Origin of the sequence: Yokenella regensburgei (assembly GCF_003634235.1) — a bacterium.
Lineage (GTDB): Bacteria > Pseudomonadota > Gammaproteobacteria > Enterobacterales > Enterobacteriaceae > Yokenella > Yokenella regensburgei.
Map to the genome: position 1 here is coordinate 403701 of NZ_RBIZ01000004.1, position 54867 is coordinate 458567.

57 protein-coding genes and 1 tRNA gene (2 of these 58 running past the window's edge) are annotated in these 54867 nt (G+C 55.6%); 32 read left to right on the forward strand and 26 right to left on the reverse strand.

Annotation, left to right across the window (positions count from 1 at the left end; genetic code table 11):
• From speA to C7387_RS22965, 4 genes are all read right to left on the reverse strand, one after another.
• Positions 1–1570, reverse strand: the 5' portion of a protein-coding gene (gene speA / locus C7387_RS13330) for a biosynthetic arginine decarboxylase (protein ID WP_071777508.1). Its footprint begins 407 nt before the window's first position; the window shows 1570 of its 1977 coding nt (coding positions 1–1570); it begins with the start codon at positions 1568–1570; its stop codon lies off the left edge, out of view.
• An 8-nt stretch (positions 1571–1578) separates the two neighbouring features.
• The gene (gene yqgB / locus C7387_RS13335) at positions 1579–1716 is read right to left on the reverse strand and encodes an acid stress response protein YqgB (protein ID WP_134436985.1); all 138 of its coding nucleotides are present in this window, start codon (positions 1714–1716) and stop codon (positions 1579–1581) included.
• A gap of 89 nt (positions 1717–1805) precedes the next feature.
• Entirely contained in the window at positions 1806–1949 is a 144-nt protein-coding gene (locus tag C7387_RS23400) for a hypothetical protein (RefSeq protein ID WP_420378127.1), read from the reverse strand.
• 137 nt (positions 1950–2086) lie between these two features.
• Positions 2087–2245 (reverse strand): hypothetical protein, encoded by a 159-nt coding sequence (locus tag C7387_RS22965; RefSeq protein ID WP_006818349.1) that lies wholly within the window; start codon positions 2243–2245, stop codon positions 2087–2089.
• Between the two features lie 137 nt (positions 2246–2382).
• Here C7387_RS22965 and metK point away from each other — a divergent pair, with 137 nt between their 5' ends.
• Complete coding sequence (gene metK, locus C7387_RS13345) at positions 2383–3537, forward strand: methionine adenosyltransferase (protein ID WP_006818348.1); 1155 nt, start codon at positions 2383–2385, stop codon at positions 3535–3537.
• A 196-nt stretch (positions 3538–3733) separates the two neighbouring features.
• Positions 3734–4330, forward strand: a complete 597-nt coding sequence (locus tag C7387_RS13350; RefSeq protein ID WP_038255565.1) for an NAD(P)H-dependent oxidoreductase — start codon at positions 3734–3736, stop codon at positions 4328–4330.
• Here the strand turns inward: C7387_RS13350 and C7387_RS13355 are convergent.
• Positions 4322–5242 (reverse strand): LysR family transcriptional regulator, encoded by a 921-nt coding sequence (locus C7387_RS13355; RefSeq protein ID WP_167810201.1) that lies wholly within the window; start codon positions 5240–5242, stop codon positions 4322–4324. The genes C7387_RS13350 and C7387_RS13355 overlap by 9 nt on opposite strands.
• A gap of 381 nt (positions 5243–5623) precedes the next feature.
• Between C7387_RS13355 and C7387_RS13360 the strand changes: the two genes are divergently transcribed.
• The 7 genes from C7387_RS13360 (at position 5624) to ruvX (ending at position 11213) form a co-directional block, all read left to right on the forward strand.
• On the forward strand, positions 5624–7015 hold the full coding sequence (locus C7387_RS13360; RefSeq protein WP_006818344.1) for a sugar porter family MFS transporter: 1392 nt from the start codon (positions 5624–5626) through the stop codon (positions 7013–7015).
• An 80-nt stretch (positions 7016–7095) separates the two neighbouring features.
• On the forward strand, positions 7096–7593 hold the full coding sequence (locus C7387_RS13365) for a SprT family zinc-dependent metalloprotease (protein ID WP_120816862.1): 498 nt from the start codon (positions 7096–7098) through the stop codon (positions 7591–7593).
• A gap of 94 nt (positions 7594–7687) precedes the next feature.
• Positions 7688–8395, forward strand: coding sequence for a deoxyribonuclease I (endA, locus tag C7387_RS13370; protein WP_120816863.1), 708 nt, complete (start codon positions 7688–7690; stop codon positions 8393–8395).
• 48 nt (positions 8396–8443) lie between these two features.
• Entirely contained in the window at positions 8444–9175 is a 732-nt protein-coding gene (gene rsmE, locus C7387_RS13375) for a 16S rRNA (uracil(1498)-N(3))-methyltransferase (RefSeq protein ID WP_006818341.1), read from the forward strand.
• 12 nt (positions 9176–9187) lie between these two features.
• Positions 9188–10135, forward strand: coding sequence for a glutathione synthase (gene gshB / locus C7387_RS13380; RefSeq protein ID WP_120816864.1), 948 nt, complete (start codon positions 9188–9190; stop codon positions 10133–10135).
• A gap of 98 nt (positions 10136–10233) precedes the next feature.
• Positions 10234–10797, forward strand: coding sequence for a YqgE/AlgH family protein (locus tag C7387_RS13385; RefSeq protein WP_006818339.1), 564 nt, complete (start codon positions 10234–10236; stop codon positions 10795–10797).
• A complete protein-coding gene (gene ruvX / locus C7387_RS13390) occupies positions 10797–11213 on the forward strand; it encodes a Holliday junction resolvase RuvX (RefSeq protein WP_038255591.1) in 417 nt (138 codons plus the stop codon). Before C7387_RS13385 ends, ruvX begins: the two co-directional genes overlap by 1 nt.
• Positions 11214–11265: 52 nt before the next feature.
• Here the strand turns inward: ruvX and C7387_RS13395 are convergent, their stop codons facing one another.
• Positions 11266–11919: a LuxR C-terminal-related transcriptional regulator gene (locus C7387_RS13395; protein ID WP_006818337.1), complete on the reverse strand. Its 654-nt coding sequence runs from the start codon at positions 11917–11919 to the stop codon at positions 11266–11268.
• A gap of 499 nt (positions 11920–12418) precedes the next feature.
• On the reverse strand, positions 12419–13399 hold the full coding sequence (locus C7387_RS13400; protein ID WP_120816983.1) for a type IV pilus twitching motility protein PilT: 981 nt from the start codon (positions 13397–13399) through the stop codon (positions 12419–12421).
• 16 nt (positions 13400–13415) lie between these two features.
• Here C7387_RS13400 and C7387_RS13405 point away from each other — a divergent pair, with 16 nt between their 5' ends.
• The 6 genes from C7387_RS13405 (at position 13416) to C7387_RS13430 (ending at position 17155) form a co-directional block, all read left to right on the forward strand.
• Entirely contained in the window at positions 13416–14117 is a 702-nt protein-coding gene (locus tag C7387_RS13405; RefSeq protein ID WP_120816865.1) for a YggS family pyridoxal phosphate-dependent enzyme, read from the forward strand.
• 21 nt (positions 14118–14138) lie between these two features.
• Positions 14139–14705: a YggT family protein gene (locus C7387_RS13410; RefSeq protein WP_120816866.1), complete on the forward strand. Its 567-nt coding sequence runs from the start codon at positions 14139–14141 to the stop codon at positions 14703–14705.
• Positions 14702–14992, forward strand: a complete 291-nt coding sequence (yggU, locus tag C7387_RS13415; RefSeq protein ID WP_120816867.1) for a DUF167 family protein YggU — start codon at positions 14702–14704, stop codon at positions 14990–14992. The genes C7387_RS13410 and yggU overlap by 4 nt, the downstream gene beginning before the upstream one ends.
• A gap of 8 nt (positions 14993–15000) precedes the next feature.
• Positions 15001–15594: an XTP/dITP diphosphatase gene (locus C7387_RS13420; protein ID WP_120816868.1), complete on the forward strand. Its 594-nt coding sequence runs from the start codon at positions 15001–15003 to the stop codon at positions 15592–15594.
• Positions 15587–16729, forward strand: coding sequence for a radical SAM family heme chaperone HemW (gene hemW / locus C7387_RS13425; protein WP_038255581.1), 1143 nt, complete (start codon positions 15587–15589; stop codon positions 16727–16729). Before C7387_RS13420 ends, hemW begins: the two co-directional genes overlap by 8 nt.
• Before the next feature lie 63 nt (positions 16730–16792).
• Entirely contained in the window at positions 16793–17155 is a 363-nt protein-coding gene (locus tag C7387_RS13430; protein ID WP_120816869.1) for an endonuclease domain-containing protein, read from the forward strand.
• Positions 17156–17187: 32 nt separating this feature from the next.
• Here C7387_RS13430 and C7387_RS13435 read toward each other — a convergent pair whose 3' ends face one another.
• From C7387_RS13435 to trmB, 3 genes are read right to left on the reverse strand one after another with little or no spacing between them, the layout of a single operon-like run.
• Positions 17188–17907 carry a YggN family protein gene (locus C7387_RS13435; protein ID WP_120816870.1) on the reverse strand — a complete coding sequence of 240 codons (720 nt, stop codon included), beginning with the start codon at positions 17905–17907 and terminating at the stop codon, positions 17188–17190.
• A gap of 51 nt (positions 17908–17958) precedes the next feature.
• Entirely contained in the window at positions 17959–18285 is a 327-nt protein-coding gene (locus tag C7387_RS13440) for a YggL family protein (RefSeq protein ID WP_006818328.1), read from the reverse strand.
• Positions 18285–19004, reverse strand: coding sequence for a tRNA (guanosine(46)-N7)-methyltransferase TrmB (trmB, locus tag C7387_RS13445; protein ID WP_006818327.1), 720 nt, complete (start codon positions 19002–19004; stop codon positions 18285–18287). The genes C7387_RS13440 and trmB overlap by 1 nt, the downstream gene beginning before the upstream one ends.
• A 144-nt stretch (positions 19005–19148) precedes the next feature.
• On the opposite strand from trmB, the gene mutY reads away from it, so the two are divergent.
• From mutY to C7387_RS13465, 4 genes are all read left to right on the forward strand, one after another.
• Positions 19149–20201, forward strand: a complete 1053-nt coding sequence (gene mutY / locus C7387_RS13450) for an A/G-specific adenine glycosylase (RefSeq protein WP_170155405.1) — start codon at positions 19149–19151, stop codon at positions 20199–20201.
• 27 nt (positions 20202–20228) lie between these two features.
• Complete coding sequence (locus tag C7387_RS13455) at positions 20229–20504, forward strand: oxidative damage protection protein (protein ID WP_006818325.1); 276 nt, start codon at positions 20229–20231, stop codon at positions 20502–20504.
• A gap of 43 nt (positions 20505–20547) precedes the next feature.
• Complete coding sequence (gene mltC, locus C7387_RS13460; protein WP_006818324.1) at positions 20548–21633, forward strand: membrane-bound lytic murein transglycosylase MltC; 1086 nt, start codon at positions 20548–20550, stop codon at positions 21631–21633.
• A gap of 218 nt (positions 21634–21851) precedes the next feature.
• Positions 21852–23108 carry a nucleoside permease gene (locus C7387_RS13465; RefSeq protein WP_038255601.1) on the forward strand — a complete coding sequence of 419 codons (1257 nt, stop codon included), beginning with the start codon at positions 21852–21854 and terminating at the stop codon, positions 23106–23108.
• A 35-nt stretch (positions 23109–23143) separates the two neighbouring features.
• On the opposite strand, the gene citG is transcribed toward C7387_RS13465, so the two are convergent.
• Genes citG through C7387_RS13505 form a run of 8 tightly spaced genes read right to left on the reverse strand, consistent with a single transcriptional unit; the run spans position 23144 to position 30454 of the window.
• On the reverse strand, positions 23144–23944 hold the full coding sequence (citG, locus tag C7387_RS13470; RefSeq protein ID WP_038255603.1) for a triphosphoribosyl-dephospho-CoA synthase CitG: 801 nt from the start codon (positions 23942–23944) through the stop codon (positions 23144–23146).
• Complete coding sequence (gene citX, locus C7387_RS13475) at positions 23922–24461, reverse strand: citrate lyase holo-[acyl-carrier protein] synthase (protein WP_006818320.1); 540 nt, start codon at positions 24459–24461, stop codon at positions 23922–23924. The genes citG and citX overlap by 23 nt, the downstream gene beginning before the upstream one ends.
• Positions 24461–25984 carry a citrate lyase subunit alpha gene (gene citF, locus C7387_RS13480; RefSeq protein ID WP_120816872.1) on the reverse strand — a complete coding sequence of 508 codons (1524 nt, stop codon included), beginning with the start codon at positions 25982–25984 and terminating at the stop codon, positions 24461–24463. Before citF ends, citX begins: the two co-directional genes overlap by 1 nt.
• A 10-nt stretch (positions 25985–25994) precedes the next feature.
• Positions 25995–26870, reverse strand: a complete 876-nt coding sequence (citE, locus tag C7387_RS13485) for a citrate (pro-3S)-lyase subunit beta (RefSeq protein ID WP_038255606.1) — start codon at positions 26868–26870, stop codon at positions 25995–25997.
• Positions 26867–27160 carry a citrate lyase acyl carrier protein gene (gene citD, locus C7387_RS13490; protein ID WP_006818317.1) on the reverse strand — a complete coding sequence of 98 codons (294 nt, stop codon included), beginning with the start codon at positions 27158–27160 and terminating at the stop codon, positions 26867–26869. The genes citE and citD overlap by 4 nt, the downstream gene beginning before the upstream one ends.
• A 16-nt stretch (positions 27161–27176) precedes the next feature.
• Entirely contained in the window at positions 27177–28187 is a 1011-nt protein-coding gene (gene citC / locus C7387_RS13495) for a [citrate (pro-3S)-lyase] ligase (RefSeq protein WP_006818316.1), read from the reverse strand.
• Between the two features lie 16 nt (positions 28188–28203).
• The gene (locus C7387_RS13500; protein WP_038255608.1) at positions 28204–29067 is read right to left on the reverse strand and encodes a fumarylacetoacetate hydrolase family protein; all 864 of its coding nucleotides are present in this window, start codon (positions 29065–29067) and stop codon (positions 28204–28206) included.
• A 22-nt stretch (positions 29068–29089) separates the two neighbouring features.
• Positions 29090–30454: a 2-hydroxycarboxylate transporter family protein gene (locus C7387_RS13505; RefSeq protein ID WP_038255610.1), complete on the reverse strand. Its 1365-nt coding sequence runs from the start codon at positions 30452–30454 to the stop codon at positions 29090–29092.
• Between the two features lie 280 nt (positions 30455–30734).
• On the opposite strand from C7387_RS13505, the gene C7387_RS13510 reads away from it, so the two are divergent.
• Entirely contained in the window at positions 30735–32375 is a 1641-nt protein-coding gene (locus C7387_RS13510) for an ATP-binding protein (protein WP_038255626.1), read from the forward strand.
• Positions 32362–33057: a response regulator gene (locus C7387_RS13515; RefSeq protein WP_006818311.1), complete on the forward strand. Its 696-nt coding sequence runs from the start codon at positions 32362–32364 to the stop codon at positions 33055–33057. Before C7387_RS13510 ends, C7387_RS13515 begins: the two co-directional genes overlap by 14 nt.
• Before the next feature lie 19 nt (positions 33058–33076).
• Here C7387_RS13515 and C7387_RS13520 read toward each other — a convergent pair whose 3' ends face one another.
• The gene (locus C7387_RS13520; RefSeq protein ID WP_120816873.1) at positions 33077–35215 is read right to left on the reverse strand and encodes an ornithine decarboxylase; all 2139 of its coding nucleotides are present in this window, start codon (positions 35213–35215) and stop codon (positions 33077–33079) included.
• Between the two features lie 326 nt (positions 35216–35541).
• Here C7387_RS13520 and C7387_RS13525 point away from each other — a divergent pair, with 326 nt between their 5' ends.
• Together C7387_RS13525 and C7387_RS13530 are read left to right on the forward strand one after the other, a co-directional pair.
• Positions 35542–36252, forward strand: coding sequence for a DUF554 domain-containing protein (locus tag C7387_RS13525; protein WP_040903211.1), 711 nt, complete (start codon positions 35542–35544; stop codon positions 36250–36252).
• Positions 36253–36356: 104 nt separating this feature from the next.
• Positions 36357–36432 (forward strand) — tRNA-Phe (locus C7387_RS13530).
• 51 nt (positions 36433–36483) lie between these two features.
• Here the strand turns inward: C7387_RS13530 and aguB are convergent.
• Both aguB and C7387_RS13540 read right to left on the reverse strand, forming a co-directional pair.
• Positions 36484–37386, reverse strand: a complete 903-nt coding sequence (gene aguB, locus C7387_RS13535; RefSeq protein WP_120816874.1) for an N-carbamoylputrescine amidase — start codon at positions 37384–37386, stop codon at positions 36484–36486.
• Entirely contained in the window at positions 37383–38798 is a 1416-nt protein-coding gene (locus C7387_RS13540) for an APC family permease (RefSeq protein WP_120816875.1), read from the reverse strand. Before C7387_RS13540 ends, aguB begins: the two co-directional genes overlap by 4 nt.
• 200 nt (positions 38799–38998) lie before the next feature.
• On the opposite strand from C7387_RS13540, the gene C7387_RS13545 reads away from it, so the two are divergent.
• The 6 genes from C7387_RS13545 (at position 38999) to C7387_RS13570 (ending at position 46311) form a co-directional block, all read left to right on the forward strand.
• Positions 38999–40459, forward strand: a complete 1461-nt coding sequence (locus C7387_RS13545; RefSeq protein WP_120816876.1) for a sigma-54 interaction domain-containing protein — start codon at positions 38999–39001, stop codon at positions 40457–40459.
• A 129-nt stretch (positions 40460–40588) separates the two neighbouring features.
• Positions 40589–41506: a cation diffusion facilitator family transporter gene (locus C7387_RS13550; RefSeq protein WP_120816877.1), complete on the forward strand. Its 918-nt coding sequence runs from the start codon at positions 40589–40591 to the stop codon at positions 41504–41506.
• A 165-nt stretch (positions 41507–41671) separates the two neighbouring features.
• Complete coding sequence (locus C7387_RS13555; RefSeq protein WP_120816878.1) at positions 41672–43012, forward strand: MFS transporter; 1341 nt, start codon at positions 41672–41674, stop codon at positions 43010–43012.
• 250 nt (positions 43013–43262) lie between these two features.
• On the forward strand, positions 43263–44096 hold the full coding sequence (gene xapA / locus C7387_RS13560; RefSeq protein WP_038255772.1) for a xanthosine phosphorylase: 834 nt from the start codon (positions 43263–43265) through the stop codon (positions 44094–44096).
• Positions 44097–44142: 46 nt separating this feature from the next.
• Complete coding sequence (gene tsgA, locus C7387_RS13565) at positions 44143–45348, forward strand: MFS transporter TsgA (protein WP_120816879.1); 1206 nt, start codon at positions 44143–44145, stop codon at positions 45346–45348.
• Positions 45349–45372: 24 nt separating this feature from the next.
• A complete protein-coding gene (locus C7387_RS13570) occupies positions 45373–46311 on the forward strand; it encodes a LysR family transcriptional regulator (RefSeq protein ID WP_050812342.1) in 939 nt (312 codons plus the stop codon).
• Positions 46312–46330: 19 nt separating this feature from the next.
• On the opposite strand, the gene gss is transcribed toward C7387_RS13570, so the two are convergent.
• A complete protein-coding gene (gss, locus tag C7387_RS13575) occupies positions 46331–48202 on the reverse strand; it encodes a bifunctional glutathionylspermidine amidase/synthase (protein WP_120816880.1) in 1872 nt (623 codons plus the stop codon).
• 202 nt (positions 48203–48404) lie between these two features.
• Between gss and C7387_RS13580 the strand changes: the two genes are divergently transcribed.
• Both C7387_RS13580 and yghU read left to right on the forward strand, forming a co-directional pair.
• Positions 48405–49289 carry an endonuclease/exonuclease/phosphatase family protein gene (locus C7387_RS13580; protein WP_244922377.1) on the forward strand — a complete coding sequence of 295 codons (885 nt, stop codon included), beginning with the start codon at positions 48405–48407 and terminating at the stop codon, positions 49287–49289.
• Positions 49290–49407: 118 nt separating this feature from the next.
• Positions 49408–50274: a glutathione-dependent disulfide-bond oxidoreductase gene (gene yghU / locus C7387_RS13585; protein ID WP_006818297.1), complete on the forward strand. Its 867-nt coding sequence runs from the start codon at positions 49408–49410 to the stop codon at positions 50272–50274.
• A 28-nt stretch (positions 50275–50302) separates the two neighbouring features.
• Here yghU and C7387_RS13590 read toward each other — a convergent pair whose 3' ends face one another.
• A complete protein-coding gene (locus tag C7387_RS13590; RefSeq protein ID WP_038255849.1) occupies positions 50303–50590 on the reverse strand; it encodes a DUF2623 family protein in 288 nt (95 codons plus the stop codon).
• 172 nt (positions 50591–50762) lie between these two features.
• Here C7387_RS13590 and C7387_RS13595 point away from each other — a divergent pair, with 172 nt between their 5' ends.
• On the forward strand, positions 50763–51803 hold the full coding sequence (locus C7387_RS13595; protein WP_120816882.1) for an aldo/keto reductase: 1041 nt from the start codon (positions 50763–50765) through the stop codon (positions 51801–51803).
• Between the two features lie 40 nt (positions 51804–51843).
• Here C7387_RS13595 and C7387_RS13600 read toward each other — a convergent pair whose 3' ends face one another.
• The 3 genes from C7387_RS13600 to C7387_RS13610 all read right to left on the reverse strand — a co-directional run.
• Complete coding sequence (locus C7387_RS13600; protein ID WP_120816883.1) at positions 51844–53010, reverse strand: MalY/PatB family protein; 1167 nt, start codon at positions 53008–53010, stop codon at positions 51844–51846.
• Positions 53011–53022: 12 nt separating this feature from the next.
• The gene (gene nhaC, locus C7387_RS13605) at positions 53023–54474 is read right to left on the reverse strand and encodes a Na+/H+ antiporter NhaC (RefSeq protein ID WP_006818293.1); all 1452 of its coding nucleotides are present in this window, start codon (positions 54472–54474) and stop codon (positions 53023–53025) included.
• 116 nt (positions 54475–54590) lie between these two features.
• On the reverse strand, positions 54591–54867 hold the final stretch of the coding sequence (locus C7387_RS13610; RefSeq protein ID WP_120816884.1) for a LacI family DNA-binding transcriptional regulator. 755 nt of this gene lie beyond the right edge of the window; 277 of the gene's 1032 nt are visible here — the last part of the coding sequence; the start codon falls outside the window, past its right edge — the gene reads right to left on this strand; it ends in the stop codon at positions 54591–54593.

Here is a 54867-nt window from a genome sequence, read left to right on the forward strand (position 1 = left end):
GCAGCACGGCGCGGCGCTCAGGTACCTGATTCAGCCCTTCAAGCGGCAGAACCGGGAACAGCTGATCGATACCCCAGGCATCCGGCATCGACTGGAACAGCGAGAAGTTGACGTAAATCTTATCCGCCATACGTTCCTGCAGCTCATCGATAATTGGACGATGCGCGCGGTTGCTCGGATCGAGCTGCTTTTGCACCTCGTGGCACATGCTCAGATACAGCTGCTCTGCCCACGCGCGCTCCTGCAGGTTAAAGGTACCCGCCGAGTAACCGAGGTGGATATCATGCAGATCCATCTGGCTATCGTGCAGCCATTCACGCAGTGAACGGCGCGTGCCCGGCTGGTTCATCTCCTGCCAGGTTTCCCACATGTTCTGCAGCGCACGGGACGCATCTTCCGCCGGCGCCGTCGGCTCGGTGTATTCGTTACGCTCAACGCCGATGATGTTAGAGACCAGCACCGTATGGTGTGCGGTGACGGCGCGCCCGGATTCGGTAATGACCGTCGGGTGCGGCAGGCCGTTCTCTTCACAGGCATCGCCAATCGCCCAGATGATGTTGTTGGCGTATTCGTTGAGACCGTAGTTCACGGAGCAATCGGACTGCGAACGTGTGCCTTCATAGTCTACGCCCAGACCGCCACCAACATCGAAGCACTGGATGTTGACGCCAAGTTTGTGCAGCTCCACGTAGAAGCGCGCGGATTCACGCACGCCGGTCGCGATGTCGCGGATGTTGGCCATCTGCGAACCGAGGTGGAAGTGCAGCAGCTGCAGGCTGTCGAGGTGCCCTGCTTCACGCAGGATCTCCACCAGTTGCAGAACCTGAGTGGCCGCCAGGCCAAACTTGGATTTCTCCCCGCCGGAAGACTGCCATTTGCCAGAACCCTGAGAGGCCAGACGCGCACGCACGCCAAGGCGCGGCACCACGTTCAGTCGCTCAGCTTCTTCCAGCACAATCGCGATTTCAGACATCTTCTCGATGACCAGATAGACCTTGTGGCCCATCTTCTCACCCACCAGCGCCAGACGAATGTATTCACGGTCTTTATAGCCGTTACAGACGATCACGCTGCGGGTCATGCCGGCATGCGCCAGCACCGCCATCAGCTCCGCTTTAGAACCGGCTTCCAGACCCAGCGGCTCGCCGGAGTGGATCAGCGATTCAATCACGCGACGATGCTGGTTAACCTTGATCGGGTAAACCAGGAAGTAGTCGCCGTTGTAACCATAGGATTCACGCGCGCGTTTAAACGCGGCGTTAATTGAGCGCAAACGGTGCTGCAGGATCTGCGGGAAGCAGAACAGTGCAGGCAGGCGTTGCCCCTGCGCTTCACGTGCTTTCACCAGTTCGGCGAGATCGACGCGTGCTTCAGGTACGTCAGGATCCGGACACACGGTGATATGCCCCAGTTCGTTGACGTCGTAGTAGTTATTGCCCCACCAGGCAATATTGTAGGTACGTAGCATCTTGCTGGCTTCCTGGGAGCTCATCGCAATCTCCTGCATAGAACGTAGTACACCCTGTTCGCCTGCTGACGAAGGCGAAACCAAAGAAATGTCGTCAGACATAGCGAACCTCAAATTGTTTTACTTAGTGTATAGCCTAAAGAATTGACTACTATCGCAGCGTAAAGTTGCGATAACAACCCATAAACAGTTCGGTTACCCAGCATAGCGTGCTGAAGAATCGACTGTGCGACCGGTTTCATGTTCATATCATTGTAAAACACAGATCCGAACGAGAGATGACAGTCCGGAGAAACCACGAGAAAACTCTTGCTTAACAAGAGCGCCCTTGTTCAGTTCACAGAGCCAGACCGGCCCTTGAATCCTGAGAAGCGCCGAAATGGGTAGAACATCGGCAGGTTTGCAAAACAGAGATGCAGGTTGCGGGGATTAGACACATGCCAGAACGGCATGACTGATTCAGCGGAAAACGACGGTTCATTCTTTCGTATCACCTCCACGCCAACCCCTCAAGGCCAGCGACAAGACCAGGCTAAAAGTATCATTGCTTAACCCGGCTGGAAGTGACGTCACGATAAGAGTTACCGTGCACTTTTTGTATAAGCCGCGCGCGGCGTTTTATACCGAGAACCGGGGGAAAATGCAAAATAAAAATGCACACTCTGTCGCCAGTGTCAGAACGGTGGCAGGAAAAATTTCCATGCCCTTTTCGTCAATCTGTGCGCCTTCGAAGAAAAAAACTGGCAATCCGATGAAGAAGTGACCTAAAATAGCCATCCAGATGTTAATCCATCTATACTGATTAACACTCAGACTTCTTGTGCCTATTCTTCATCGCATTAGCGGAATACTCCAGAAAAGTTAACAGACACAACAGTTTGAGCTTATCGTTTTCTTATCAGGCGAAATTAAACATGGCAAAACACCTCTTTACGTCCGAGTCCGTATCTGAAGGGCATCCAGACAAAATTGCTGACCAAATCTCTGACGCCGTACTGGACGCGATCCTCGAGCAGGATCCGAAAGCCCGCGTAGCGTGTGAAACCTATGTCAAAACAGGCATGGTGCTGGTAGGCGGTGAAATCACCACCAGCGCATGGGTCGATATCGAAGAGATCACCCGTAACACGGTTCGCGAGATTGGCTATGTGCATTCCGATATGGGCTTTGACGCCAATTCGTGTGCGGTGCTGAGCGCTATCGGTAAGCAGTCTCCGGACATCAACCAGGGCGTTGACCGTGCCGATCCGCTGGAACAAGGCGCTGGCGACCAGGGCCTGATGTTTGGCTACGCGACCAACGAAACCGACGTGCTAATGCCAGCACCGATTACCTATGCTCACCGTCTGGTGCAGCGTCAGGCTGAAGTACGTAAAAACGGCACCCTGCCGTGGCTGCGTCCGGATGCGAAAAGCCAGGTCACCTTCCAGTACGACAACGGTAAAGTTGTTGGTATTGATGCTGTGGTTCTGTCTACCCAGCACGCCGAAAGCATCGATCAGAAATCCCTGCAGGAAGCAGTGATGGAAGAGATTATCAAACCGGTTCTGCCGACCGAGTGGCTGAACGCGTCGACCAAATTCTTCATCAACCCGACCGGTCGTTTTGTTATCGGCGGCCCGATGGGTGACTGCGGTCTGACCGGTCGTAAAATCATCGTTGATACCTACGGCGGCATGGCTCGTCACGGTGGCGGTGCGTTCTCTGGTAAGGATCCTTCTAAAGTTGACCGCTCTGCTGCCTACGCAGCGCGCTACGTAGCGAAAAACATCGTTGCCGCGGGCCTGGCTGACCGTTGTGAAATTCAGGTTTCCTACGCTATCGGCGTGGCAGAACCGACTTCTATCATGGTAGAAACCTTCGGTACTGAGAAAATCGCTTCTGAACAGCTGACCCTGCTGGTTCGCGAGTTCTTCGACCTGCGTCCGTACGGCCTTATCCAGATGCTGGATCTGCTGCACCCGATCTACAAAGAAACCGCGGCATACGGTCACTTTGGTCGTGAACACTTCCCTTGGGAAAAAACCGACAAAGCAGCTCTGCTGCGCGATGCGGCTGGCCTGAAATAATTCAGCCACTACGTCAGCAAAATAAAAGCCAGCCTCGCGCTGGCTTTTTTATTGCCTGCGCCATATTGATTCCAAATAGGAAACAATAAAAAGAAAAAGTGCCAACAATGTTGAATAATCATCGGTGGTAGTCTCTTCGTCATGAACTCCCGGCCTCATCCGACGGGAAAACGTTCACCACGAATCAGGAGATACCATGAGTAAATTACTTATTTTGAAATCCAGCATGATGGGCGCCAGCTCGCAAACCAATTCGCTGATTGATGCTTACGTGGCGGCACGTCGGGCAAAAGGCTTTGCCGATGAAATTGTGGAGCATAATCTGGCGGCTCTGGATTTACCGGTGCTGGATCTTGAGATCTTCAGCGCCCTGCGCGGAGCGGAGAACCCGAGCGACCGCGCGCTTGAGGCTATCGCCCTTTCCGACCGGCTAATTGCAGAGCTTAACGCCAGCGACACGCTTATCATCGGTGCACCAATGTATAACCTCAACGTGCCAACGCCGCTGAAAAACTGGTTCGATCTGGTCGCTCGTGCGGGTAAAACGTTCCGCTATACCGAAAGTTACCCGCTGGGGTTGGTAGAAAACGTCAACGCTATCGTCTTTAGCTCGCGCGGCGGCGTTCACCTCAACCAGCCGACGGATGCGGTAACGCCGTATCTGCGCGCGGTGCTGGGGCTGATTGGCATCAGCGACGTTAGTTTCGTTAATGCGGAAGGGATGGATATGCGCCCGCATGGCCGTGACCAGGGGCTGGCTAACGCCCATGCTGAACTGACGGCGTTACTCTGAACGCCGGGCGGTGGGGGCCTCCACCACCGCCATGATTTCCGGCAGCGCACTCTGCAGTCGCTCAACGGCGACGCGAACGTTTAACGACAGATGCGGCGACTGCGGCCATACCGCATACACCGGCCAGCTGCTGGTATTCACGCCAGGCAACACTTCCTGCAGCATACCCTGCTCCAGCGCTTCCCGCACCAGCCAGTAGGGTAACCAGGCAATACCGCAGCCCGCAATGGCAGCGTCTTTGAGAGCCTGCATATCATCCATCATGATTCGTGCCGTTGGGGTTATCTCTGCTTCACCTGCCTGCCATTTCTGCACGCGCCCGCCCCGGGTATAACCAATAGCATGGTGATGCACGAGGGCATCGGCGGATGCAGGTTCACCGAATGCCTGCAAATAATCAGGGGAGGCACAGAACACCATACCGTGAGAAGCAATCTGCCGTGCCACCAGGCTGCTGCTGTCGGCCAGTTCACCAATACGGATAGCCAGATCGACCCCCTCCTCAACAATATCCACCAGCCGGTCGCTAAACGAGAGAGAAAGCTGGAGCCCTTCATGCTCGCGGGCAAGCGCGGTCAGCAGCGGGGCGATACAGAGACGGCCGAACAACACGGGTAATGAGACGCGAAGGCTACCGTTCACCTGCAGACGATTTTCAGCAAGCGTAGCCTCAGCCTTCTCCATCTCCAGCAGCGCCCGGCGACAGTAGTCATAATAAATCGCCCCCTGTTCGGTAAGACGCAGGCTACGGGTGGTGCGGTGAAACAGCGTCACCCCCAGGCGCGACTCCAGCCTGGCAATCGTTTTGGTGACCGCTGAGCGTGTCAGGAAAAGCTGTTCCGCGGCGCGCGAAAAACTGCCGGCTTCAACGGCGGCAACAAACACCGGAATACTGTTCAGTTCACCCTTCATCTGCATTTTTGTCTGCGCCAGCTATCTGAAATCATGGCATTCATACTACCCTGCGCCACCGGCAAAGTCAGGTATCAGCGAGAATCACTGCTAACGCCAATGAAAGCGATTACACCATATATCATGCCAATAATGTGACATGATAATCAGTCATATGATAATGATTGCTCCTTTGTTACATATCATTTCAGTTAAGAGCAAAGCATGTATTTTAACCGCTATTTAATTACAGTTAATTTATTGTTTAATCATACTTTTATCCAAAAAATACATAAACACTTAGTGTAACCGATTACACTAACGTGATTGGTCTCACATATTTTTGCGTCGAGCTCACCTACCCTTTACATCGATAAAACTGATAATCCAACTGGAGGGCATATGCCTGACAATATAAAACAGGGGCGTTCAAACAGGGCGATGACGTTCTTTGTCTGTTTTCTTGCAGCCCTGGCCGGATTGCTGTTCGGCCTCGACATCGGCGTTATCGCCGGTGCTCTGCCGTTCATTACCACCGAATTCCAGATAAGTGCACACACCCAGGAGTGGGTGGTGAGTTCCATGATGTTTGGTGCCGCCGTCGGTGCCATTGGTAGCGGCTGGCTCTCTTACCGTCTTGGGCGTAAAAAAAGCCTGATGATTGGCGCAATTCTGTTTGTAGCAGGTTCGCTGTGCTCTGCGGCTGCGCCAAACGTAGAAGTGCTGCTTATCTCCCGCGTCCTGCTCGGCCTGGCGGTTGGCGTGGCCTCTTATACCGCACCGCTGTATCTGTCTGAAATCGCACCCGAAAAGATCCGCGGCAGCATGATTTCTATGTACCAGCTGATGATCACCATCGGTATTCTCGGTGCCTATCTGTCCGATACCGCGTTCAGCTATAGCGGCTCCTGGCGCTGGATGTTGGGCGTCATCATCATCCCGGCCCTTCTGCTGCTCGTCGGCGTATTCTTCCTGCCGGACAGCCCGCGCTGGTTTGCGGCCAAGCGCCGCTTCCACGACGCCGAACGTGTACTGCTGCGCCTGCGCGACACCAGCGCAGAAGCCCGCAACGAGCTGGATGAAATTCGTGAAAGTCTGAAGGTGAAACAGTCCGGCTGGGCGCTGTTTAAAGAGAACAGCAACTTCCGCCGCGCGGTGTTCCTTGGCGTGTTGCTGCAGGTGATGCAGCAGTTCACCGGGATGAACGTCATCATGTACTACGCCCCGAAAATTTTTGAACTGGCGGGCTATGCCAACACCACCGAGCAGATGTGGGGAACGGTTATCGTCGGGCTGACCAACGTACTGGCCACCTTTATCGCCATCGGCCTGGTTGACCGCTGGGGCCGTAAACCAACGCTGGTGCTGGGCTTCCTCGTCATGGCGGTCGGCATGGGTATTCTCGGCAGCATGATGCATATGGGTATCCACTCCGCCGCTGCGCAATACTTCGCGGTCGCCATGTTGCTGATGTTTATCGTCGGTTTCGCGATGAGCGCCGGTCCACTGATTTGGGTACTGTGCTCTGAAATCCAGCCGCTGAAAGGGCGTGACTTTGGTATTACCTGTTCCACTGCCACTAACTGGATTGCCAACATGATTGTCGGCGCTACCTTCCTGACCATGCTCAACTCGCTCGGCAACGCCAATACCTTCTGGGTATACGGTGGGCTGAACGTGCTGTTCATCGTGCTGACCCTGTGGCTGGTACCGGAAACCAAACATGTGTCACTCGAACATATTGAACGCAACCTGATGCGCGGCCGCCCGCTTCGTGAGATTGGTGCGCAATAATCGGCCTAAGGCTTCCACTCCTTGCTGGGGTGGAAGCCTTTTCTTGCACTCCGTGGTTCCTCGCTCTATCCTCTGCGCTTATGAAAACCCCTCGTCTCCCCATCGCCATTCAGCAAGCCGTTATGCGCAGCCTGCGGGAAAAACTCGCCCTGGCAAACCTTAAGCTTGAGCGTAACTACCCGGAGCCAAAGCTTGTCTATCAACAGCGCGGCACCGCCGCCGGTACCGCCTGGCTTGAGAGCAACGAAATCCGTCTCAACCCGGTATTGATGATGGAAAATCAGCAGGCGTTTATTGATGAGGTGGTTCCTCACGAGCTGGCGCATATACTGGCGTGGCGGCATTTTGGCCGGGTGGCACCACACGGTAAAGAGTGGAAGTGGATGATGGAAAGCGTTCTTGGCGTTCCCGCCCGCCGCACTCACCAGTTCGAGCTTGAGTCCGTGCGTCGCAACACCTTCCCCTACCGCTGTAAGTGCCAACAGCATCAGTTGACCGTGCGTCGACACAACCGTGTTCTGCGTGGCGAGGCGGTTTATCGCTGCGTGCACTGCGGTGAAGCGCTGATTGCTGAATAACCCGCAGAATTATCAAGAACATTCATGATCTGACTGATTGCATCCAGGAACAACTTTCGCTACGTTGCGGGCTCGTTTTAACACGGAGTGTGTGATGTCCCGTTTGTTGTCCCTTGCTGCTGCATTGGTTGTAGCAGCCAGCCCGGCCCCGTTACTGGCCGAAGGTATTAACAGTTTCTCTCAGGCGAAAGCCGCTGGCGTGAAGGTCAACGCCGACGTTGCCGGGGATTTCTACTGCGGTTGCAAGATAAACTGGCAGGGTAAGAAAGGGGTCGTTGACCTCGAATCCTGCGGTTACAAAGTCAGAAAAAATGAGAACCGTGCCAGCCGTATCGAGTGGGAGCACGTCGTCCCTGCCTGGCAGTTTGGTCATCAGCGCCAGTGCTGGCAGGACGGTGGCCGCAAAAGCTGTGGTAAAGACCCGGTCTATCGCCAGATGGAAAGCGACATGCACAACCTGCAGCCCGCCGTCGGTGAGGTCAATGGCGATCGCGGCAACTTTATGTACAGTCAGTGGAACGGCGGCGAAGGTCAGTACGGCCAGTGCGCCATGAAGGTCGATTTCAAAGGTAAGGTCGCCGAGCCTCCGGCGCGTGCACGTGGCGCCATCGCCCGCACTTACTTCTATATGCGCGACCGCTACCAGCTCTCGCTTTCACGCCAGCAGACACAGCTCTTTAACGCCTGGGACAAGCAGTACCCGGTAAGCGAGTGGGAGTGCGAGCGCGATGAGCGCATCGCGAAATATCAGGGCAACCATAACCCATATGTGCAGCGCGCTTGCCAGGCGCAAAAGAGCTAACCTACACTAGCGACAAATGTAAATAATTTACCCGGATCATCCAGAACTATGCGCATTCCTCGCATTTATCATCCCGAACCACTCGCAGAAGGCAGCCAAGTTGCATTATGCGATGACGCCGCCAACCACGTTGGCCGCGTACTGCGCATGAGCGCAGGCCAGCAGGTACAGCTCTTCGACGGCAGCAACCAGGTGTTTGATGCCGAAATCATTCAGGCCGATAAGAAAAGCGTACGGGTAAGCATCCTGAACGCCACGCTCGACGATCGTGAATCTCCTCTGCACATTCACCTTGGGCAGGTGATGTCGCGTGGCGAAAAAATGGAATTCACTATCCAGAAATCGATTGAGCTTGGTGTAAGCCTCATTACGCCACTTTTATCTGAGCGCTGTGGCGTTAAACTGGATGCTGAGCGCCTGAACAAGAAGCTCCAGCAGTGGCAAAAGATTGCTATCGCCGCCTGCGAGCAGTGTGGTCGGAACCGGGTTCCGGAAATCCGCCCGGTAATGAGTCTTGAAGCGTGGTGCGCCGAGCAGGAAGATGGCCTGAAGCTGAACCTGCACCCGCGCGCCAGCCAGAGTATCAATACCCTGCCGCTGCCGGTTGAACGCATTCGCCTGCTGATTGGCCCGGAAGGTGGGCTGTCGGCGGAAGAAATTGCCATGACCGCACAATATCAGTTTACTGATATCCTGTTGGGACCTCGCGTTCTGCGTACTGAGACAACTGCACTCACCGCTATTACCGCACTGCAGGTGCGTTTTGGCGACCTGGGCTAACGGAGAAGAACAATGATCAAGCTCGGCATCGTGATGGATCCCATTGCGAACATCAACATCAAGAAAGACTCCAGTTTTGCTATGTTGCTGGAAGCACAGCGTCGTGGTTACGAACTCCATTACATGGAAATGAACGACCTGTATCTGATTAACGGTGAAGCGCGCGCCCGTACGCAACTGCTGAGCGTTGAACAGAACTATGACAAATGGTACGAGTTCAGCGGTGAGCAGGATCTGCCGCTGGCGGATCTCGATGTCATCCTGATGCGTAAAGATCCGCCCTTCGATACCGAATTTATCTACGCAACCTACATTCTTGAGCGCGCAGAGGAAAAAGGCACCCTCATCGTTAACAAGCCGCAGAGCCTGCGTGATTGTAACGAAAAGCTGTTCACCGCCTGGTTCTCAGAGCTGACGCCGGAAACCCTGGTCACCCGCAACAAAGCGCAGCTGAAAGCCTTCTGGCAGCAGCACGGCGACATCATCATGAAGCCGCTCGACGGCATGGGTGGTGCCTCTATTTTCCGCGTGAAAGAGAGCGATCCGAACATCGGCGTGATTGCGGAAACCCTGACCGAGCTCGGTACCCGCTACTGCATGGCACAAAACTACCTGCCAGCCATCAAAGACGGTGACAAACGCGTGCTGGTTGTCGATGGCGAACCGGTGCCGTATTGCCTGGCGCGCATTCCGCAGGGCGGCGAAACCCGTGGTAATCTCGCGGCCGGTGGTCGTGGTGAGCCGCGTCCGCTGTCTGAAAGCGACTGGGAAATCGCCCGCAAAGTCGGCCCAACGCTGAAAGCCAAGGGACTGATTTTCGTCGGCCTCGATATCATTGGCGATCGCCTGACCGAAATTAACGTCACCAGCCCGACCTGCATTCGTGAAATAGAAGCCGAGTTCCCGATTTCTATTACCGGAATGCTGATGGACGCTATCGAGAAGCGTCTGGCGAAGTAATCCACGCGACGGGAGGGATCCCGTCTGCGCTCGACAGCACCCGGCGTTTTCCCGCATACTGGGTGCTGCTTTTTAAACCAGGACACAGACCTCAAACGATGAATTTACAGCACCACTTCCTTATTGCTATGCCTGCCCTTCAGGATCCTATCTTCCGCCGCGCCGTGGTCTACATTTGTGAATATAATGAAGACGGAGCGATGGGGATAATCATTAATAAACCACTGGAAAATCTGAAGGTTGAGGGCATCCTGGAAAAGCTGAAGATCGTCCCTGAGCCGCGGGATCCGGCCATTCGTCTGGACAAACCGGTGATGCTCGGCGGGCCGCTGGCTGAGGATCGTGGGTTTATTCTGCACACTCCACCGTCTGATTTCTCATCAAGCATCCGTATTTCTGATAATACCGTGGTGACCACCTCGCGCGACGTGCTGGAAACCCTGGGCACCGCGCAGCAGCCAAGCGAAGTTCTGGTCGCGCTGGGCTATGCTTCCTGGGAAAAGGGTCAACTGGAGCAGGAGATCCTCGATAACGCCTGGCTCACCTCTCCTGCCGACATGAACATCTTGTTTAAAACTCCGATAGCCGATCGCTGGCGCGAGGCCGCCAGGCTGATTGGTATCGATATTGTCACCATGTCTGGCGTCGCGGGGCACGCATGATGAGTGGAACACTTCTCGCTTTTGATTTTGGTACCCGCAGCATCGGCGTTGCTATTGGCCAACGTATTACCGGTACTGCCCGCCCACTGGGCGCTCTGAAAGCCCAGGACGGTACGCCGGACTGGAACGCCGTAGAGCGGCTGCTGAAAGAGTGGCAACCGGAAAACGTCATCGTCGGCCTGCCGCTAAATATGGATGGCACCGAACAGCCGTTAACCGCCAGAGCCCGCAAGTTTGCCAACAAAATTCATGGCCGTTTTGGCGTGCAGGTGACACTCCACGACGAGCGCTTAAGCACGGTAGAAGCGAAGGCTGGACTGTTTGAGCAAGGTGGCTACCGGGCGCTGAACAAAGGCAGCGTCGATTCGGCTTCTGCGGTGGTTATTCTGGAAAGTTTCTTCGAGCAGGGCTACTAAAAAAGTGTTCTCAGCCGGAGGCCTGAAAACAGGCACCCGGCCGTGAATAGGACTAGTGCCGCAGGTGTTCGTTTGCCCAGCTAACGGCCTGGGTACGATTTTTGACACTCAGCTTGCGAAACACATTGTACAGGTGGGTTCGTACCGTGTTTTCACTGATGAACAGCGCTCTCGCAATATCCATGTTAGTTGCGCCATGGCGCAATTCATTGAGGATTTCACACTCGCGTTCGGTCAATGGAATAGACTCAGTGCTCTCAGCATTATTCTCTGCAGAATACATTGCTGGATGCATTACGCTCAATTCGGCGGTTTGCTCGCCATTTAAGACGGCTTTCACCCCTTCGATTAAACGTACTTCATCATCATCATGACGGAATACACCATACAGCGACGGCCACTGCGCCATTTCGTATAACTCGTACTTCTGTGCACTATTGATAATTAACACCTTTGGGGTATCCGCCTGGGTGCGGATAATATCCCGCCAGATACCATTAAGCTTCTTGCCCGAAACGGCGATATCGAATAATACGACAGTACCTTTCGGAAGATGTTGCAACAGTGGTTTATTAATATTGTGAACTTCGACAGAAACCTGTAGTTGATCGCAAAGCCAGGTGGCGAAAGTATTAGCCTGAACTGAAGGGTGCGTAATGAGAACAAGCTGTCGCATTCCCGCTACTTTATCTGATACATCAAGCATTTAAAACTCTCCTTAGTTGATAGCCACCGTCTTGGTGGTTAAATGATGCAAAAATAAAAAGCCAATTTGTTATTATTTTTTAAAAAAACAAAACATATTGAAACAATATTTTATGGGAAACATCCTGTTTCCGTTATCAGGATAGAACGAATGCATCAGAAGTGTCAAAAGATATCCCCACTTTTTTCTAGCTATCAACAATACAATCTAATGTTTTCTGCGTACCTCATCCCCCCTGAATAAGAGAGACAATGCTGAGCCTGACGGTAATTACAGCCGTACGTAGTCACACTGTAATAATACATCATATAACCTCTTATTGAGGATAACATAATCACAACATTAGTATTTATTACGTATTATCTGAAATAACTTTACATAAGCATTTAAAGTAATAAATGATTTAGCGCAAATATTAATAAATAGATTTACTGCGCTGTATTTGATTATCATCAAATAACACCATGAGATCATTATTTAACCACCCGCTGATATATGGCTAAAGTAACCCAGCCGACACCCGCTGCTGATGGCTTTGGGTGAAGGTCTGCATACCAGCCTGCTGCCCGGTTTGCATTACGCCAGGGAGCTGATGGCTTTTCCCCTCGCGGATCAGGTTCGCTACCGCGGGGGTGTTAATAAGGAGCTCATATAGTGCAATTCGCCCGCCTTGTTTTCCGGTCGCCAGCTTTTGTGCCAGCACGGCGCACAGGCTTCCAGCCAGTTGGCTGCGTACGAGATCTTTTTCTGCCCCGGGAAACACATCAGCCAGACGCTCAATCGCCGAGGCCGCCGTACGGGTATGAAGCGTTGCCAGCACCAGATGCCCGGTCTCCGCCGCAGTCAGGGCCAGACGAATAGTTTCACCATCTCGCAGCTCGCCGAGGAGAATCACGTCAGGATCCTGACGCAGCGCCCCTCGCAGTCCGTCGGCAAACGAGGAGCAATGCAGACCAATTTCACGCTGCTGGATCAGGCTTCGTGCACTGGTATGGACAAATTCCACCGGATCTTCAAGCGTGATGATATGCCCGGGTAGCCGGTGGTTAAGCGTATCGACCATCGCCGCGAGGGTGGTGGATTTACCGCTGCCGGTCGCACCGGTGACCAGAATTAACCCGCTTTGTGCTTCCAGTAACGGTTCCAGCGCAGGAGGGAGCGACAGATCAATGAAGCGCGGGCACGCTGTGGGTAAAATACGCAGAGCCAGAGAAAGGCCATTCAGGTTGGCAAAAGCGCTGGCACGCAGCCGCCGTCCGTCTGGCAACTGATGCGCGAAATCAAGCTGATGCTGTTTTTGCAACGCCTGCTGCTGCCCGGTTGTCAGCCAGGCCCTCAGCAAGTGTTCCGGGGTTGGGGCATCCAGCTCTGCCGGTTCAAGCCGTCCATCCCGACGCCATCGTGGCGCTCTGCCGCTGCACAGGTGTAGATCCGAGACGTTATGCTTTACACTAAGCTCCACCAACTCTTGTATATCCATATACCCACCAGGAAAAATGAACGACATTGCGCATAACCTGGCACAGGTCAGGGACAAAATCTCCGCTGCGGCAGAACGCTGCGGCCGCGATTCAGAAGAAGTTACGTTGCTTGCAGTCAGTAAAACAAAGCCTGCGAGCGCCATCGAAGAAGCTATCGCCGCGGGTCAGCTGGCGTTTGGTGAAAACTATGTGCAGGAAGGGGTGGATAAGGTCCGCTATTTCCAGCAAAAGGGGCAACAGAACCTGCAATGGCACTTTATTGGCCCGTTGCAGTCCAACAAAAGCCGCCTGGTCGCCGAACACTTTGACTGGTGCCATACCGTTGATCGTCTGAAGATTGCCACCCGCTTAAGCGAGCAGCGCCCGGCAGAATTACCGCCGCTGAATGTGTTGATTCAGGTAAATATCAGCGACGAACAAAGTAAGTCCGGGATCGCACTCGACGAAGTCGACGCGCTGGCAAAAAGCATTGCCGCGCTGCCGGGCATTACCTTGCGCGGGCTTATGGCCATTCCCGCGCCTGAGTCAGAATATGTAAGGCAGTTTGCCGTCGCCCAGCAAATGGCGGTAGCATTTGCCGAATTGAAAACCCGCTACCCTACGGTAGATACGCTCTCTCTGGGCATGTCGGACGATATGGAAGCTGCCATTGCGGCAGGTAGCACGATGGTGCGCATTGGCACAGCCATTTTTGGTGCGCGCGACTACACAAAATAATAAGGAAAACTGAGGAACGCCATGAAGACGTTGACTTTCCTGCTCTCAACGGTGCTTGAGCTGTATACGATGGTGCTGTTATTGCGCATCTGGATGCAGTGGGCACGCTGTGATTTTTACAACCCGTTCGCCCAGTTTGTGGTGAAAGCCACGCAGCCCATCGTCGGGCCACTGCGCCGTATCATCCCGGCGATGGGTCCGATTGATAGCGCCTCGCTGCTGCTCGCATTTATCCTCTGCGTGCTGAAAGCCATTGTGCTGTTCATGGTCATCACTTTCCAGCCAATCATCTGGATTGCCGCCGTTCTCATTCTGCTGAAAACCATCGGCGTGCTGATTTTCTGGGTGCTGCTGGCGATGGCTATCATGAGCTGGGTCAGCCGTGGGCGTAGCCCGGTTGAGTACGTGCTGATGCAGCTTGCCGATCCGCTGCTGCGCCCGATTCGTAATCTACTGCCGTCGATGGGTGGCATTGATTTCTCACCAATGATTCTGGTGTTGCTGCTGTATGTCATTAACATGGGCATCGCAGAACTGCTGCAGTCAACCGGTAACATGCTGCTGCCGGGGCTGTGGATGGCGCTATGAGTGCCGTAGAAAGCGCTGACGGTACGCTGGTGTTGCGGCTTTATATTCAGCCGAAGGCCAGCCGTGACAGCATTGTGGGTCTGCATGGCGACGAGTTAAAAGTCGCCATCACCGCCCCACCGGTAGACGGCCAGGCCAATGCGCATCTGGTAAAATACCTCGCAAAACAGTTTAAGGTGGCGAAAAGCCAGGTCATCATTGAAAAAGGTGAACTGGGTCGCCACAAGCAGGTCAGGATCATGAATCCGCAAAACATCCCGACGAACGTCGCGGCGCTGACTGATTAGGATATTCCATGCAAAAAGTAGTCCTTGCTACCGGTAATGCCGGTAAAGTGCGTGAGCTCGCCACGCTGCTCAACGATTTTGGTCTTGATATCGTCGCTCAGACTGAGCTTGGCGTAGAGTCGGCGGAAGAAACCGGCCTGACGTTCATTGAGAACGCTATTCTGAAAGCCCGCCACGCGGCGCAAATCACCGGTCTTCCGGCGATTGCCGATGATTCAGGTCTTGCGGTCGATGTGCTGGGCGGCGCGCCGGGGATCTACTCCGCCCGCTACTCCGGCGTTGATGCCAGCGACGAACAGAACCTGCAAAAGCTGCTGGAAACCCTGAAAGACGTGCCGGACGAACAGCGCCAGGCGCAGTTCCACTGTGTGCTGGTGTATCTGCGCCATGCTGAAGATCCGACGCCGCTGGTCTGCCATGGCTGCTGGCCGGGTGTCATTACCCGCGAACGCGCCGGTAACGGCGGTTTCGGCTACGATCCGATTTTCTATGTCCCTTCTGAAGGGAAAACCGCAGCCGAGCTGACCCGTGAAGAGAAAATTGCTATTTCTCATCGCGGTCAGGCGCTGAAACAGTTACTGGAAGCATTACGTAATGGCTAATTTGCCACCGCTCAGTCTTTATATTCACATTCCGTGGTGCGTGCAGAAATGTCCGTACTGCGACTTTAACTCGCACGCGCTGAAGGGCGAAGTGCCGCACGATGATTACGTTCAGCATCTGCTAAACGATCTCGATGCCGACGTGGCTTACGCGCAAGGACGTGAAGTAAAGACCATTTTCATCGGTGGCGGTACGCCGAGCCTGCTTTCAGGCCCTGCGATGCAGACCCTGCTTGACGGCGTGCGCGCACGCCTGACCCTGGCTTCAGATGCAGAAATCACCATGGAAGCCAACCCGGGTACGGTCGAAGCCGATCGCTTCACCGACTATCAGCGTGCCGGGGTTAACCGAATTTCCATCGGTGTGCAGAGTTTTAGCGAGCCCAAGCTCCAGCGGCTGGGGCGCATTCACGGCCCGGAAGAAGCAAAACGCGCGGCGCGACTGGCAAGCGGTCTCGGTTTACGCAGCTTTAACCTCGACCTGATGCATGGCCTTCCTGACCAGAGTCTGGAAGAGGCGCTGGACGACCTGCGCCAGGCGATTGCGCTTAATCCGCCGCACCTGTCGTGGTATCAGTTAACCATCGAGCCGAACACGCTGTTTGGCTCACGCCCGCCGGTGCTGCCGGATGACGATGCGCTGTGGGATATCTTCGAACAGGGCCATCAGCTGCTGAGCGCCGCAGGGTATCAGCAGTACGAAACCTCAGCCTACGCCAAACCGGGTTACCAGTGTCAACACAACCTGAACTACTGGCGCTTTGGTGATTATCTGGGGATTGGCTGCGGCGCGCACGGCAAAGTCACCTTCCCGGATGGGCGCATTTTACGTACCGCCAAAACCCGTCATCCGCGCGGCTATATGGAAGGACGCTATCTGGAGCGCCAGCACGACGTGGCAGTTGAAGATAAACCCTTTGAGTTCTTCATGAACCGCTTTCGCCTACTGGAGCCTGCCCCGCGCGCTGAGTTTCCGCTCTACACCGGTCTGACGGAATCGGCGGTCCGTCCGCAGATTGAAGAAGCGCTGAAACAGGGTTATCTCACCGAGTGTGACCAGTTCTGGCAAATCACCGAGCACGGAAAACTGTTCTTAAACTCCCTCCTTGAGCTGTTCCTCGCCGAAGAGTCCTGAAGCCAGATTCCAGATTTTACCCTCCACTCTGCCTGACGAAGCAAAAACTGGCAGAGTGCGGGGATGGACATTATTCATTCTTATGCAAAACAGCTCAGGCGAGAGCTGACGACAGAAGAAAGGCATCTCTGGTATCTGTTACGCGGCCGCCGGTTTTCTCGTTACAAGTTTCGCCGACAACACCCCATAGGCAACTATATTGTTGATTTTGCCTGCTGCGAAGCGCATTTGGTTGTCGAACTGGATGGCGGACAGCACGACGAAAGAGCGCAATATGACCGGCAAAGAACCGCCTGGTTAAATGCGAAAGGATGGGAAGTCATTCGTTTCTGGAATAACGAGTTATGGAGTAATGAAGAGGCTGTATTAGACCAACTGCTTGAGGTTCTGCAAACGCTGCTACCCTCACCCCAGCCCTCTCCCTGAAAGGGAGAGGGTTAGGGTGAGGGGAAAAAATCTTACTTCAACGACCCTACCAGCGTTTTACGGCTGTCTTCCAGCGACACAACGCGGGAGCAAACGTCTTTACCAAACTTCTGGAAATCATCTTCCTGATTCTTCCATTCATTCTGGATCGCGGTCTGCAGGCCGCCGAGGCTGCCTAAAATCCCCTGCAGCGGGTTACCGCCGCCTTTCAGCACCGCTTTGGCGCCAACTTCATTAATGCTGTCCTGCAGAATGCCGCCCATCGCCTGATTCACCAGCTGCTGTCCGTCAGCACGCACCTGATCGATGGCTTTATAGTGGAAGGTTAACCCATCGGTGCGGTGCTCAATGATGCGGTTCATCTGGGTTTTCAGCTGCGCATCAAGCTTGGTCAAACGCCCGCGCATGCTGCTGCTTTCACCAACCTGCTCGGTGATGATTTTATCCAGCGCGATGCGGCTTTTCTCAACGCGGGTACGAGCACCCTCATCAATCCACGGCAGCGCGGTGCGCAGCTCGGTCTGGTAATCTTTCGCCTGTTCACGCTGGGCAGCGGTCAGATTGCGCGCCTGGCCGTTGAAGGTCACGCTGCCATCCGGTTTGATGACCAGATTGCCGTTCTCCCCTTTCACCTGCACGGTTTGTGGGCTCAAAATCACATCGTCACGCGGGGTGACACTGCACTGATAATCGGCCTGTGCCGCAAAGGCGGTTACCGTCAGCGCCGCCGCAAGCAGCGTTTTGCGCATCATATTCTTCCCTCAATACAAAACGGGCCGGCAATTGCCGGCCCTTTCTTTAACTTAGTCCCACCAGACGTCGAAAAGTTCGCTGATGCGCACATCTTCAAATTTGTGCTCTTCCAGCCACTTACGAACGGTAGCCTGATGCTCTTCGGTACATTTACCGACTTCCTGCATGCAGACCAGCCCTTCCCAGGCCAGATAGCCACTGCCGTCAAACGCCAGCTTGTTTGGCTCAATGACTTCATTGATAAAGTCATCAACCACTTTATCGATCTGCTCTTCGCTGGTGCCTTCCGGAAAACGCCAGGCGACCGAAAATCCTAATTCCTGGAATTCGTCGATATGCATTTTCTTACGCAGACGACGGCTACGGTTCTTTGCCATTATTTCACCCTCTCGAACATTAAGTCCCATACGCCGTGGCCAAGACGATGGCCACGTTGTTCAAATTTGGTTACCGGACGTGATTCCGGACGCGGTACGAAGTCGTTGCTCTCAGACAGGTTTTTATACCCTTCGAGCGAGGACATGACCTCCAGCATATGTTCTGCATACGCTTCCCAGTCAGTCGCCATGTGGAATACACCACCGAGCTTCAGCTTGCTTTTAATCAGTTCTGCAAACGGTACCTGAACGATACGGCGCTTATTATGACGCGCTTTATGCCACGGGTCAGGGAAAAAGAGCTGAACCATGTTCAAAGAATTGTCAGGAATCATTTTGTGCAGCACTTCAACCGCGTCGTGACACATCACACGCAGGTTATCGACACCCTCTTCATGAGCAGAGCTCAGGCAGGCGCCCACGCCCGGCGAATGCACTTCAATACCGAGGAAATTTTGCTCCGGCTTTGCTTTCGCCATCGCCACCAGCGATGCGCCCATACCAAAACCAATTTCCAGCGTGACTGGCGCGCAGCGGCCAAACAGCGTGTCGAAGTCGACCGGCTCTTCGCTGAACTCGACGCCCATCACCGGCCAGTAGTTATCCAGCGCGTGCTGTTGTCCTTTGGTCAGGCGCCCCTGGCGACGGACGAAGCTACGAATACGGCGCAGCGGGCGGCCGTTTTCATCAAAATCCGGTGAAATGACGTCGTTATTCATAAAAATTAAGTCTGCTTGTGAGAGTGTTCGGGAAACGGGCATTATCCAAAGTTAGGGATAGTATGCAAGCATGGGAAAGATCCTGTTTACAGCATTGTGCCGCTGTGCTGGAATTTGCCTCCCTGTTATTACGAATCGGTGACCATGCAAGCCTCTCAATTTTCAGCCCAGGTTCTGGACTGGTACGACAAATACGGGCGTAAAACTCTGCCCTGGCAAATTGAAAAGACGCCCTACAAAGTATGGCTCTCAGAGGTGATGTTGCAACAAACTCAGGTCACCACCGTTATCCCCTATTTTGAACGCTTTATGGCGCAATTCCCCACGGTTACCGATCTGGCGAACGCGCCGCTGGATGAAGTGTTGCACCTGTGGACCGGTCTTGGCTATTACGCCCGTGCGCGCAATTTGCATAAGGCGGCTCAACAGGTTGCCAGCCTGCACAAGGGAAAATTCCCGGAAACCTATGAAGAAGTGGCCGCCCTTCCCGGCGTCGGGCGCTCTACGGCAGGGGCGATCCTCTCATTATCGCTCGGCAAGCATTTCCCCATTCTCGACGGCAACGTCAAGCGCGTGCTGGCACGTGCTTATGCCATCGGCGGCTGGCCGGGGAAAAAAGAGGTAGAGAATCGCCTGTGGCAAATCAGCGAAGAAGTCACTCCGGCAAAAGGGGTTGAGCGCTTTAATCAGGCAATGATGGATCTGGGTGCCATGGTCTGTACGCGTACTAAACCCAAGTGCGATCTGTGTCCACTCAACAACCTGTGCATTGCTGAAGCCAACCACAGCTGGGCGCAGTATCCGGGCAAGAAACCGAAGCAGACTATTCCTGAACGCACCGGTTATTTCCTTATTATGCAGCAACACGACGACGTGTTTCTGCAGCAGCGGCCGCCGGTCGGCCTGTGGGGCGGGCTGTTCTGCTTCCCGCAGTTCGAAACCGAAGAAGCCCTGCGTCAGTGGCTGGCGCAGCGGCAGATAAATGCGGATAATCTCAGCCAGCAGACCGCTTTTCGTCACACATTCAGCCACTTCCATCTGGATATTGTGCCAATGTGGCTGGATGTGCAGTCCAGTGCCTCATGCATGGATGAAGGCAGCGCTCTCTGGTATAACTTAGCCCAGCCACCGGCCGTCGGGCTGGCGGCTCCCGTGGAGCGTTTGTTACAGCAGTTACGCACCGGAGCGCTGGCATAGCGCCCTGGTCGAAAAAGAGGATATATCATGAGCAGAACTATTTTTTGTACTTTCCTGCAGCGCGACGCAGACGGCCAGGACTTTCAGCTTTACCCGGGCGAACTCGGCAAGCGCATCTACAACGAAATCTCAAAAGAAGCCTGGGGACAGTGGCAGCATAAGCAGACCATGTTGATTAATGAGAAAAAACTCAACATGATGAACCCGGAGCATCGCAAGCTGCTGGAGCAGGAGATGGTTAACTTCCTGTTTGAAGGCAAAGACGTGCATATCGAAGGCTACACGCCGCCGGAAAAACCATAAGGGCCCGACGGCCCTTACAACAAACACAACACGCACTCCCGGAATGATGAAAAAATTATTAGCGCTAGCCTTGATTGCGCCGTTGCTCGTTTCTTGTTCCAGCTCCAATAAAAAAGGCGACAGCTACAACGAGGCCTGGGAAAAGGACACCAACGGTTTTGATATTCTGATGGGGCAGTTTGCTCACAACATCGAGAATATCTGGGGGTATAACGAAGTTCTGTTGGCAGGGCCGAAGGACTACGTGAAGTATACCGATCAGTATCAGACCCGTAGCCACATCAACTTTGATGAGGGGACCATTACCGTCGAAACCATCGCCGGGACGGAACCTGCAGCGCGCCTGCGTCAGACCATCATCAAAACCCTGCTGATGGGCGACGATCCGAGCTCGGTCGATCTCTACTCCGATGCCGACGATATTCAGATCTCTAAAGAGCCGTTCCTGTATGGCCAGGTGGTCGACAACACCGGGCAACCGATTCGCTGGCAAGGACGTGCGGCGAACTATGCCGACTGGCTGATTCAGAACCGCCTGAAGAGCCGCAACAACGGCTTGCACATCATCTATAGCGTGACCATCAACCTGGTGCCGAACCACCTCGATAAGCGTGCACATAAGTACATCGGCATGGTACGTAAGGCTTCGCATAAGTACGGCGTTGATGAATCCCTGATCCTCGCGATTATGCAGACGGAATCGTCGTTTAACCCGTATGCGGTGAGCAACGCCGACGCCCTCGGCCTGATGCAGGTCGTACAGCACAGCGCCGGGAAAGACGTGTACCGTTCGCAAGGGAAATCCGGCACGCCGAGCCGCAGCTTCCTGTTCGACCCGGCAAGCAATATCGACACCGGTACGGCGTATCTGGCAATGCTGAACAACGTCTATCTTTCCGGCATCGATAACCCGACCTCACGTCGTTACGCGGTCATTACCGCCTACAACGGCGGTGCGGGCAGCGTGCTGCGGGTGTTCTCCAGCGATAAAGCGCAGGCGGCGAACATCATCAACAACATGGCGCCAGGTGATGTCTATCAGACGCTCACCACTCGCCACCCGTCGGCTGAGTCACGCCGCTATTTGTATAAAGTGAATAGCGCGCAGAAAGGCTATCGTCGTAAGTAATTCCTCGTAAACCTCTTCCGCAAGGGAGAGGTTTTTCTTATACATGATGCATAAATGTTAACTGCGTCACTATTTAGCGCTGCAAAATTAAAATCATTGCATTTTTTTGCGGAAAGTAACAAAAAGCCTCGTACCATACCGATAGAATCTCACCAAATTCATACCCGTGAATGTTTCTAACAGAACACTTATTCCGCTCTCTTGTGAGGAAAGTAACAATGAACCTGAAGCTGCAGCTTAAAATTTTGTCATTTCTGCAGTTCTGTCTATGGGGTAGCTGGCTGACCACGCTCGGCACCTACATGATAGTCACCCTGAAGTTCGACGGCGTTTCTGTCGGTACGGTCTACAGCTCCTTAGGGATTGCGGCGGTCTTTATGCCAACCTTACTGGGGATAGTGGCGGATAAATGGATCAGTGCAAAATGGCTTTACGCCTTCTGCCATCTGGTGGGTGCTGCGACGTTATTTATCGCCGCCGGGGTAACTACACCGGGCATGATGTTCTTTGTTATCTTGCTCAACTCGCTGGCCTACATGCCGACACTTGGGCTGATTAACACTATCTCTTACTACCGTCTGAAAACCGCCGGTATGGATATCGTGACGGCGTTCCCGCCTATCCGTATCTGGGGCACCATCGGCTTTATCGCGGCGATGTGGGCAGTGAGCTTCGGCGGCTTTGAAATGAGCCACATGCAGCTCTACATCGGTGCGGCCCTGTCCGTGGCGCTGGCACTCTTTACCCTGACGCTGCCGCATGTTCCGGTATCTAACCAGCAGAAGAGCCTCACCTGGAGCACCATGCTCGGCCTCGATGCCTTCGCGTTGTTCAAAAACAAGCGTATGGCGGTATTCTTCATCTTCGCAATGCTGCTCGGTGCTGAACTGCAGATAACCAACATGTTCGGTAACACCTTCCTGCACAGCTTCGACAAAGATCCAATGTTTGCCAGCAGCTTTATCGTGCAGCACGCTTCGGTGATGATGTCGATTTCGCAGATGTCTGAAACCCTGTTCATCCTGACCATCCCGTTCTTCCTGAGCCGTTATGGCATTAAGAAAGTCATGATGATCAGTATCTTCGCATGGATGTTCCGCTTTGGTCTGTTCGCCTACGGCGACCCGACGCCGTTCGGTAGCATCCTGCTGGTTCTGTCGATGATTGTTTACGGCTGCGCCTTCGACTTCTTCAACATCTCCGGCTCGGTGTTCGTTGAGAAAGAAGTGAAACCTGAAATCCGCGCCAGCGCCCAGGGCATGTTCCTGATGATGACCAACGGCTTCGGCTGTATCCTCGGCGGTATGGTGAGCGGTAAGGTCGTTGAGATGTACACCCTGAGCGGTGTCACTGACTGGAAATCCGTGTGGCTGATTTTCGCCGGATACTCTCTGGTTCTGGCCGTCGCGTTCTACTCCCTGTTCAAGTACAAGCACGTTCGTGTTCCGGCAGGCGCTCAGCCCGTCGCCCACTAAGTCCTTCTCATCCTCTCCCCCTGCGGGAGAGGATGCTATATTTCCCCCAGCACCCACGCCACCGACAGCAAATCAGCGCTTCCGCCCGGGCTTAAGTTACGCTCCACCAGCGCCCTGTTCATGGCCTCCAGCGCCGCCAGATCCCAACCCTCTTTCAGCAACCGCTGCGCATAGCGTTGAACATAATGCAGACCTTCAATGCCGCCGCGCGACACCAGATTACTGTCCGGGTTGACCGCCATCAGCCGCAGCAGCCGTTCGTGCAAACTAACGCCCGGTACACTTCGCGCCATCGCAAAACCACTCTCGGCTTCACCGCGCGCGCCGGTCAGGCCGTACTGCTGAAACTGACGTTCACCGGCGGTGGTTGCCACACTTTTTCCCGCCAGTTCACGCTGCACCATGCCGCGACACATCTCGCTCACCGCCTGACACAGCGCGTCGGCGCTAAGCCTGCGCGCCTGGCCACGCAACCTTCCGGCGGCAAAACAGAGTAACCCCAGCGCGAAAATCCCGCCTTTGTGGGTGTTGACCCCGTTGGTGGCCGCGAGCATCGCCTGTTCGCAGGCAATGCCGAACGGGCGCAGCCTGCGCAGCTGCTCGCTCACCGGAAAGTGCGCATACGCAAAACCGGCGGCTTCAAAACGGCGAAACCAGGGGGTGATGGCGGCAATACTGCGGGTAAACAGCGCGTAATCCATATCGCGATGTGAACCGCTGTTGGCGCGGTCCACCAGCCCCGGCTTTGGCGTCAGGTTCAGCTCGTGCCATAGTGCCGCTTCGGCAAGCGCCGGGACATCCGCAGCGCGCGGTTTAGTCGCGAGTAAACCAGTCATCAATCAATTTCTCCACGCGGGATACCACCTGATCCTGAGGGTGGCGGCGAGAACGCGCACAGGCGTGCGCAGGCTCATCGCACAGCAGGCAGCGGCGCATGTCGTTGCCCAGGGATTTACGCCCTACCGGACCCAGCGTGGGACAGATGACGTCCAGATCCCACAGCCGGCCCAGCGGATGCGTCTGCTCGAGCATCGCACAGTGGGCTTTGATTTCCGTTGCCGAATGCTCCACGCACCACAGCGCCTCTGGCCCGGTGGGTAACCATAGCACCTGCCGGTCGAGTACGCGCCAGCGCTGCTGCCACAGCAGCTGGTCGCAGGCCTGCAGCGCTACCCCCATACTGTTGCGATAACGAATACTGTCTTTCACCGCGCCCGGCGTCACCAGAGTCAGTGAAATCACCGGTTGCTGGTAGTGAGTTAGCCAGTCTGCCTGCCGCGCTGCGCGGCTATCTTTCGCCGCCAACAGCGCATCCAGGCTGACCACCGGCACTTCGGGGGTCAGCACGCTCATTACTCGCTCTCCTTCACCTGACGAACAACGTCAATCACGCTACCGTCGCGGTAGCGGATAACGCCGACGATTTTATCGGTAAACTCAATCGCTTTGGGGACTCCGGTGAGCGCTATCGCGCGCTCGTACAGCGCCGTAATATCCACCACTTTCAGGCCAGCGGCCTCTAAACGCTCGCGGATCTCCGGGCGCGCCGGGTTCACCGCAATGCCGTGATCGGTCACCAGCACGTCAATGCTTTCACCCGGGGTCAGGCGGGTCGTTACCCGTTTCACCACCGTTGGAATACGGCTACGCAGCAGTGGGGCGACAACGATGGTCAGGTTAGCCGCCGCCGCCACGTCACAGTGACCGCCGGATGCACCGCGCATTACGCCGTCGGATCCGGTGATCACGTTAACGTTAAAATCGACGTCAATCTCCAGCGCGCTGAGGATAACCACATCCAGCTGATCGCAGCTCGCCGCCTTACTGCCGGGGTTAGCGTAAACGTTGGTGGAGATCTCCACGTGATCAGGGTTACGCGCCAGCGACGCCGCCGCCTGCCCGTCAAAACACTGGGTATCGAGGAGTTTTTCAATAAGCCCCTGCTCGTGCAGGTCAACCAGGCTGCCGGTGATCCCGCCGAGAGCAAAACGTGCTTTTACCCCCGCGCGCTGCATTTTCTCACCCATAAAGCGGGTGCAGGCGGTAGCCGCCGCGCCAGAGCCAGTCTGCATTGAGAAGCCATCGTAGAAGTAGCCGGAGTGCTCAATCACCTCTGCCGCGTTGCGGGCAATCATCAGCTCACGCGGGTTGCTGGTCACGCGCGCCGCGCCGACGCTGATTTTCGCCGGGTCGCCCACGCTCTCCACCTGTACGATGTAATCCACCTGATCCTGCACCAGGCTCGCGGGCATATTCGGAAACGGCACCAGGCTTTCTGTCAGCAATATCACCTTGCTGGCAAACTGCGCGTCCACCATGGCGTATCCCAAAGAACCGCAGCAGGATGCCCCGCTGCTGCCGTTGGCATTGCCGAATTCGTCGCTGCATGGAACGCCGAGGAACGCGACGTCAATTTTCAGCTCACCGTCCTGCAGCAGCTTCACGCGGCCACCGTGTGAGTGAATTTGTACCGGCTCATCCATCAGGCCATGAGAGATAGCGTCCGCCAGTTTGCCACGCATGCCGGAGGTGTAGATCCGGCGAATAACGCCGCTGCGGATGTGCTCAATCAGCGCATCGTTGCAGGTCATCAGCGAGCTGGAGGCGAGGGTCAGATTTTTGAATCCCATCTGCGCGAGCAACGCGACCACCCGGTTAATCACCCGGTCTCCCTCGCGGAAAGCATGGTGGAACGAAATGGTCATTCCGTCCTGCAGCCCGCTTTTAATGACGGCCTGTTCCAGGGTTTCGCACAGCTTGCGCTGGTGTTTGTCGGTGACATCGTCAAGCCACGGAGTGGCGCTGTGCGCGCGGTCGAACGGCGCTAAGTCCCGCAAATGCGGATACTGAATGTGGAGAAGTTCTGTCTGGTTCATGGCTCTGTCCTTAGCGACGTACACCCGAAGCGGCAGCGCGCTCCAGGACCATTTGCGCGTGGTTGATGATAGGCGCATCGACCATTTTGCCGTTGAGCGATACCACGCCAAGGCCGTTACGTTCGCCCTCTTCTGCGGCTTCAATCACCCGCTGCGCGTGGTCAACTTCCTGCTGTGTTGGCGCATAGGCATTGTGCAGCAGATCTATCTGACGCGGGTTGATGAGTGATTTGCCGTTAAAGCCCATCTTGCGAATCAGCTCAACTTCGCGCAGGAACCCCGCTTCGTCGTTAACGTCGGACCACACCACGTCAAACGCATCAATCCCGGCGGCACGTGCCGCGTGCAGTACCGCACAGCGGGCATAGAACAGCTCGGTGCCGTCGCCGCGCTCGGTTTGCATGTCCATCACATAATCAAAGGCCGCCAGCGCAATGCCGATAAGGCGCGGAGAGCTACGGGCAATCGCTACCGCGTTGATAACCCCCACCGCAGATTCAATCGCCGCCATCACTTTGGTAGAGCCCACTTCCCGGCCGCACGCTTGTTCGATGCGCTCCAGGTGTCCTTCCAGTTCGGCAACGTCTTCTGGCGTATCGGTTTTAGGCAGGCGAATGACGTCCACGCCCGCACGGACCGCGGCTTCAAGATCGAGCAGGCCAAAGGGCGTACTGAGCGGGTTGATGCGTACCACGGTTTCAATATCCTGGTACATCGGGTGCTGGAGCGCGTGGAACACTAGCATCCGCGCGGTGTCTTTTTCGCGCAGCGCCACGGCGTCTTCAAGATCGAACATAATGGAGTCAGGGCGATAGATAAACGCCGTGGAGAGCATGGCAGCATTGGCTCCCGGAAGGAACAGCATACTGCGGCGGAGTTTGTTCATTGGAGTTTCTCCCACTCTGGCTCTGTGACTTCCGCGGCGCGCATCAGGGCGCTCTGCAGGCGGGCACGAATCACGCAATCCAGAGCCCCTTTATCTTCGATAATGATGAGTCCCTGCCGAACGCCCATTGCGCGCAGCGTGTCGTTCACCACCTGGCGAATTTGCTCGCCAAACTGCTTCATCACTTCACTGTGGATGACCACTTCCAGCTCGCCGTCGGCGGGGGAAATTTTCACCATCAGGTCGCTGGACTCCTGCGTTCCGGCCAGCGCCTCCCTTACAATTTTCATAGTTTTTTCCTGGTATTTAAGCGACGTCCGCGCTGGCGGCAAAGCGGGCCTCCAGATGCGTGAACGTGGTCTGCGGCACGATCTCCTGTATGCGCGAGAACTGCCGGGTTTTTAATAAACGGCGGACTTCAGAGGCAGAAATTGCGCTGCCGGTGGCTTTTATGCGCGGGATCTCCACCACCTCAACCGCGCCGGAAAGCAGTGTGTGCATCGTGTGGTTGTACTGACGGGTGATATCGCAAAACGGCTCAGAGCCGATAAAACGATGGGTAATACCCAACGCCGGGGCAATGTAGTCGCGGAAGATGAGCACATCGATTTCGCTCCACGCCTGCTGCACCAGGCCGCTCTCTTTAAGGAAATAGGCCGGGAAAGTGGCACGTGAAATGATGTACTGCGATCCCTCGTGCAGAGTGATATTAGGCAGGTGCGCGACCCCCGCTTTCACCATCGCCAGACGGTCGCGGAACGGGAAGAACGAAGCGTCTTCCCGCACGACGAAGAGGTGCAGCCAGTCGCAGCTACGCGCCGCCTGCTCCACCAGATGACGATGCCCGAGGGTGAACGGATTAGCGTTCATCACAATGGCACCGATTCTGGCGCCAGGCCTGCGCTGTTGGGCAAGCGATCGGCAGTAGCGGGCAATCCCTTGCGGGGTGTTCTCCATTAAGACGGCGTTGTCACCGCTCTGGGCAATCGGCCAGAAACCGCTGCTCTGAAAACGCTCCCGATTGCAGGGGCGTGTACAGAGGAAAAGGTGAAAATGGCCGGTTGCCAGCGCCAGATTCTCCACTTCCCCCAGCAGGCGAGCGCTGAGGTTTTCGCCCCGCAAACGCTCGTCTACCGCTACGCACTTGATGACGTTCGCCGCGAGCCCGGCGCAGCCTACCAGGCTGCCGTCTTTCCAGGCTTCAACAACCCAGGTGATGTCGCTGTCCATACCTAACCCGCTGTCGGCCAGCAGGTAGCGGATCTGGCTCATCCGTTCCGGGTGCTTCAGAACCTCGGTGATGCGAAAGTCAATCATGATGCCCTGCCGTTCCTCAGTGCGCTGCCGTCAGCTGCTGCGCGGGTGCGTCCATAATCACGTTGCTGAGATGGCCGATGTGCTCAATCTCCACCTCAATACGATCGCCTGCGTTCATAAACAGCGGCGGCGTGCGTTTTTTGCCAACACCACCGGGCGACCCGGTGATGATCACATCGCCCGGGCTAAGGCGGGTGAAGGTACTGATGTATTCAATCAGCTCCGCCACTTTGTGGATCATGCTGGCGGTGTTGTCCTCCTGCACCATACGGCCGTTAAGCCAGGTGCGGATGGCCAGCTGATGCGGGTCAGGGATTTCATCCGCCGTGGTCATCCATGGACCAAACGCCCCGGTCTGCCGCCAGTTTTTCCCGGCGGTAAACCAGGTGTGCTGCCAGTCGCGGGCGGAACCATCCATGTAGCAGCTGTAACCCCCCACGTGCTCCAGGGCCGCGCTGCGGGAGATATTCTCCCCGCCCTTACCGATAATGACCGCCAGTTCACCTTCATAATCAAATTCACAAGAGTGACGCGGCTTCAGCACCGGCGCGTTGTGGCCAGTCTGCGAATCCGGGAAGCGGACAAACAGCGTCGGCGCCGGGTTGTGCTGGTCAAACTCTTTGCGCTTTTCGGCATAGTTCATACCGACACACAGGATCTTTTCCGGGTGTTCAATCACCGGCAAAAACTGCAGCGCGTTCAGCGCGTAGTCGCTGATTTCGCTGGCATATTGTTGCGCGTCGTTCAGCGCATCGGCGGCCAGCAGGGCTTTTAAATCGGCGTAGCGGGTGCCAATACGTCGGCCTAAATCGACCACCCCATCGGCCTTCACGATGCCGTAGCTGCGGGTCCCCTGGTGGGTAAAGCTTGCAAGTTTCATAGTGGTTCCTGAAATACATCAATCAAATAAGGAAGTTGCCAAGGACAAGCAGGGAAACCGAGACGTTGATAGCGCCGCCGATGCGGGTAGCAATCTGCGCGAACGGCATCAGGCTCATTCGGTTACCTGCGGTCAGAATGGCGACGTCACCGGTACCGCCCTGGCCGCTCTGGCAGCAGGAAACGATGGCGACATCAATCGGGTGCATACCGATCTTTTTACCGACGAAGAAGCCGGTCGCGACCAGTGCCGAAACGGTGCTGATGATGACCAGCAGGTTCGTGATGTTGAATGCAGCAACCAGCTCTTCCCATGGCGTAATCGCCACGCCCACGGCGAACAGGATCGGGTAGGTCACGGAGGTCTGGAAGAATTTGTACACTACCTGCGAGCCTTCAAGGATGCGCGGAGAAACACCGTGCGCCAGCTTGATGAAGACGGCGATGAACAGCATGCCAACCGGTGCCGGCAGGCCAATCAGTTTATGGCCGAGCATGCCGAGCATATAGAGCAGCACCGCCAACAGCGCGCCGGAAGCGATGGTCGCTACGTCAACTTTGCCGCTGAAGATCGCCGCAGGAGCTTCGTTTTTCGCATCTGCTTTGCTGTCCGGCATCAGTTGACCTTCGCCGGTCAGGTGCGGATAGCGTTTACCCAGCTGGTTCAGACAACCGGAGATAACGATAGCCGTCAGGCTACCCAGCATCACCATCGGCAGAATACGCCCCAGCGCCACGCCCTGATCCATATGCAGCAGGGTCGCATAACCGATGGAGAGCGGGATCGCCCCTTCGCCAACGCCGCCGGCCATGATGGGCAGAATAATGAAGAAGAAGATCTGGAACGGTTCGAGACCCAGCGCCAGACCGACGCCCATCCCGACAATCATGCCGACGATTTCACCGCACAGCATCGGGAAGAAAATACGCAGGAAGCCCTGAATCAGCGTGGTGCGATTCATGCTCATGATGCTGCCGACAATAATGCAGCAGATATAGAGATACAGAATGTTGGTAGATTTATAGAATTTGGTGGTCGACTCGACCACCACGTCCGGCAGCAGGCCGTAATACACCAGCGCAGACGGGATGAAGGTCGCGCAGATTGCCGCCGCCCCCAGCTTGCCGATAATCGGTAAACGTTTACCGAACTCACCGCAGGCAAAACCGAAGAACGCCAGGGTGGCAACCATCACCACAATGTCGCTTGGCAGTTTACCGCCCAGGCAGTCAATGGCAATAAGCGCACCGGCTAACAAAAACAGTGGCAGAGGAATAATCCCCACCTTCCAGGTATCCATAATATGCCACCACTTCTCTTTGAGAGAGCGCTTTGGAATATCTATCGGGTCGTGGGTAACAGAAAAAGAATCATCAGTTGTGCTCATGAGTAAGCCCCTTAGTTATTTTGCATTGTCAGAGTAGTGAGGCAATGACGCACTTTATGTGAGGAAATGCAGATAACAACCGAAGTTTTAATGGCACCTATGGTTTTTATGGTTTCTATTATTTTTTTGTGAGAAGCACCTTATTTTTTAGCGTGGTTTTTATGGTTTTTATTCTCTGCAGGCCGCGCTGTGCAAAGGATCACAAGTTTCCGGCAAAACGCCCGCAGCGATGGGAAAGAGTGATACAGTGAGCGCCCGACAAGTTACGCGCGTGATAATCATGAAGTTGTCATTTCAGATAAAACTCTTTATTTCCCTGGTCGCGTTTTTCTCGATTCTGTTCGCGCTGCTGGGCGGATATTATTACGTCGATGTCGGCCGTCAGCTTTACCAGGAGATGAGTGCTCGTGCCAGAATTCAGGCAGAGGAAATTGCGCTTATTCCGAATTTACGTAAAGAGATCGAGCAAAAAGATATTGCGGCAATTACTCCCTTCATGCGCCAGATTGCTCAGCACAGCGACGCCAGCTTTATTGTTATTGGCGATAACCACGGTATCCATTTATTTCATTCGGTATTCAGCGACCGCGTTGGCACCAAACTGGTCGGCGGTGATAACCAGGAAGTGCTGGAGGGGAAAACCACCATCACTATCCGCAAAGGCGGCTTAGGCATTTCGCTGCGTAGCAAAGCACCGGTGTTCAACGATGCGGGCCAGGTCGTGGGGATTGTCTCCGTCGGCTACCTCACCAGCTATCTCGACAGCATCACGGTCAATAAGGTAGTGAACATCCTGATTGCGGCGGTACTGCTGCTGACAGCCCTCTTTGTGTTCTCGTGGTTTTTCACCCGCAGCATTAAGAAACAGATTTTCTCGCTTGAACCCCGCGAGATTGGCCTGCTGGTACGCCAGCAAAAAGCGTTGATGGAGTCGATTTACGAAGGGGTTATCGCCATCGATAAAAACATGCGCATTGAGGTTATCAACCAGGCGGCGCGTAAGCTTCTGGGCTTAAGCCAGCCCACCCGCCACCTGCGCGGGCAGCTGATTACGCAAGTCATTGAGCCGGTATCGTTCTTTGAGCTCCAGCATATGCTCGAGAAAGACACCCACGACGAAATCTGCCATTTCAACCAGCTCAACGTCATTGCGAGCCGGGTGCGGATAATGCTGGAAAACTCGCTGCAGGGCTGGGTTATCACCTTCCGCGATCGCAACGAAATAGACTCACTGAGCGCCCAGCTAAGCCAGGTAAAACGCTACGTCGATAACCTGCGCATCATGCGCCACGAGCAGCTTAACCGGATGACCACGCTCTCGGGTCTGCTGCATATGGGACGCTATGATGAAGCCATTCGCTATATCCAGGCACAGTCAGAGCACGCCCAGGAGCTGCTCGACTTTATCTCTTCGCGCTTCAGTTCGCCGACGCTCTGCGGGCTGCTGCTCGGCAAAGCGGCGCGCGCCCGCGAAAAAGGCGTCGAACTGGCGTTTGATGCCGGTTGTCTTATGGACAGGCCCTTCACCGGCCTTGCAGAATCGGAGCTTATTTCAATCATCGGCAACCTGCTGGACAACGCCATTGAAGCCACCCAGCGCGCACCTTTACCGCACGATCCGGTCGATGTGCTGATCCAGCTTAACGACAGGGAGCTGCTTATTGAAGTCGCGGATCGCGGCATTGGCATTAAACCAGAAATCCGCGAACGTATTTTTGAACGCGGCGTCACCACCAAAACCCGGGGCGATCACGGCATCGGTCTTTATCTTATCGAGAGCTACGTGACTCAGGTGGGCGGAACTATCGAAGTGGCAGACAACATGCCACGCGGCACGATATTTTCTTTATTTATTCCTGCCGACGGCGGTCACATACGCCAGGGTCAGGATCCAGAAGAGACAGATTATGCAACACACTGACATCATCGACGTAATTATCGTGGAGGACGAGCCGGAACTTGCTGAGCTTCACGCAGAGCTTATCAAGAAGCACCCCCGGATGCGTCTGGTGGGGATGGCGGCATCGCTATCGCAGGCGCACGCGCTTATCAACCAGCACCATCCGCAGCTGATGCTGCTCGACAACTATCTGCCCGACGGTAAAGGCATCACCCTTATCAGCGATCCGCTACTGGCACGCGCGAACTGCTCGGTGATCTTTATCACCGCCGCCAGCGATATGGATACCTGCAGCCTGGCCATTCGCAACGGCGCTTTTGACTACATTCTGAAGCCAGTGTCCTGGAAACGCCTCGGCCAGTCGCTGGAACGTTTTGTGCAGTTTCATGAACAGCAAAGAACGTGGAAGATTGTCGACCAGCAGAACGTGGACTCTCTGTACCAGCTACAGGCTAAGAACTACCGCCTCGACAGCGGCAGCAAAGGGATTGAAGAAAAAACGCTGACTATTGTGCAAACGCTGTTTCACCAGGATGAAGCGCGCTGCTTTTCCGTTGACGACGTGGTAACCGCCACCGGGCTTAGCAAAACCACGACCCGCCGCTATCTGGAGCACTGCGTCGAGGCCGGGTTTCTTCAGGTAGAAATGCTGTATGGCAAAATCGGTCATCCGCGCCGGTTATACAAGCGGGGAGAACATTAAGTTCCCCCCTCTTTTTCGGTCAGGCGCTCAGTACATAGCCGTACAGCCGCTCAATGCCGTCGGCATCGGTCGCGCTGTAGACACCCTGCAGCTCCGGCGAGAACCCGGGCAGCAGGTTAACCCCCTCTTCCAGCGCCAGGAAGTAGCGCTGCACCGCACCGCCCCAAATCTCACCGGGCACCACGCACAGCACGCCCGGAGGATACGGCAGCGCCCCTTCAGCAGCAATTCGCCCTTCGGCCTCGCTGAGGCGCACCAGCTCTACGTTGCCGCGAATAAACTCACGGTTGGCATCCTGCGGGTTCATCACCACCGGCGGCAGGCTGGCCTTGCGGAACATTGCCTTTTGTAGATCTTTGACCGCAAAGCTGACGTAAAGGTCGTGCATCTCCCGGCACAGCTTGCGCAGGGTGTAATCGCGATAGCGCACCGGGTATTTCTGGTAGACCGTGGGCAGCACATCGCAAAGCGGCGTGTCGTCTTCAATGTGCTGCTCAAACTGCCCGAGCATGGCCACCAGCTGCGCCAGCTTTTCCGGGCTTTCCGCCGGGGTGAGCAGGAACAGGATCGAGTTCAGATCGCACTTCTCCGGCACGATGCCGTTTTCCCGCAGATAGTGAGCAAGGATGGTTGCCGGGATCCCAAAGTCGGTATATTCACCGGTTTCAGCGTCGATCCCGGGCGTTGTCAGCAGCAGTTTGCATGGATCAACAAAGTACTGATCCTGGGCGTAGCCTTCAAACCCATGCCAGCGCTCACCCGGCCCGAAGCTGAAGAAGCGACGCTCACGGGCAATGGCCTCTGTCGGATGATCCTGCCACGGTCGCCCCGCCACCACCGGCGGAATAAAAGGTTTGATCATCTTGCAGTTAGCCACGATCGCCTTGCGCGCTTCGATCCCCATTTCTACGCACTCCGCCCACAGGCGACGTCCGCTCTCCCCTTCGTGGATCTTCGCGTTGACGTCGAGGGCGGCAAACAGCGGGTAGAACGGGCTGGTTGACGCATGCAGCATGTAGGCGTTATTGAGTCGCTTGTAAGGGCAAAAACGCGCCTGACCGCGAATGTGGTTATCTTTCTTGTGGATCTGCGAGGTTTGCGAGAACCCGGCCTGCTGCTTATGCACCGACTGGGTCACAAAGATCCCCGGGTCATTCTCGTTAAGCTCCAGCAAGAGCGGCGAGCAGTCAGCCATCATCGGGATAAACTGCTCATAGCCTACCCACGCGGAATCAAACAGGATGTAGTCGCAGAGATGACCTATCTTATCGATAACCTGGCGGGAGTTGTACACGGTGCCATCGTAGGTGCCAAGCTGAATAACCGCGAGACGGAACGGCCGCGCGTCTCCTGCCTTCTCTGGTGCGACTTCATCAATGAGCCCGCGCAGGTAAGTTTCATCAAAGCAGTGTTCGTCAATGCCGCCAATAAAGCCGAACGGGTTACGCGCGGCCTCGAGATACACCGGGGTTGCTCCCGCCTGGATAAGCGCGCCATGGTGGTTCGACTTGTGGTTGTTACGATCGAACAGCACCAGGTCCCCCCGGGTCAGCAGCGCGTTAGTCACCACCTTGTTGGCCGCCGAAGTGCCGTTCAGCACGAACCAGGTTTTGTCAGCATTAAACACTTTTGCGGCATATTTTTGCGCGTCTTTTGCCGCCCCTTCGTGGATCAGCAAATCGCCCAGTTTGACATCGGCATTGCACATGTCGGCGCGAAAGATGTTCTCGCCAAAGAAATCGTAAAACTGACGCCCTGCCGGGTGCTTTTTGAAGAATTCACCATGTTGATGCCCCGGGCAGGCAAAGGTGCTGTTGCCCATCTCAACGTACTGCTTCAGGGTGTCAAAAAATGGCGGCAGCAGATTTTGCTCATAGCGCTCCGCGGCGCTCTCCAGCTCCAGCCACTGCTGGGCTTTACCGTTTATCGCCCCGCTGACACCTTCCGGAAGTGTCGTCTCTGCTTCCGTCAGCATAAACACCGGCAACTGAAAACCGCTGCGCTTCAGCAGCGCCAGAATACCGCTGCGGCTGTCCGCTTCGCTGATGACGACCGCCGCCACGTCGGTAAAATCGGTCGCGTCCAGCGCTACCACTTCCCGGTGCGTAGAGAGTTGAGAAACCAGCGTATGGCTGGCGGCAATTTTCAAAGATTTCATAGGCAATCAGACCCGTTTCGGGAGGAAAATAAAGGGTTAACGACAATGAGTGGGCGTGAACTTCACCGCATGACGATCATAGAAAGTAAACGGAAAGTATGAGAAAACCTACGCTTGCGCGCGCATGGGTGCAGGCAAATTCGTAATGAAGTGGTCATCACTGTCGGCCCCATCTCAGGAGAGGAGAAAATTCGCGCAATCATGGCACCTTTCGCCAGTGGGTGCAAGATGCATTGATTATGCAGTTTCATGAGCAATATCTGGCTTACATTCGGAAAATTATAAATAATAATGCAACAATAACGATTAATTACCAGGAGGGAGTTGTGGTTACAGGGCCATTTATCAACGCCGGAGCCGTACTGCTCGGCGGTGTATTGGGGGCAGTGCTCAGCCAGCGCCTGCCGGAGCGTATTCGTGTCTCCATGACCTCTATCTTTGGCCTTGCCTCACTGGGTATTGGTATTCTGCTGGTCGTGAAGTGCGCCAACCTGCCGGTGATGGTGCTGGCAACGCTCCTGGGCGCGCTGATTGGTGAGTTTTGCTATCTGGAAAAAGGCATTAATGCGGCGGTCGGTAAGGCACAACGAATGGTTTCCAGGCCCGGTAAACACGGCGGTGGTCACGATGCTTTTGTGCAGAATTATGTCGCTATCATCATCCTGTTTTGCGCCAGCGGCACCGGGATTTTCGGCTCAATGCATGAAGGAATGACTGGCGATCCCAGCATTCTGATCGCCAAAGCGTTTCTCGATTTCTTCACCGCCACCATCTTCGCCTGCACGCTCGGCATCGCCGTTGCGGCCATCAGCGTACCGATGCTCATCATCCAGCTGACGCTCGCCGCCTGCGCCACGCTGATATTGCCGATGACCACCCCGGCGATGATGGCCGACTTCACCGCCGTTGGCGGGCTATTACTGGTCGCAACCGGCCTGCGGATCTGCGGGATCAAGATGTTTGCGGTGGTTAACATGCTCCCCGCGCTGCTGCTGGCAATGCCGCTTTCCGCCGCCTGGACCGCTTTTTTTGCCTGAAAATGGTGTTAATGTGCGAAAGTGGTGATAGATTGTGCAGTCTGCTGCGAAATTCATAAATTTCGTTGACGAGGCGAGGTGAATCAGGTTTAATGCGCCCCGTTGCCCGGATAGCTCAGTCGGTAGAGCAGGGGATTGAAAATCCCCGTGTCCTTGGTTCGATTCCGAGTCCGGGCACCACTTATTCCAGAAAAACCAGCCTACGGGCTGGTTTTTTGCTTTCTGCGCCCTCTAAAACCTCACCGCATGATGAATCGTCTCGCCGTCCGAGGTCAGGATCGCAGTATACATTTCCGGGCGGCGATCGCGGAACACCACCCACTGGTCGCGGACGTGGTTAATCGCTTCCAGATCGAAGGTGTGGGTGATAATACATTCCGACGTTTTATCCGCCTGCGCCACCAGCTCACCAAACTGATCGGTAATAAACGAGGAACCGTAGAAGGTCATCTCGTAGTCCGGAATATACTTACTCTTCTCGGTGCCAATGCGGTTGGAAGCAATCACCGGCATGATGTTGGCGGCCGCATGCCCGCGCTGGGTCATGGTCCAGTGCGGCTGGCTGTCCTGCTGGCGGAAGTCAGGCTCACTGCCAATTGCGGTGGGATAGAGCAGAATTTCCGCCCCCATCAGCGCCATGCAGCGCGCGGCCTCCGGGAACCACTGATCCCAGCAGATCCCAAGCCCTATCTTCGCGTACTTCGTTTTCCAGACCTTAAACCCGGTATCGCCAGGGGTGAAGAAATGCTTCTCCTGGTACGCCGGGCCGTTCGGGATATGCGTTTTGCGGTAAACCCCCAGCACTTCGCCCCCGGCATCGACCATCGCCATGCTGTTATAAAAGGCATTATTGTGGCGCTCGAAAAAGCTGCACGGCAGCACCACATCCAGCTCACGCGCCAGCGCCTGAAAGCGCTTAATTAACTCACACTCTTCCAGCGTTTCAGCCAGCACCCGGTGATCCGGATGCTGATCGATGCAAAAGTACGGCGCTTTAAACAGTTCCTGAATCAGGATTATCTGCGCACCTTCGCTCGCCGCCCGGCGGATCAGGGCTTCGGCTTTCTCCAGATTGGCGGATAAATCCCAGCTACAGGCAAACTGGGTCGCGGCAATTGTTACGTTACGAGTCATGATGAACTCCTGTTGAGATAGCATCGTAGGGAATGGGCGGCGAACTGGCGCTCGCCGTAGCGAATAACGAGTTCCCCGGAAATCAGGATAAACAGCACGCCGGTGAGGATGGGCCCACTGTCTGCCCAGTTAATCATCCCCTTGAGCAGCTCGGGGAAGATGAACAGCACCGCGCACATGAAGACGAACCCCATGCACAGCAGCGTACAGAGCACCGCCATCGGCATGCCGCCAGGCACCCGGAAAGGCCGCTCGGTTATCGGGTCGGATATTCGCAGTTTGAGGAAAGAAGCGAAGAAAATCAGATAGCTGATGATGACGCAGGCGCTGGAGAAAGAGAAAACGGACCAGAACATGCTGACGTTATCCCCATGGGCAAACCCGGCGTAAATCAGGGTGATAATGGTCGAGACCAGGCCAAGGATGATATTGGCCCAGTAAGGCGTCTGGTTTTTCGGGTGCCAGCGGCCGATGATGGCCGGAAGCTCCCCTTCGCGCGCAGCCTCTGCCGCCGCGCGTGACGGGGCCATCGCCCAGGTCACCTTATTACCGATGATAGAAAGCATAAAGAAAACGCTCACCAGCACCACCAGCGGACTTCCCTCCCCCAGCAGCAGCTCCAGCGCATCGACAATGCCGGAAACCAGATTTAACTGGTTAAGCGGAATAGCCATCAGAATGCCCATCGAACCGAACACGTAGAGAAACGCAATGGCAAGCGATGCCAGCAGAATAGCCTTCGGCATATCCCGCACCGGGTTGCGCAGCTCTTTTCCCATGCAGGCGACCAGTTCCAGGCCCACGAGGTTGTAGACAATCACTGCCAGAAAACCAATTCCGGAGGATGCCGAAGGAAGCAGCGCGTGAAGCGAGAAATCGTTGGCTGGGCCATTCACCAGCATGTGGTAGAAGCCCGCCACCCCGAGGATCATGATAACGGTGATTTTAAACACCGCCCCGGCAACGGTGAGCCAGATCCCGACGCTGGTTTTATAGTTGATGAACGCAACGGTGAGCCATGTCATCACCAGCACCATCGCCACCTGCCAGGCGAGAGACAGCTCCGGCATAAACACCCGGGCAAACATGCCAGCAAACAGGATATAGCCCGCGGGCATCCAGAGCCCACCCGCCAGCCAGTACAGATATACCGCCCGTGTAGACATTCGAGGACCAAAGGCACGGCGGATCCAGTCATAGATCCCCCCTTCCGCCGGATATGCCGTTCCAAGTTCGGAAGTTATCAGGGCATAGGGAACGATGAAAAACACCAGCGTCACCGCCCACCAGAACAATCCACTGGGGCCGATAGCGGCGGATGCAGTCAGTGTTTCCAGTACGATGACCGCGCACATACAGAACAACGCGATTTGTGAAACGCCCATTTTGCCTTTGCTGCCGGGTATACCCATGCTGACTCCCGATCGTCGAGTAAACGACATGGCGCATCTGCCAATGCCACGCTATGTTTTATTGTCAGCAAGGTTTATGCCAGAAAGAATATTTCTTAATTAACAATATTTATCAAATGGTTACTATAATTACGGACATGATTAAAACCCTACATAGTGCTTAATTTTAAGCACCATGAAGAAAAATAATCGGAGGTAGCATGACCGCAAGCCCCATGGAAACAGACCAGGAATTGCGCACCGCCCTGAAGGTGTTTGGTCACTTTTTCGATGTACTGGGGCAGCCCCTGTCAGTCATCAATTACACGGGGGAGCATCTCTATTACAACCAGGAGAATGCAGCGCTTGATGAGTGCCAGCAGCACGAGGTTTTAGGCAAACCGATGCAGACGCTGTTTCCTGCGATCCGCGAAGAAGATAATGAAATGCTGAGCGCGCTACGCCGCGGCGAGGAGTTCATTAATCACCAGAAAAGCTACTACACGCCGGGTGGCAGGCTGATTGACTACCAGCACACCACCGTGCCGTTATACAACAGCGCAGGAGAGATAATGGGAGTGATTGAGTCCGGGCAGGATCTCTCCCGCTATCGCACGCTACAGCGGCAGGTTTCCGCCCTGAACGAAAAGCTCTTCAGCCGCCAGAAAAAAACCAAACACCGCATTATCCATTCATCCGCCAGAATGCGTGAAGTGCTCAGTAAGGCAGAACGGCTGGCCATCAGCGATGTTCCGGTCGTGATAACCGGTGAAACCGGCACGGGGAAAGAGCTGCTGGCCGATTTTATTCATCGCCAGAGCTCACGGCAAAATAAACCCTTTATTGCCCTGAACTGCAGCGCCCTGCCCGTCTCGCTGATTGAAAGTACCTTATTTGGGTCAGTAAAAGGCGCGTTTACCGGTGCCGAAAATAGCAGTGGCTATTTTGAGCTTGCCCACGGTGGGACGCTATTTCTTGATGAGCTGAACACCATGCCGGTTGAAATTCAGGGAAAGATATTACGTTTCCTGCAAACAAAAACCTTCTGGAAAGTGGGGGGAAATAAAGAGCAGAACGTCGATATCCGTATTATTTCGGCAATGAATGAATCCCCATTTGAAATGATCCGTCAGAAGCGTCTGCGCGAAGATCTCTTTTATCGCCTCGAGGTCGGAATGGTAGACCTGCCACCCCTGCGGGAAAGAAAAGAGGAGATCGTCGAGCTTGCTACCTGGTTTATGACCCGCTATCAGCAGCAGGCGGGAATGAAGGTGTACCCACTGTCAAAAGCTATCCAGCAGCAGCTTATCAGTTACCCCTGGCCGGGGAATATCCGCATGCTGGAGAACGTGATAATCAGGAGCCTTATCCTGCAAAAAGAGCCCGGGCCGCTATCGGAGCTGGTATTCAATGATGAGACCGGGGCCTCTGGCACAACGGCGCACAGCACCGCCTCTGTGCCACCCGCAAACCACCATAGCGATACCGCACCGTTGGCATCCCTCGCCGATAAGGTCGAAGCCTACGAGCGCCAGCTGGTGGTGGAGGCGCTAAAGCACACCGGCAACTGCGTGGCTGAGGCCGCGCGCATGCTGGGGATTTCACGCGGGGCGCTGCAATATAAGGTGAAAAAATATGGTATTACTTTTCATCTGGTTGAGAGGCCGACAAGTGAAGCGTGACAATAAGGGTTAAAATTACCCTTTGCTATATTTTAAACCCCTATTAAATAACCGATGAAATACTTTTACGGATGCGAAAATAATTTGTTATAACGGCAGCCAGAAAATCATCGCATCGGATATTCCCTTATGCATCACACTATTAGCAATGAGAACGACTCTCACACGCGTTCACAGGCTGCGAAAAAAAGCACGCTGGTTAGCGCGGTATTAAATATCTTTTTATCCAGCTTTCAGATTATCACCGGAATATTTTCTGGCTCACAGGGGCTTATTGCCGATGGGGTACATTCATTTTCTGATTTAGTCGCCGATGGCGTGGTGCTGACGGCAAATAAAAAAAGCAGCAAACCTTCCGACGACGATCACCATTATGGTCATCTGCGCTACGAAACCGGGGCGTCGCTCATCATTGGCGCCATCTTGTTTGCCGTGGGCGCGGGGATGATCTGGTCTGCGGGTAACAAGCTGTGGCACCCGGACACCATCGCCAGTGTACATATCTCCGCGCTGTGGATGGCGCTCTTCGCGCTGGTGGTGAAGGAACTGCTTTTCCGCTATATGCTGCGCGTGGCCAAACGTATCCAGTCCTCCATGTTGATTGCCAACGCCTGGCACGCCCGCTCGGATGCTGCGTCGTCACTGGTCGTCTCGATAGGCATCATCGGTAACCTGCTCGGTTTTCCGTGGCTCGATCCGGTAGCCGCGCTGGTGGTGGGCGTGCTGATCGCCCGGATGGGCTACCAGTTTGCGGCAGACGCCTTGCACGATCTGATGGATCGCTGCGCGGATGCCGATACCGAAGCGCAGATCCGCGAACTTATCCTCACCACCCCCGGCGTGCAGGGGTTACACAACATGAAAACCCGCAAGATGGGCGACAGGATCCTGGTGGATGTACATATTGAGGTGGACGGCAGTTTGTCGGTTCAGGAAGGCCATGCCATCGCCGTGGCGGTGCGTGATACGGTGGTGCGCCAGGGGAACGCGCTGAACGTGATGACCCATATCGACCCCTGTACCCCGGCCAAAGTGGTTAACCGTTAACCGGCTAATAATTGCAGGATAGCTCGCAAAATTAAACAATAGATTAACATTCAGACAAACAGAATTTGACATATCTCGTGCCATCGCAGATGTATATACAGGCAAATACAAACATAACAACACGCCACCCTCTGCAACCACCCTAATCGGCAGGAGTATATCTGTATGGCCCTATCCGGCGAGATGAATATTCAGCAAGCCATTGATGACAGTCGCTTTTCTATCTTCCACTGGACGCTCATTATCCTGGGTTTTCTGGTGCTGGCTATCGATGGTTTTGATACCGCCGCCATGGGCTACATTGCCCCGGCGCTCTCCAGCGACTGGGGAATTAAGAAGCAGGATCTCGGGCCGGTACTGAGCGCCGCGCTGCTCGGGCTGTCGCTGGGTGCGCTGATTGCCGGACCGGTTTCGGATCGCATTGGTCGTAAGCGGGTGCTGGTCTTCTCCTGCCTGTTTTTTGGCCTGGCAAGCCTCGGCACCGCCTACGCGCAGTCGATTAACACCCTGACGACGTGGCGTTTTCTGACCGGCCTGGGGCTGGGTGCTGCCATGCCTAACGCTATTACGCTTATCTCTGAATACGCCCCGCAGCGCTGCCGCTCCATGACTATCAACACCATGTACTGCGGGTTTCCGCTGGGCGCGGCGGGCGGTGGATTTATTTCGTCGTGGCTTATCCCGGCACACGGCTGGCACAGCGTGCTGCTGCTCGGTGCGATAGCCCCGCTGGTGCTAACGGTGCTGCTTTTCTTCCTGCTGCCGGAGTCGGTAAAATATCTGGTTAACCGCGGTGGCAACGTCGAGCAAATCAAACGCATCGTGCGCCGCTTTGCCGCGCAGAGCATCGACAACGTACAGCGTTTTTATCTTCATGAAGAGCAGAAAACGCAGAGCAAAGGCAGCGTTTCTCAGCTCTTTTCAGCCGCCTACTTACCCGGCACGCTGATGCTGTGGATGAGCTACTTTATGGGGCTGGTGATTTACTACGTACTGCTGAGCTGGATGCCGATTCTGATGCAGGGCATGGGGTATGAAATGGGGCAATCGGCGATGCTGACCTCGCTGTTCACCTTCGGCGGAACCGCCGGGATCCTCGTTGCAGGCTGGCTGATGGACCGCTGGGAAGCCCACAAAGTGGTCGCCGTTGGCTTCATCGTCACCACCCTGTTTATCATCCTGATGGCCCAGGAAAACAGCCATATCTGGCTCTTTGGGGCGCTGATTTTCCTGATGGGTATCACCATGAACGGCGCGCAGTCCGGGATGCAGACGCTGGCCGCCACCTTCTATCCGACCCAGTGCCGTGCTACCGGCATTGCCTGGATGCAGGGCGTGGGTCGCTTCGGCGGCGTGGCGGGCACCATGATGAGTGCGCAGATGCTCTCCATGCAGTGGCAGGCCGACAGCATTCTGATGTTCCTGGGTCTGCCGGCGCTGATTGCCGCCTTTGCCACTATCTACAAAAAGTGGCGCTGCCAGCCGCTGGCACAGGCCGCGCTGTAGCGCTTAGCAACACCGGGCAGCCCGTCTGCCCGGTGACAGTGAAGCCCATCACAAATCCCCGTCATCAAATCTGCCCGGCTGTCAGCTTTTTCCCCCACCTTAAATCTTAACCCATTGATAATTAAAATTTCCGTGAACATCTCAGGTCAATTGATTCGAAAAATAGTATCAATAAGCATAACTATCGTATTGGATTGCCAATCACCGGAAACCCAGAATGAGCCTATCGCAACTGATTCCGGAGTTCCCAATGTCACAGCCTGTTCTTAACAATACCCCGTATGAAGCCGTTGAAGTGCTGCGTGCCGCCCGGCCTGATTTTCATCCCCGAATTGCTTTGATCCTCGGCTCCGGCCTTGGCGTGCTGGCCGACCGTATGGAGAACAAAACCACGGTGTCATACCAGCAGCTGCCGGGCTTCCCGGTGAGTACGGTAATTGGTCATGCCGGTGAAGTGGTGATGGGCACGCTGCACGGCGTGAGTCTTATCTGCATGAAGGGGCGCGGCCATTTCTACGAGGGCGTCGGCATGGGCATCATGACCCACGCGGTGCGCACTTTTAAACTGCTCGGCTGTGAATTTCTGTTCTGCACCAACGCCGCAGGATCGCTGAACCCGGCCATTCCGGCAGGCAGCCTGGTGGCGCTTAACGATCATATCAATACCATGCCCTCCACGCCGCTGGTTGGCCCGAATGACGATCGCTTCGGCCCACGCTTCTTCAGCCTGGCCAACGCCTATGACCAGGAGCTGCGCCACCAGCTGCACGCTGCCGCCGGCGAGCTCAGCCTGCCGCTGCACGAAGGGGTGTTTGTCTCCTACCCTGGCCCGAACTTCGAGACCGCGGCAGAAATCCGCATGATGCAGAACATGGGGGGCGACGTGGTAGGCATGTCGGTGGTGCCGGAAGTTATCGTGGCGCGCCACTGTGGCCTGAAGGTGCTGGCGGTCTCCGCGATCACCAACATGGCGGAAGGGCTGAGTGACGTGGAGCTTTCCCACGAGCAAACCCTGAAATGTGCGGCCATGGTCACCGACGACTTTGTGCGCCTGATTAGCCAGTTCGTCCAGAACTACGCCTGAATCCTTTCCACAGGCGGGCTGTCCCGGCCCGCCAGGAGACACCATCATGCCTGAACAACCCTTTTCCCGCGCCAATATCAATGCGGTTTCGTACCTGAGCTATTACTTCGTCGGTGCGCTGGTCTCAACGCTTGGCATCGTGCTCGGCCCGCTGTGCGTCGCCTTCCAGAAAGACCCCAGCTTCATCGGTCAGGTCTTTACTCTGATGAACATCGGTATGTTTATTCCGATCATGCTCGGTGGTGTTCTGATGCGAAAATGGGGCTTACAGAAGCCGCTGGTGGCAGCGTCTGCCCTCACCGTATTGATTAGCCTGATCCTGTTCTTCACCCCCACGCTCACCATGTTCAGCCTGGCAGTCGCGGGAATTGGCGCCTGCGGCGGAATTTTCATGACCATCGGCAGCTACCTGGTGGTGCGCATCAACCCGGATGAAAAACGCCGCTCTGCGAGCCTGATTTTCACCGATTTCTTCTTTAGCCTGGCGGGCGCGACGCTCTCTTTACTGCTGGCGTGGCTGTTTAAACTGGGCGCCAGCTGGATAGCGATGTACGGCATTATGGGCGCGCTTGGCGCGTTGATGCTGGCGATGACGCTGCGCTGCCGCTTCCCCTCAACCGAATCTCCATCGCCGGTCAACGAGGAGAGCCCTGCGGCGGCGGAGCCATGGGGGGCCTCGGTGTATCTTATCTGCTTTGCGCTGTTTGCTTTCCTGCTGGCCGAGCCGATTTTCACCATGTGGACACCGGGGTATCTGCAGGCTCGTTTCACCATGACGCCTGAAGCCGCAGCGCTTTACACCACCGTTTACTGGGTAGCAAAAGCCATTGGCCTGTTCCTTAATCAGTTCACCGTTCGTTGGATGAAGCTGCGCACTTTCCTGCTGGTCTGTACGCTGATTGGGCTCGCCGCGATAATGACCATCGGCAACAGCGCCAACACCACGCTGATTCTGGTGGCCTGCGCCGTGTTTGGCTTCTTCAACTCCGGGCTGTTCTCGGGGCTGATGAGCTACGGCTCGCTGCAGGTCAGCCGCAGTTCACCAACGCTGATTTCCGCCCTGCTGACCTGCGGCACCGTCGGAACGCTGCTGTTTACCAGCGTCTCGTCGCTGGTGAATAGCCACCTCGGCCTGCACGGGGCGTTGAATACCTCAACGGTATCCTACGCGGTGCTGCTGGTAGTGCTGGTGATCTCAGTGCTGTTCAGCCGCGCCGAGCGTTTGCACCAGCCTGCGCCAGCGGCGGTTTGACAGGTACGGGAAGGGAGCGGCATCATGCGCTATCCCTTCCCTTGTACGCAGAGCGCCATGATCGATCCTCAGGCTAACAGCCGTATCCGCATCCGGATGCTGCGCTATTTTCAGGTTCTTGCCGACGAGCTGCACTTTGGTCGTGCGGCGGCCAGGCTGAACATCTCCCAGCCACCGCTCAGTATGCAGATTAAAGAGCTGGAAGAGATCCTCGAGGTAGCACTCTTTGAACGAACCAGCCGTAAGGTGGCGCTGACCCGCGCCGGAAAAGTGCTGAAAACGGAGGTGGACCGCATCCTCAGCGCCACCGACCAGTCGCTGAACTACGTGCGTCAGATTGGCCGCAGTGAGCATCAGCACATCACCATCGGCATTGTCGGCAGTGCGCTGTGGGGGACGCTGCTGACGCGTCTGAAAGCCTGCCGGGAGACCATTCCCGGTATGGAGTGGAGCCTGCTGGAGCTTTCTCAGCATCAACAAATCGAGGCGCTGCGCGCGCGAACCATCGACGTAGCGATTAACCGCAACGTCATCCCGGCTCCCGAAGCCAACATTCGCTGCCAGCTTATCTCCCGTGAATCGATGCTGGTGGCGGTGCCTGAAGGTGACGCGCTGTGCCACGAGCCGCGCATTACGCTTGCGATGCTCGCCGCACGGCCATTTATTTCGCTGTCGTTCAGCCAGAGTGATTTTGCCCAACAGCTTTACGACCGCTGCGTTGAGGCCGGGTTTTACCCGCTCATTGCCCACCAGGTGTTTGAGCCGCAAACGGCGCTGGCGCTGGTGAGCGCGGGAATGGGGATTTCGCTATTGCCGGAGACCAGCGCGCTGATCCACTGGCCGGGGGTGGTGTTCCTGCCGCTTGCCCAAATCATTCCCGCCGATCTGTACGCGTTATGGATGGATGAACCGCTCTCTGCGCTGATGGAAAACTTCCTGGCCGCGCTTCACGGCAGTATTTAACCGCAAAGCGCAGACCCGATTAGAGGAAGTCTTTATCCTTCACCACGATGAGGGGTTCGATATCGCTCTCTTTTTTCACCACCAACGAATCGTCGCCGCGCAGGCAGGTCCCGCCGTAGCTGCCGCCCACCGTGAAGGTACACACCTGAATGTACTTACCGTCGACCTTCGGCAAACACCACAGCTGCTGGTAGATGCTCTTGCGATCGGCGAAGTTACCCGAGCTCTGCTCCAGCAGTTGCTCGTCGTGGCTGACCAGATCGATGTTACTGCCACAGCGCCCGGAAATGGGCTTCACGGCGTAACCGGTTTTGGCGAGCTCTTCGTTAACCACGAAATCGGTATCCAGCAGATAACGATGCCCCGGGAACAGCGACCACAGCACCGGCAGAATGGCTTTGTTGCCGGGAATAACCGTCCACAGCGGCTCAAACACCAGCACTTCAGGACGCAGCAGCACGTCTATCAGGCGCACGTCCTGGTACGGATGTCCGGTGCGGATCGGGACGGCGGCATACTCCGTTTCGCTCACTTCGCGTACCTGCTCAATGGCAGTTTCCCACGCCCAGGTCTTCCATACACAGTTCACTAACCTGCCGTCGCCGTCGATAAGCTGCCCGGCATCGTCCCAGCGCAGTTCAGCCAGCCCGCAGAGAATTTTGCTCTCAAACCCGGCCTGGGTCAGGGAGCGCTGAATAAACTGCGCGTGATAGCTCTCTTCGAGATCGTTATCCTGCATGATGTGCACAAATGGCCGCGCCCGGCTGTGCTGCCACGCCCCGGCCAGCTCATCCAGCAGATCTTCCGCCGGATTATGTCCTTTACCGCTATAGCCCTGCTCGGCCCACTGCTCAAGGATAAGACCACCTTCCGTATGGCAGGAGGCAGAGTCGGCGTTGTATTCGTACACCTTCAGCCCGCGTTCATCCATACAGAAATCCATACGACCGGTGATCATATGGTGGCGACGACGCTGCCAGGAAAGGCGCAGACGCGGCCAGAGGATCTTCGGAATATCGAACAGCGCCAGCAGGTTATCGTCTTTCATCACCTTATCTGTCGCGTGCAGATACATCAGATGCAGCTCATTGGTGGCCTTGATGAGTTCCTGCTCGGCGGTCTCTGAAATTGTGAAATACTGGTACGGATCTTTGTTGATCACATGGCCGTTGGCACGCACGTAGGCCATCTGCAGCGGATCCCGCTCGTTGAGCCATTTGCCGTCAAACTGACCTTTATCTGCCAGCCGCGCGCCATGGATCGCCAGCAGTTCGCCAGGAACCTCCGGCTGCGGTTCGCTGTACTGCGCATCATCGGTCTGGATCATCCAGCCCAGAATATGGGTGTCGTCGAAGGTATCGTGGATAGTGTAGTGGCCGTCCTGCACCGTCAGCGTCAGCTCACGGGTCCACTGCTGGCCCGGCGGCAGCGGGTGGTGCAGAACGTTCTGCTCGGCAACCCGCACTTTATTACCCAAAAGCTGGGTGACTACCGCGACGTGACCCGTCTCGTGGAATTCCCCCCCCTTCTGCCAGATAAGCAGCGAACCGGCGACAGGAGGCCGGCGGCAGCCGTTGGCAAACGCTTTCAGCGGCAGGAGGTTATCGTTGACCACTTCGCGCAGGAAGCGCAGCGAGAAAATTTCATAGGCCATGCCGACATCGGTAAAGACAAAGCCGTAGGTCAGAAACAGGAAGCGGCGCGCAAACTCAACGCACTGCCACTTGTGACCCATATATTCATTGCCGATATAACTACGAAACGACGGATCGTCGTGGGAGAAATCGGAACCTAAACTGCTGTAATTCGAAGAGTAAATCGCTACGCCACCTGGCGCGTACCCCAACAGCGTTCCGAATGGGGCATCACTGCTCTTTGTACCTTTGCTCATGCGCAAACCTTAGAAAAAGACCGCCCGAGCAGAATGGTTGGATAAATCCCTCTAGATATGCTGCTGCAGGCATGATGAACCGGTCAGAGGTGCCTTATGATAGCACTGCCGGAGCGCGGAGGTGAGTAAGTGTGAACCCGTAGCCATTTTTTTCTCCGTAAATTAAGTATTATTCATCATAGTTATGAATGGAGAGATAATTATGAATAAAACACTCACTCTTGCCCTCTTTGCCACGCTGTTTTGCGCTGGCGCCCAGGCCGATTCCAAAGTGCTGACCCCGGAGAAAGGGGGTACCCCGAATAAAGTCTTCAGCAAAGCGGAAGCTCCGCAGTTGAAGGTCGTCACCTACAACATGGCGGCAGCGCGCGTGGGTGAACTGAGTGAAGTAGCAAAGGCAATCAAGAGCCTGAACGCAGATCTTATTTCGCTCAACGAAGTTGACGTCAATACCGAACGCAGCGGCAAAGTGGACCAGGTGAGTGAACTGGCAAAACTGACCGGCATGCACGGTGCCTTCGGCAAAGCGATTGATTTTGAAGGTGGCCAGTACGGCGTCGCGATCCTGTCTAAGTATCCGGTGGAAAAACAGCAGGTCTTCAAACTGCCGTCCGGCGACGGTGAGCAGCGCGTGCTGTTGATGGTGCAGGTGCGTAAACCTGGCCTCGCCGAGCCGGTGCTGTTCATGACCACCCACCTCGACTGGCAGGAAGATCCTGCGCTTCGCCAGCAGCAGATCCGTGAGATCAACAGCATCAGCATCGGCAGCACCGATTCCGACGTCAGCGAAATCGCCTCGCGCATTAAGATCCTCGCCGGGGATTTCAACGATGTGGAGGGCAGCGTCGTGCTGAATGAGCTGCAGCGTTACTGGAACCCGGTGCTGGTGCAAGGCAAAGATATGCGCACCTGGCCTGCCGCTAACCCAGCGCTCGATCTCGATCACCTCCTCACCTTCAAGGGCCAGCGCTGGGCAGTAGAGTCACTGACCGTACCGAACCAGAGCCCGGAGTGGAACAACATTAACTGGCCTGCCACCAGCGACCACGTCCCGGTCGTGGCCGAGCTTAAGTTAACCGAGCAGTAAACCATTGGGGGGAGACGGCCGCCTCACCGGCTCCCTCCAATAACCCCTCAGTTCGTTAAACCCTTCCTCTTGCACCTGCTACACTGGCTCAACACCCCATGTAAAAAGGCAGGTCAACATGACAGACAATACCTGGCAACCCCCGAAGGTATGGGAATGGAAGAAAAACAACGGCGGTGCTTTCGCCAACATTAACCGTCCGGTTTCTGGCCCGACCCATGAAAAAGTGCTGCCGGTTGGCAAGCACCCGCTTCAGCTTTACTCGCTTGGCACCCCGAACGGTCAGAAGGTCACCATCATGCTCGAAGAGCTGCTGGCGCTTGGCGTCACGGGCGCTGAATATGACGCCTGGCTCATCCGCATTGGCGAGGGCGATCAATTCTCCAGCGGTTTTGTAGACGTGAACCCGAACTCAAAAATCCCGGCACTGAGCGACCACTCCACGACCCCACCGACCCGGGTGTTCGAATCCGGTAATATCCTGCTGTATCTGGCAGAGAAGTTCGGTCATCTGCTGCCCAAAGATCCGGCAGGACGCACCGAAACCCTGAACTGGCTCTTCTGGCTGCAGGGCGCGGCCCCGTTCCTCGGCGGCGGCTTTGGCCACTTCTTTAACTATGCGCCGGTAAAAATCGAGTACGCGATCGATCGCTTTACGATGGAAGCAAAACGTCAGTTCGACGTGCTGGATAAACAGTTGGGTCGCGGGCGCTATGTGGCGGGCGAAGAGTACACCATTGCCGATATCGCTATCTGGCCTTGGTATGGCAACGTGCTGCTTGGCAACGTCTATAACGCCGCTGAGTTCCTCGATGCGCAGAGCTATAAGAATGTGCTGCGCTGGGCGAACGACATTGCGCACCGCCCGGCGGTGAAACGCGGGCGCATCGTTAACAAAACCAACGGCCCGCTGGAAGAGCAGCTCCACGAACGCCACGACGCCAGCGACTTCGATACGCAAACCGAAGACAAGCGTCAGGGATAATTCGCTATAACCGGGCCTCGTGCCCGGTTTATCCTTCCAGCCGATACCCCGCCATAAAATAGCGGATCGCCGTGGCGGATTCGTTCTCGCGAAAGAAATCCATCACCATATCGCGCTCCAGCCCATAGCGACGGGTGAGGATCCCCGCCTCCCAGGCGCTGAGCTGCCGATCTCCCGTTTTTTCATACATTCGCTGCGAGTATCCGAGCACAAACCCGCGCTTGTAGTCAGCACAGAACTGCGCCACGTTGACCGCGCTGTCGGCTTTTGGCGCATTCAGCCCGGCAATCAGCCCTTTACCAAAATGGTTGTCCATCATGTCAATTCCCTCAATCGTTATATATTAAATTATATAGCGATTTTTTAACCTCAGGCCAGATCTAAATGCAGGACACAGACAGGTTGTTTTCCAGTCAACGGGTGGTGTAGGGTAAACGCGTTAAGATAGAAACAGTGTTTCGAAAATAACAACCATTGAAGGAGATATTATGTCCTGGCTTGCGGATCCTGCTCGCTATGAGCAGATGCAGTATCGCTACTGTGGTAACAGCGGCCTGCAGTTGCCCGCTTTATCGCTCGGCCTGTGGCACAGTTTTGGCCACGTGCAGTCGCTGGATTCCCAGCGTGCGCTGCTGCGAAAAGCGTTCGATCTCGGTATTACTCATTTTGACCTCGCCAATAACTATGGCCCGCCGCCGGGCAGCGCCGAGGAGAATTTTGGCCGCCTGCTGCGCGAAGATTTCCCCGCTTATCGCGATGAGCTGATTATCTCTACCAAGGCCGGATACGACATGTGGCCAGGTCCGTACGGCTCCGGCGGGTCACGTAAATATCTGCTCGCAAGCCTCGACCAGAGCCTGCAGCGCATGGGGCTCGACTACGTCGATATTTTCTATTCTCACCGCGTTGATGAGAAAACCCCGATGGAAGAGACCGCCGCCGCGCTGGCGCAGGCGGTACAGAGCGGTAAAGCGCTGTACGTGGGTATCTCTTCATACTCGCCCGACCGCACGCTAAAAATGGTGGAACTGCTGCGCGACTGGAAAATCCCGTTGCTCATCCACCAGCCCTCCTACAACCTGCTGAACCGCTGGGTCGACAGCAGTGGGTTGCTGGACACGCTGGAAGAAAACGGTGTGGGCTGCATCGCCTTCACGCCTTTAGCGCAGGGCCTGCTGACCGGGAAATACCTCAACGGCATTCCGGACGGTTCGCGTATGCAGACCGAAGGGAAAAAAGCCCGCGGGCTGACGGAAAATATGCTGAGCGAAGCCAATCTCAACAGCCTGCGTTTGCTGCACGACATGGCGCAACGTCGCGGGCAGTCTATGGCGCAGATGGCGCTGAGCTGGCTGCTGAAGGACAACCGCGTTACGTCGGTGCTGATTGGAGCCAGTCGGCCAGAGCAGCTGGAAGAGAACGTCCAGGCGCTGAACAATCTGCAGTTTACGCCAGAAGAGCTGGCGCAGATTGACCGCCACGTGGCGGACGGTGAGCTGAACCTGTGGCAGGCGTCATCCGATAAGTAGTCAGGAAAAGGGAGGCATAAAGCCTCCCTTTTGTTAGCGCTTAAATCCGCTTTAACCCTTCCAGTGCCTTTTCCAGATAGGTACGCGGGCAACCCAGGTTCAGGCGAATAAAGCCGCTGCCACCGGGGCCAAAGCCGCAGCCCATCGACGGTGCTATACCGGCGATATCGGCCATTACCCATTTGAGCTGTTCATCGTCGAGATTCAACTGGTGACAATCAATCCACAGCAGATAGGTGCCCTGCGCCGGGGTGATCCTCGCCCACGGAAGATGCGCTGCTGCCTGCTCCTCAAACCAACGGCGATTTTCAGCCAGATAGGCCAGCAGTTCATCGAGCCACGGTCCGCCCTCCTCCCAGGCTGCGGTGGCCGCCTGTACCGACAGCGCGTTGAATACATCAAGCCCGTGCGCATCCAGGCGACGCATGAAAGCATCACGTAATGCCGGGTCGGGGATGAGGAAGTTGGAGATCCGCAGCGACGACAGGCCAAAGGTTTTGCTGGCAGACGTTGCTGCAATCACCCGGTTATGCCAGCGTTCGTGCAGATGCAGCACCGAGGTGAACGTCTCGTCCGGCAGCAGCAGGTCAGCCCAGATTTCATCAGAGATAACAATAACATCGTGCTTTTCACACAGCGCCAGCAGCTGCTGCAGCTCTTCTTTAGACCAGCAGCGCCCGGTCGGGTTGTGCGGATTGCAAAGGATCATCAGCGGCGGCCGCTCGGCGCGGAACAGCGCCTCCAGCTGCTCCAGATCCATCCTGTATCCGGCGTCACCTTCTTCGCGCAGCGGATTTTCCAGCAGTCGCCTGCCGTTCAGATTGATAACTTTGGCAAAGGAGCCGTAGTACGGCCCCTGAACCACGATCCCATCACCGGGATGGCTCAACATCTGTACCAGCAGAGAAAGCCCTGGCACGACGCCTTCCACGCTGCACACCCACTCCTGCTTTACAGTGAGCTGATGGCGGGCGGCAGACCAGGCAATCAGCGCATCAAAGTACGCCTGCGGTCGTTCGCTATAGCCAAAAATACCGTGATCAACGCGCTGATGCAGCGCCTGCTGCACCACCGGTGGACAGGTGAAATCAAAATCGGAAACCCACATCGGCAGCAGCTTTGCAGCGCCATCGCCGAAGTGACGCTCAATGAAATCCCATTTCACTGAACCGGTATCATGCCTGTCGATAATCTGATTAAAATCCATCTTGTTCCCTTCTTATTCCGTTACGGCACTCTTCTGCGCCTGCTCTGTGGGAGCCGCAGTGCGTGCAATACCGATCCCGGTAAAACCATAAAATAATGCGAAGAAAATAGCCGCGTAGCACTGAACCGCCCACGGCAGCAGGTCGAGGGTGCTCACGCCAAGCGTTGTCGCCATATAGACCCCGGCCGAAGTCCACGGCAGCAGTGGTTCGATAACGGTGCCGGCATCCTCGATGGTGCGCGACAGGTTCTTGTTATCCAGCCCCATGCGGCGATAGGCGTCTTTGAACAGCTCTGCGGGAACCAGCAGCGCCAGCTTGCCGTCGCTGGTAGCGCCGGTGACCAGAATAGTGGTGGCCACGGTCGCCGCAATCAGTTGTCCGACGCTTTTGATAACCGTCAGCAGGCGGTTGATGATGATGGTCAGCGCACCGGTAAGCGTGAGCGCACCGGCGAACGAGAAGGCGCAGAACACCAGCAGGATGGTACTCATCATCGAGAACATGCCGCCGCGGTTCAGCAGGCGAGGAACATCGGCAATCACCCCTTCAGTCCCCTGCGGGAACATCGAGAGATTGAAGCCATCGATGAAAGCATCCAGCCCCTGCTTCACGCTCAGCCCCTGCATCACCACGCCGAGAATCAGCGCCAGCACGCAGGCGCTCAGCATCAACGGGATAACCGGTTTTTTACGGATTGCGCCCCACAGTACGATGACCGGCGGCAGAATAAGAATGATGTTGAAGTGATACAGCGATTCCAGCGAGTTGACGATATCGGTCACGCGCTGTGGGGTTGCCACGTCGCCAATCATGCTGCTGTGACCTGCTACCAGATACACCACCGCGGCAAGTATAAAGGTCGGGATGGTGGTCCACATCAGGTGTTGAATATGCTCAAACAGCGTGGTGTCGGCAACGATCGCCGCGAAGTTAGTAGAATCGGACAACGGCGAAATTTTGTCGCCGAAGTAAGCACCAGAAACAACCGCCCCCGCCGCTGCGGCAAGAGAGACATCCAGACCCGATGCCACGCCCATCAGCGCCACACCCACCGTCCCGGCAGAACCCCAGGAGGTCCCGGTACAGACGGAGACGACGCTCGTCAGGAAGAATGCCGCAATCAGGATATATTCCGGGCTAATCAGTTTCAGCCCCCAGTACACCATGTAGGGGATGGTGCCGCTGAACATCCAGGTGCCAATCAGGCCGCCGACGCAGATTAAAATCATGATAACCGGCATCGCCTTCGCGAGCTTATCCACCACGGAGTTGATAATGTCTTCCCAGCAGTATCCCTGCCACCAGGCAAGGGCCGCTGCCACCGCCGCAGAACACAGCAGCAGCGGTTCAATGCGTAAACCCATGACGCCGTAGCCAACAATCAGCAACAGCAGCATGGCGATAATGGGGATCAGGGCCAGGCCAAATGACAGCGTTTTTTTCTTGTTCTCTGATGCACTCATAATGGAGCTCCAGTCGGTAAGGTAGCTCAAGGGTAGGTTGATAGCCTGATAGCAACTGTGATCGACAATGTGCCGCCATGTAAGCGATTACATGGAATTTACAAATCTGAAGCAGATCACAGTTTTGATGCTTGACGGTGGATGGACGCAGAGACAGGGGCAACCGAGTCGCGGATAACCAGCTCCGCCGTAAAGCTGTTGGCGCTCGGTGGAATGGTCGCTCCCTCCTGGAGCTGGATCGCCAGCTGTGCCGCACAGCGTGCCATTTGCTCCACCGGATAATGCATGGTGGTCAGCGCCGGATGCAGGTAACGCGCCAGCACCACATCATCAAACCCGACAATCGACAACTGCTGCGGCAGGCCGATGCCCTGCTGGTGCAGCACGCGCATG

What these genes read in the sequence shown, in the direction of transcription:
- yqgB (WP_134436985.1), bottom strand. Translation starts at nt 1,716, where the DNA reads ATGAACATGAAACCGGTCGCACAGTCGATTCTTCAGCACGCTATGCTG.
- C7387_RS23400 (WP_420378127.1), bottom strand. Translation starts at nt 1,949, where the DNA reads ATGAACCGTCGTTTTCCGCTGAATCAGTCATGCCGTTCTGGCATGTGT.
- C7387_RS22965 (WP_006818349.1), bottom strand. Translation starts at nt 2,245, where the DNA reads ATGGCTATTTTAGGTCACTTCTTCATCGGATTGCCAGTTTTTTTCTTC.
- metK (WP_006818348.1), top strand. Translation starts at nt 2,383, where the DNA reads ATGGCAAAACACCTCTTTACGTCCGAGTCCGTATCTGAAGGGCATCCA.
- C7387_RS13350 (WP_038255565.1), top strand. Translation starts at nt 3,734, where the DNA reads ATGAGTAAATTACTTATTTTGAAATCCAGCATGATGGGCGCCAGCTCG.
- C7387_RS13355 (WP_167810201.1), bottom strand. Translation starts at nt 5,242, where the DNA reads ATGAAGGGTGAACTGAACAGTATTCCGGTGTTTGTTGCCGCCGTTGAA.
- C7387_RS13360 (WP_006818344.1), top strand. Translation starts at nt 5,624, where the DNA reads ATGCCTGACAATATAAAACAGGGGCGTTCAAACAGGGCGATGACGTTC.
- C7387_RS13365 (WP_120816862.1), top strand. Translation starts at nt 7,096, where the DNA reads ATGAAAACCCCTCGTCTCCCCATCGCCATTCAGCAAGCCGTTATGCGC.
- endA (WP_120816863.1), top strand. Translation starts at nt 7,688, where the DNA reads ATGTCCCGTTTGTTGTCCCTTGCTGCTGCATTGGTTGTAGCAGCCAGC.
- rsmE (WP_006818341.1), top strand. Translation starts at nt 8,444, where the DNA reads ATGCGCATTCCTCGCATTTATCATCCCGAACCACTCGCAGAAGGCAGC.
- gshB (WP_120816864.1), top strand. Translation starts at nt 9,188, where the DNA reads ATGATCAAGCTCGGCATCGTGATGGATCCCATTGCGAACATCAACATC.
- C7387_RS13385 (WP_006818339.1), top strand. Translation starts at nt 10,234, where the DNA reads ATGAATTTACAGCACCACTTCCTTATTGCTATGCCTGCCCTTCAGGAT.
- ruvX (WP_038255591.1), top strand. Translation starts at nt 10,797, where the DNA reads ATGAGTGGAACACTTCTCGCTTTTGATTTTGGTACCCGCAGCATCGGC.
- C7387_RS13395 (WP_006818337.1), bottom strand. Translation starts at nt 11,919, where the DNA reads ATGCTTGATGTATCAGATAAAGTAGCGGGAATGCGACAGCTTGTTCTC.
- C7387_RS13400 (WP_120816983.1), bottom strand. Translation starts at nt 13,399, where the DNA reads ATGGATATACAAGAGTTGGTGGAGCTTAGTGTAAAGCATAACGTCTCG.
- C7387_RS13405 (WP_120816865.1), top strand. Translation starts at nt 13,416, where the DNA reads ATGAACGACATTGCGCATAACCTGGCACAGGTCAGGGACAAAATCTCC.
- C7387_RS13410 (WP_120816866.1), top strand. Translation starts at nt 14,139, where the DNA reads ATGAAGACGTTGACTTTCCTGCTCTCAACGGTGCTTGAGCTGTATACG.
- yggU (WP_120816867.1), top strand. Translation starts at nt 14,702, where the DNA reads ATGAGTGCCGTAGAAAGCGCTGACGGTACGCTGGTGTTGCGGCTTTAT.
- C7387_RS13420 (WP_120816868.1), top strand. Translation starts at nt 15,001, where the DNA reads ATGCAAAAAGTAGTCCTTGCTACCGGTAATGCCGGTAAAGTGCGTGAG.
- hemW (WP_038255581.1), top strand. Translation starts at nt 15,587, where the DNA reads ATGGCTAATTTGCCACCGCTCAGTCTTTATATTCACATTCCGTGGTGC.
- C7387_RS13430 (WP_120816869.1), top strand. Translation starts at nt 16,793, where the DNA reads ATGGACATTATTCATTCTTATGCAAAACAGCTCAGGCGAGAGCTGACG.
- C7387_RS13435 (WP_120816870.1), bottom strand. Translation starts at nt 17,907, where the DNA reads ATGATGCGCAAAACGCTGCTTGCGGCGGCGCTGACGGTAACCGCCTTT.
- C7387_RS13440 (WP_006818328.1), bottom strand. Translation starts at nt 18,285, where the DNA reads ATGGCAAAGAACCGTAGCCGTCGTCTGCGTAAGAAAATGCATATCGAC.
- trmB (WP_006818327.1), bottom strand. Translation starts at nt 19,004, where the DNA reads ATGAATAACGACGTCATTTCACCGGATTTTGATGAAAACGGCCGCCCG.
- mutY (WP_170155405.1), top strand. Translation starts at nt 19,149, where the DNA reads ATGCAAGCCTCTCAATTTTCAGCCCAGGTTCTGGACTGGTACGACAAA.
- C7387_RS13455 (WP_006818325.1), top strand. Translation starts at nt 20,229, where the DNA reads ATGAGCAGAACTATTTTTTGTACTTTCCTGCAGCGCGACGCAGACGGC.
- mltC (WP_006818324.1), top strand. Translation starts at nt 20,548, where the DNA reads ATGATGAAAAAATTATTAGCGCTAGCCTTGATTGCGCCGTTGCTCGTT.
- C7387_RS13465 (WP_038255601.1), top strand. Translation starts at nt 21,852, where the DNA reads ATGAACCTGAAGCTGCAGCTTAAAATTTTGTCATTTCTGCAGTTCTGT.
- citG (WP_038255603.1), bottom strand. Translation starts at nt 23,944, where the DNA reads ATGACTGGTTTACTCGCGACTAAACCGCGCGCTGCGGATGTCCCGGCG.
- citX (WP_006818320.1), bottom strand. Translation starts at nt 24,461, where the DNA reads ATGAGCGTGCTGACCCCCGAAGTGCCGGTGGTCAGCCTGGATGCGCTG.
- citF (WP_120816872.1), bottom strand. Translation starts at nt 25,984, where the DNA reads ATGAACCAGACAGAACTTCTCCACATTCAGTATCCGCATTTGCGGGAC.
- citE (WP_038255606.1), bottom strand. Translation starts at nt 26,870, where the DNA reads ATGAACAAACTCCGCCGCAGTATGCTGTTCCTTCCGGGAGCCAATGCT.
- citD (WP_006818317.1), bottom strand. Translation starts at nt 27,160, where the DNA reads ATGAAAATTGTAAGGGAGGCGCTGGCCGGAACGCAGGAGTCCAGCGAC.
- citC (WP_006818316.1), bottom strand. Translation starts at nt 28,187, where the DNA reads ATGATTGACTTTCGCATCACCGAGGTTCTGAAGCACCCGGAACGGATG.
- C7387_RS13500 (WP_038255608.1), bottom strand. Translation starts at nt 29,067, where the DNA reads ATGAAACTTGCAAGCTTTACCCACCAGGGGACCCGCAGCTACGGCATC.
- C7387_RS13505 (WP_038255610.1), bottom strand. Translation starts at nt 30,454, where the DNA reads ATGAGCACAACTGATGATTCTTTTTCTGTTACCCACGACCCGATAGAT.
- C7387_RS13510 (WP_038255626.1), top strand. Translation starts at nt 30,735, where the DNA reads ATGAAGTTGTCATTTCAGATAAAACTCTTTATTTCCCTGGTCGCGTTT.
- C7387_RS13515 (WP_006818311.1), top strand. Translation starts at nt 32,362, where the DNA reads ATGCAACACACTGACATCATCGACGTAATTATCGTGGAGGACGAGCCG.
- C7387_RS13520 (WP_120816873.1), bottom strand. Translation starts at nt 35,215, where the DNA reads ATGAAATCTTTGAAAATTGCCGCCAGCCATACGCTGGTTTCTCAACTC.
- aguB (WP_120816874.1), bottom strand. Translation starts at nt 37,386, where the DNA reads ATGACTCGTAACGTAACAATTGCCGCGACCCAGTTTGCCTGTAGCTGG.
- C7387_RS13540 (WP_120816875.1), bottom strand. Translation starts at nt 38,798, where the DNA reads ATGGGTATACCCGGCAGCAAAGGCAAAATGGGCGTTTCACAAATCGCG.
- C7387_RS13545 (WP_120816876.1), top strand. Translation starts at nt 38,999, where the DNA reads ATGACCGCAAGCCCCATGGAAACAGACCAGGAATTGCGCACCGCCCTG.
- C7387_RS13550 (WP_120816877.1), top strand. Translation starts at nt 40,589, where the DNA reads ATGCATCACACTATTAGCAATGAGAACGACTCTCACACGCGTTCACAG.
- C7387_RS13555 (WP_120816878.1), top strand. Translation starts at nt 41,672, where the DNA reads ATGGCCCTATCCGGCGAGATGAATATTCAGCAAGCCATTGATGACAGT.
- xapA (WP_038255772.1), top strand. Translation starts at nt 43,263, where the DNA reads ATGTCACAGCCTGTTCTTAACAATACCCCGTATGAAGCCGTTGAAGTG.
- tsgA (WP_120816879.1), top strand. Translation starts at nt 44,143, where the DNA reads ATGCCTGAACAACCCTTTTCCCGCGCCAATATCAATGCGGTTTCGTAC.
- C7387_RS13570 (WP_050812342.1), top strand. Translation starts at nt 45,373, where the DNA reads ATGCGCTATCCCTTCCCTTGTACGCAGAGCGCCATGATCGATCCTCAG.
- gss (WP_120816880.1), bottom strand. Translation starts at nt 48,202, where the DNA reads ATGAGCAAAGGTACAAAGAGCAGTGATGCCCCATTCGGAACGCTGTTG.
- C7387_RS13580 (WP_244922377.1), top strand. Translation starts at nt 48,405, where the DNA reads ATGAATAAAACACTCACTCTTGCCCTCTTTGCCACGCTGTTTTGCGCT.
- yghU (WP_006818297.1), top strand. Translation starts at nt 49,408, where the DNA reads ATGACAGACAATACCTGGCAACCCCCGAAGGTATGGGAATGGAAGAAA.
- C7387_RS13590 (WP_038255849.1), bottom strand. Translation starts at nt 50,590, where the DNA reads ATGGACAACCATTTTGGTAAAGGGCTGATTGCCGGGCTGAATGCGCCA.
- C7387_RS13595 (WP_120816882.1), top strand. Translation starts at nt 50,763, where the DNA reads ATGTCCTGGCTTGCGGATCCTGCTCGCTATGAGCAGATGCAGTATCGC.
- C7387_RS13600 (WP_120816883.1), bottom strand. Translation starts at nt 53,010, where the DNA reads ATGGATTTTAATCAGATTATCGACAGGCATGATACCGGTTCAGTGAAA.
- nhaC (WP_006818293.1), bottom strand. Translation starts at nt 54,474, where the DNA reads ATGAGTGCATCAGAGAACAAGAAAAAAACGCTGTCATTTGGCCTGGCC.